The organism is Exilibacterium tricleocarpae (genome assembly GCF_007004655.1).
Lineage (GTDB): Bacteria > Pseudomonadota > Gammaproteobacteria > Pseudomonadales > Cellvibrionaceae > Exilibacterium > Exilibacterium tricleocarpae.
In genome coordinates, this window is the sequence record NZ_ML660112.1 from 1 (window position 1) to 57,671 (window position 57,671).

The 57,671-nt window shown below is 53.6% G+C and carries 37 protein-coding genes and 1 pseudogene; 16 read left to right on the forward strand and 22 right to left on the reverse strand.

What is annotated here, in order from left to right; translation table 11 throughout:
• Positions 1 to 240: pseudogene (locus FKG94_RS29085) on the forward strand (L,D-transpeptidase family protein); the annotation flags it as partial.
• A 358-nt stretch (positions 241 to 598) separates the two neighbouring features.
• On the opposite strand, the gene ltrA reads toward FKG94_RS29085, so the two are convergent.
• Positions 599 to 1,666 carry a group II intron reverse transcriptase/maturase gene (gene ltrA / locus FKG94_RS25850; protein ID WP_246125407.1) on the reverse strand — a complete coding sequence of 356 codons (1,068 nt, stop codon included), beginning with the start codon at positions 1,664 to 1,666 and terminating at the stop codon, positions 599 to 601.
• Between the two features lie 655 nt (positions 1,667 to 2,321).
• On the opposite strand from ltrA, the gene FKG94_RS25855 reads away from it, so the two are divergent.
• Positions 2,322 to 2,831, forward strand: coding sequence for a DinB family protein (locus FKG94_RS25855; protein ID WP_142929848.1), 510 nt, complete (start codon positions 2,322 to 2,324; stop codon positions 2,829 to 2,831).
• On the forward strand, positions 2,824 to 3,123 hold the full coding sequence (locus FKG94_RS25860; protein ID WP_142929849.1) for a hypothetical protein: 300 nt from the start codon (positions 2,824 to 2,826) through the stop codon (positions 3,121 to 3,123). The genes FKG94_RS25855 and FKG94_RS25860 overlap by 8 nt, the downstream gene beginning before the upstream one ends.
• A gap of 289 nt (positions 3,124 to 3,412) precedes the next feature.
• Here FKG94_RS25860 and FKG94_RS25865 read toward each other — a convergent pair whose 3' ends face one another.
• Positions 3,413 to 5,143, reverse strand: coding sequence for a sigma-54 interaction domain-containing protein (locus FKG94_RS25865; protein WP_246125409.1), 1,731 nt, complete (start codon positions 5,141 to 5,143; stop codon positions 3,413 to 3,415).
• 314 nt (positions 5,144 to 5,457) lie between these two features.
• Here FKG94_RS25865 and FKG94_RS25870 point away from each other — a divergent pair, with 314 nt between their 5' ends.
• Positions 5,458 to 5,913 (forward strand): hypothetical protein, encoded by a 456-nt coding sequence (locus tag FKG94_RS25870; RefSeq protein WP_218943647.1) that lies wholly within the window; start codon positions 5,458 to 5,460, stop codon positions 5,911 to 5,913.
• A gap of 71 nt (positions 5,914 to 5,984) precedes the next feature.
• Here FKG94_RS25870 and FKG94_RS25875 read toward each other — a convergent pair whose 3' ends face one another.
• Both FKG94_RS25875 and FKG94_RS25880 read right to left on the reverse strand, forming a co-directional pair.
• Entirely contained in the window at positions 5,985 to 6,362 is a 378-nt protein-coding gene (locus tag FKG94_RS25875) for a hypothetical protein (RefSeq protein WP_142929851.1), read from the reverse strand.
• Between the two features lie 395 nt (positions 6,363 to 6,757).
• Positions 6,758 to 7,687, reverse strand: coding sequence for a hypothetical protein (locus tag FKG94_RS25880; protein WP_142929852.1), 930 nt, complete (start codon positions 7,685 to 7,687; stop codon positions 6,758 to 6,760).
• Between the two features lie 709 nt (positions 7,688 to 8,396).
• Here FKG94_RS25880 and FKG94_RS25885 point away from each other — a divergent pair.
• A complete protein-coding gene (locus FKG94_RS25885; protein WP_142929853.1) occupies positions 8,397 to 11,066 on the forward strand; it encodes a hypothetical protein in 2,670 nt (889 codons plus the stop codon).
• A 177-nt stretch (positions 11,067 to 11,243) separates the two neighbouring features.
• Here FKG94_RS25885 and FKG94_RS25890 read toward each other — a convergent pair whose 3' ends face one another.
• The 4 genes from FKG94_RS25890 to FKG94_RS25905 all read right to left on the reverse strand — a co-directional run bounded on the left by FKG94_RS25890 (position 11,244) and on the right by FKG94_RS25905 (position 16,341).
• Complete coding sequence (locus FKG94_RS25890) at positions 11,244 to 12,626, reverse strand: family 43 glycosylhydrolase (RefSeq protein ID WP_218943648.1); 1,383 nt, start codon at positions 12,624 to 12,626, stop codon at positions 11,244 to 11,246.
• An 11-nt stretch (positions 12,627 to 12,637) separates the two neighbouring features.
• Complete coding sequence (locus FKG94_RS25895; protein WP_179957820.1) at positions 12,638 to 13,837, reverse strand: family 16 glycosylhydrolase; 1,200 nt, start codon at positions 13,835 to 13,837, stop codon at positions 12,638 to 12,640.
• Positions 13,838 to 14,378: 541 nt separating this feature from the next.
• Positions 14,379 to 15,386, reverse strand: coding sequence for an AraC family transcriptional regulator (locus FKG94_RS25900; RefSeq protein ID WP_142929855.1), 1,008 nt, complete (start codon positions 15,384 to 15,386; stop codon positions 14,379 to 14,381).
• 97 nt (positions 15,387 to 15,483) lie between these two features.
• Complete coding sequence (locus FKG94_RS25905) at positions 15,484 to 16,341, reverse strand: MurR/RpiR family transcriptional regulator (protein ID WP_142929856.1); 858 nt, start codon at positions 16,339 to 16,341, stop codon at positions 15,484 to 15,486.
• A 929-nt stretch (positions 16,342 to 17,270) separates the two neighbouring features.
• On the opposite strand from FKG94_RS25905, the gene FKG94_RS25910 reads away from it, so the two are divergent.
• The 4 genes from FKG94_RS25910 (at position 17,271) to FKG94_RS25925 (ending at position 22,645) form a co-directional block, all read left to right on the forward strand.
• A complete protein-coding gene (locus FKG94_RS25910; RefSeq protein ID WP_142929857.1) occupies positions 17,271 to 17,450 on the forward strand; it encodes a hypothetical protein in 180 nt (59 codons plus the stop codon).
• A gap of 718 nt (positions 17,451 to 18,168) precedes the next feature.
• Positions 18,169 to 19,521 carry an MFS transporter gene (locus FKG94_RS25915; protein WP_179957821.1) on the forward strand — a complete coding sequence of 451 codons (1,353 nt, stop codon included), beginning with the start codon at positions 18,169 to 18,171 and terminating at the stop codon, positions 19,519 to 19,521.
• Positions 19,521 to 20,636 carry a glycoside hydrolase family 88 protein gene (locus tag FKG94_RS25920; protein ID WP_142929859.1) on the forward strand — a complete coding sequence of 372 codons (1,116 nt, stop codon included), beginning with the start codon at positions 19,521 to 19,523 and terminating at the stop codon, positions 20,634 to 20,636. The genes FKG94_RS25915 and FKG94_RS25920 overlap by 1 nt, the downstream gene beginning before the upstream one ends.
• Entirely contained in the window at positions 20,633 to 22,645 is a 2,013-nt protein-coding gene (locus FKG94_RS25925) for a hypothetical protein (RefSeq protein ID WP_142929860.1), read from the forward strand. The genes FKG94_RS25920 and FKG94_RS25925 overlap by 4 nt, the downstream gene beginning before the upstream one ends.
• A 117-nt stretch (positions 22,646 to 22,762) precedes the next feature.
• Here FKG94_RS25925 and FKG94_RS25930 read toward each other — a convergent pair whose 3' ends face one another.
• From FKG94_RS25930 to FKG94_RS25940, 3 genes are all read right to left on the reverse strand, one after another.
• Positions 22,763 to 23,554 carry a sugar phosphate isomerase/epimerase family protein gene (locus tag FKG94_RS25930; RefSeq protein WP_142929861.1) on the reverse strand — a complete coding sequence of 264 codons (792 nt, stop codon included), beginning with the start codon at positions 23,552 to 23,554 and terminating at the stop codon, positions 22,763 to 22,765.
• Between the two features lie 45 nt (positions 23,555 to 23,599).
• Positions 23,600 to 24,973: a GH1 family beta-glucosidase gene (locus tag FKG94_RS25935; RefSeq protein WP_142929862.1), complete on the reverse strand. Its 1,374-nt coding sequence runs from the start codon at positions 24,971 to 24,973 to the stop codon at positions 23,600 to 23,602.
• Between the two features lie 365 nt (positions 24,974 to 25,338).
• Positions 25,339 to 25,794 (reverse strand): hypothetical protein, encoded by a 456-nt coding sequence (locus tag FKG94_RS25940; RefSeq protein WP_142929863.1) that lies wholly within the window; start codon positions 25,792 to 25,794, stop codon positions 25,339 to 25,341.
• Positions 25,795 to 26,476: 682 nt separating this feature from the next.
• Here FKG94_RS25940 and FKG94_RS25945 point away from each other — a divergent pair.
• Together FKG94_RS25945 and FKG94_RS25950 are read left to right on the forward strand one after the other, a co-directional pair.
• Positions 26,477 to 28,180 carry an autotransporter outer membrane beta-barrel domain-containing protein gene (locus FKG94_RS25945; RefSeq protein WP_142929864.1) on the forward strand — a complete coding sequence of 568 codons (1,704 nt, stop codon included), beginning with the start codon at positions 26,477 to 26,479 and terminating at the stop codon, positions 28,178 to 28,180.
• Entirely contained in the window at positions 28,170 to 30,668 is a 2,499-nt protein-coding gene (locus tag FKG94_RS25950) for a Calx-beta domain-containing protein (RefSeq protein WP_142929865.1), read from the forward strand. Before FKG94_RS25945 ends, FKG94_RS25950 begins: the two co-directional genes overlap by 11 nt.
• Before the next feature lie 110 nt (positions 30,669 to 30,778).
• Here the strand turns inward: FKG94_RS25950 and FKG94_RS25955 are convergent, their stop codons facing one another.
• Genes FKG94_RS25955 through FKG94_RS25965 form a run of 3 tightly spaced genes read right to left on the reverse strand, consistent with a single transcriptional unit; the run spans position 30,779 to position 34,349 of the window.
• Positions 30,779 to 32,326 carry a M81 family metallopeptidase gene (locus FKG94_RS25955; protein ID WP_142929866.1) on the reverse strand — a complete coding sequence of 516 codons (1,548 nt, stop codon included), beginning with the start codon at positions 32,324 to 32,326 and terminating at the stop codon, positions 30,779 to 30,781.
• 35 nt (positions 32,327 to 32,361) lie between these two features.
• Positions 32,362 to 33,348 carry an N-acetyl-D-Glu racemase DgcA gene (gene dgcA, locus FKG94_RS25960; RefSeq protein ID WP_142929867.1) on the reverse strand — a complete coding sequence of 329 codons (987 nt, stop codon included), beginning with the start codon at positions 33,346 to 33,348 and terminating at the stop codon, positions 32,362 to 32,364.
• Complete coding sequence (locus tag FKG94_RS25965) at positions 33,345 to 34,349, reverse strand: N-acetyltransferase DgcN family protein (protein ID WP_142929868.1); 1,005 nt, start codon at positions 34,347 to 34,349, stop codon at positions 33,345 to 33,347. Before FKG94_RS25965 ends, dgcA begins: the two co-directional genes overlap by 4 nt.
• A 293-nt stretch (positions 34,350 to 34,642) precedes the next feature.
• On the opposite strand from FKG94_RS25965, the gene FKG94_RS25970 reads away from it, so the two are divergent.
• Positions 34,643 to 35,542, forward strand: a complete 900-nt coding sequence (locus FKG94_RS25970; RefSeq protein WP_142929869.1) for a LysR family transcriptional regulator — start codon at positions 34,643 to 34,645, stop codon at positions 35,540 to 35,542.
• Positions 35,543 to 35,888: 346 nt separating this feature from the next.
• Here FKG94_RS25970 and FKG94_RS25975 read toward each other — a convergent pair whose 3' ends face one another.
• The 4 genes from FKG94_RS25975 to FKG94_RS25990 all read right to left on the reverse strand — a co-directional run bounded on the left by FKG94_RS25975 (position 35,889) and on the right by FKG94_RS25990 (position 42,146).
• On the reverse strand, positions 35,889 to 37,427 hold the full coding sequence (locus tag FKG94_RS25975; protein WP_142929870.1) for a hypothetical protein: 1,539 nt from the start codon (positions 37,425 to 37,427) through the stop codon (positions 35,889 to 35,891).
• A 769-nt stretch (positions 37,428 to 38,196) separates the two neighbouring features.
• Positions 38,197 to 39,327 carry a PepSY-associated TM helix domain-containing protein gene (locus FKG94_RS25980; protein WP_142929871.1) on the reverse strand — a complete coding sequence of 377 codons (1,131 nt, stop codon included), beginning with the start codon at positions 39,325 to 39,327 and terminating at the stop codon, positions 38,197 to 38,199.
• 30 nt (positions 39,328 to 39,357) lie between these two features.
• Positions 39,358 to 41,412: a TonB-dependent receptor gene (locus FKG94_RS25985; RefSeq protein WP_142929872.1), complete on the reverse strand. Its 2,055-nt coding sequence runs from the start codon at positions 41,410 to 41,412 to the stop codon at positions 39,358 to 39,360.
• A gap of 119 nt (positions 41,413 to 41,531) precedes the next feature.
• On the reverse strand, positions 41,532 to 42,146 hold the full coding sequence (locus FKG94_RS25990) for a glutathione S-transferase family protein (protein ID WP_218943649.1): 615 nt from the start codon (positions 42,144 to 42,146) through the stop codon (positions 41,532 to 41,534).
• 1,063 nt (positions 42,147 to 43,209) lie between these two features.
• Between FKG94_RS25990 and FKG94_RS25995 the strand changes: the two genes are divergently transcribed.
• Complete coding sequence (locus FKG94_RS25995; RefSeq protein WP_142929873.1) at positions 43,210 to 46,401, forward strand: hypothetical protein; 3,192 nt, start codon at positions 43,210 to 43,212, stop codon at positions 46,399 to 46,401.
• On the opposite strand, the gene FKG94_RS26000 is transcribed toward FKG94_RS25995, so the two are convergent.
• The 4 genes from FKG94_RS26000 to FKG94_RS26015 are packed head-to-tail and all read right to left on the reverse strand — an operon-like array spanning position 46,354 to position 50,242.
• Positions 46,354 to 47,700, reverse strand: a complete 1,347-nt coding sequence (locus FKG94_RS26000; RefSeq protein ID WP_142929874.1) for a cytosine permease — start codon at positions 47,698 to 47,700, stop codon at positions 46,354 to 46,356. The genes FKG94_RS25995 and FKG94_RS26000 overlap by 48 nt on opposite strands.
• Positions 47,701 to 47,728: 28 nt before the next feature.
• Positions 47,729 to 49,057, reverse strand: a complete 1,329-nt coding sequence (pepQ, locus tag FKG94_RS26005) for a Xaa-Pro dipeptidase (RefSeq protein WP_142929875.1) — start codon at positions 49,055 to 49,057, stop codon at positions 47,729 to 47,731.
• Complete coding sequence (locus FKG94_RS26010) at positions 49,050 to 49,616, reverse strand: peptidylprolyl isomerase (RefSeq protein WP_142929876.1); 567 nt, start codon at positions 49,614 to 49,616, stop codon at positions 49,050 to 49,052. Before FKG94_RS26010 ends, pepQ begins: the two co-directional genes overlap by 8 nt.
• A 50-nt stretch (positions 49,617 to 49,666) precedes the next feature.
• On the reverse strand, positions 49,667 to 50,242 hold the full coding sequence (locus tag FKG94_RS26015) for a helix-turn-helix domain-containing protein (RefSeq protein WP_142929877.1): 576 nt from the start codon (positions 50,240 to 50,242) through the stop codon (positions 49,667 to 49,669).
• A gap of 1,051 nt (positions 50,243 to 51,293) precedes the next feature.
• Here FKG94_RS26015 and FKG94_RS26020 point away from each other — a divergent pair.
• The 3 genes from FKG94_RS26020 to FKG94_RS26030 are packed head-to-tail and all read left to right on the forward strand — an operon-like array spanning position 51,294 to position 57,319.
• Positions 51,294 to 53,534, forward strand: coding sequence for a TonB-dependent receptor (locus tag FKG94_RS26020; protein WP_142929878.1), 2,241 nt, complete (start codon positions 51,294 to 51,296; stop codon positions 53,532 to 53,534).
• Positions 53,535 to 53,561: 27 nt separating this feature from the next.
• Complete coding sequence (locus FKG94_RS26025; RefSeq protein ID WP_142929879.1) at positions 53,562 to 55,598, forward strand: hydantoinase/oxoprolinase family protein; 2,037 nt, start codon at positions 53,562 to 53,564, stop codon at positions 55,596 to 55,598.
• A complete protein-coding gene (locus tag FKG94_RS26030; protein ID WP_142929880.1) occupies positions 55,595 to 57,319 on the forward strand; it encodes a hydantoinase B/oxoprolinase family protein in 1,725 nt (574 codons plus the stop codon). Before FKG94_RS26025 ends, FKG94_RS26030 begins: the two co-directional genes overlap by 4 nt.
• Positions 57,320 to 57,671 lie beyond the last annotated feature (352 nt).

The window sequence follows — 57,671 nt, forward strand, 5'->3', positions numbered from 1 at the left end:
ACGGACTCTTATATTAATGAAATTTACGCTCTTGGAGTGGCTGCGCTTAAGTCGGGGCAACCGTTCTTCAGGGTCCACTTGTTCCCGTTTAAACTAGAGCTTGAAAATTTATCCAAATACCGTTCAAGTCAATGGTATCCATTTTGGGTTAATCTCAAGGAAGGGTATGATTACTTCAACAAACATAAAAGACCTCCTAATGTTGAGGTGTCCGGTGGAAAATATACATTTGGTGTGTAATTCAGTGCTAATCGGGTAAGAGCTGGTATCTAGCCAGCTCTCCCCACACCACCCTGCAAGCGGGTCCGCACAGGGCGGTTCATTTAACTTATCCGTTAGGATAGTGAACCTTGATCCATCCACTCCTCAATGAAAATAATCCTGCTTTCAACAAGTAGTCATTGCTTAATGCTTGCTGGATGCCAGGGGTTTTCGAACTACGCCAAGGGCCTTTACTAGTAAGACCACAGGCCACTGCCGATTGTACCCAGACACCACGCCTGATTAGGTTTCTGACTTTTGTTCTCGGTTTTCTCCATTGACGCCAGTAGCACATCCGTACTCGCCGCCGTATCCAGTTATCGAGATCAACACAGTGTTAGTAAGCATTAGCGATACCGTAGTAATTGATCCAGCCACGCAGATATTGGCTCAGTTTAAACAGTTGGTACGCCATACTCACGCCCCAGTTGCGGTTAGTCAGTCTACGTACCTCTTGTTTAAACTTATCGCGAGAGTTGTTGTGCCATTGGATTTTGCCCCACTTAAACGTAAAGCCTAAGAATTGGCATTGTGAGGTTTTCACCACCTGGCTTTTCTCGGTGTTGACTTTGAGCTTTGAGCGCTTTTCTAGAAAGCATGTAATGCTGTTCAGTACCCGATGCCCTGCTCGCTCGGATTTTACCAGTATGATAAAATCGTCCGCGTATCGGACGAATGGGTGCCCACGGTGTTCGAGTTCTTTATCCAGGTTGTCGAGTAAAATATTTGACAACAAGGGTGAAAGCGGGCCACCTTGGGGCACCCCTAGAGTGCTGGGGTAAGTCTTACTGTTTTCATCGATCTCCGCACGAAGATAACGATCAATCAGTTTCAGCAGGCGCTTATCGTTGATATGGCGAGAGACATGGTGCATCAATATGTCATGGTTTACTCGATCAAAGAATTTTGACAAATCGACATCAACAGCAATACGCCGTTGTTGTTTAATGATTTGTTGCACTTGCTTAACGGCTTGATGCGCACTTCGTTGAGGACGAAAACCAAAGCTGTTTTCTGAAAAGGTAGGGTCTATCATTGGAGACAGTATTTGCACGATGGCTTGTTGTATCACCCGATCAATCACGGTGGGAATACCGAGTTGGCGTTTTCCACCATTGGGCTTGTCGATCTCAACCCGCTTGACCGGTTGAGGACGGTATGTCCCTGCTAGGGTCTGCGTCTTCAGCGTTTGCCAATGACCCTTCGCCCAAGCGGGAAAAGCTTCTACCGTCATGTTATCGATACCCGGTGCTCCTTTGTTAGCGCGCACTTGTTGCCAAGCACGAGCCACATTAGAGGCTGCAAATACCGCGTCGAACAGTTCGAGGTTGAAGGCGTTCGATCCAGCACTACGCTGATCAACGGACGCACCGTTCGGTGCCGTATCGCTATTCAAGTAAGGCATGGTGTTTTCCTTCGGTTAAATGTTCAGGCCTTCGCCCTGTCTCAACCATTACGTTGAGTATTTGGCTACTATGCCGTCTGCTGACTTCTGACAAATCACCGCTACCATTGCTGGCAGAGGCGCTTCTCTGAGGCATATGTGGGTCGCTGCGGATTCGCTCGCCGTAGAGTGCAGCTGCTCAGGGCGCCAAGGGGTTGATTAACCAGCCCCTAGCTGGTATTTTCCGAACGTATGTGAGGGACGCACGTTTGTCAGATCTCCCTGGATAAGCGCATTAACTGTCTCTGCACAACGGCATCATTTACGGTGGCCGGTAGATCACGCGGCTTCGTTGTCTTGTGCCAACTCGCCTTCAGCCTACGCCTCATATGATGTTCTTGTTCATCCGCTCGCAGATTTGCTAGCAGCTTCCTTCAGACCTTTCCTCACGGATTGGCCCTTGCCATTCGCTAGTAGTTATCGTCTAATCACAACATGGTTTTCGACGGTGATCTTTCTACAGGGGACTTTCACCCCATTAGTTAATACCCATGCCGGGCGTACACAAGTTGCTCAAGCATCGCCACAGCAAGCTGTGGCTGGACCTTTGTTCCGGGCCTTCGGCCCTACACTGCGGTCGCTTAGCAAAGCGCTGTGTGTATTTATTGGAATAATCATGAAACAGAATTTTTTAAATTATTTTGATTCTCTATCTAAGTACAATATTTGGATGAATCAAAAAATATACGCAGTTTGCGACTCTCTAAGTGACGGTGTGCGCAAGAAAGACATGGGAGCATTTTTTGGTTCAATTCACAGAACACTTGACCATATCTTATATGGAGACAAGGCATGGCTTGAACGCCTGAGAGATGGCACTTTCACACCAAGAGATATTAACAAGACTTTGCACGAAGAATGGGAAGCGCTAAAAACTGAACGCTTTGTAGTTGATAAAGAAATAGACGCTTGGGTACAAACATTAACTGACAAGTCATTGGATAGTATATTTACCTTTACTAGCAATGTGGATAAGAAGGAACGCTCCGTTCCTAGAAGAATATTAATTCAGCACTTATTTAATCATCAAACTCATCACAGGGGACAATTGACTACACTGTTAAGTCAGTTAGGCCTTGAGTATGGTTCAACTGATCTTCCGTTTTTACCAGAACTAAATGACTAAAACACTAAATATAAATACATTGGTAATGTTTCTTGTTAGCCTGGCATTAACTTACTTTACCGTCAGCCTAATTGCAACTAGCGAAGGACCTTCAGCATATGGTATAGGGTTTATGTTCGGCCGTGCGATGACTGGTGTTCTAATTCCTTTTGCCATTGTAGGTATACCACTTATCATTTTTCGTCGTGGGAAAAAGAAGTTTACTACAGGGGCTTATATAGTTTGGTGGGTTCTCTTTGTTTTGCTAAGTTTTATGGCTTTGTTTGGTAATATGTTGCCACCAGAGGGTTAAGCCATTAACAAGTTGCTCAAATTCGTTCCGGGCGCAAAAAAGCGCGCCCTCCATCGGACGGCCTACACTACGTTTTGGTTGCCGTTTAGCAAAACGTCAATGCTACTTGACCACCCACTTATGGCAAGAAACCTACTAACAAAGAGAATATTTCTTGCGGTGGCAAATGGCCGAAGTTGGCCGATTGCAGACTGATAGGCAGCTCGTAACGAAGGTCGGCTTGTAGGCGATAACCGGCAGCAAGGCCAAATTACGTTCTATATTTGTAAGGTGCCGTATGAAGTTTGAACTAACTCACCTTAGTCGTCGGCGTTGCGCCGGGCTTGCGCCCATAATCAATACCCAGCCTGTTCATTCTTGATCGCAAGGTGCTGGCATTGATGTCAAGCAACTCGGCCGCACCTCCCGCGCCGTGAATTTGACCGCCGGTGTATCGCAGTGCGTCATATATATGTGCTGTGATAATGTCGTCCAGCGGTGCCGGTTTACTCGATCTCGCGGATGCCCGGTTTAGCGGGTTGTCGTTATCTACCAGCCGATCCAAAACCAGTGTTTTTCCAGACCCCAAGATCAAGGCGCGTTCAATAACATTTTCAAGCTCCCTGACATTGCCTCTCCAACCATAGTTAACGAGTTTTTGCATGGCGCCCGGAGGTAACGGCGGCGGTATGCCAAGCTTCAGGTCTTTGGTTTTTTTGTGGACAAAATATTGGACCAGCGCCGGAATATCACCGGTACGCATCCTTAACGGCGGAATAGTAATTGGGAAAACATTTAGCCGATACCACAGATCTTCCCGAAACCGGCCGTCTCGTACCATCGCCTCCAAATTGCGATGGGTGGCGGCGATAACCCTGATATCAAGCGTTAGTGTAGTGTCGCTGCCTATTCTCTCGATCTCACTGTTTTGCAGTACGCGCAGCAACCGTGTTTGTGCGGATGGGGGTAGCTCACCAATCTCATCTAAAAAAATAGTGCCGGTATTTGCTCGCTCAAAACGTCCTCGCTGTTGCGCCAGTGCACCGGTAAAAGCGCCTTTTTCATGGCCGAATAGTTCACTGTCAATCAGTGTCTCCGGTATTGCACCACAATTCACTTTGACAAAGGGACCCTGGTTGCGCTCAGAGATTTGGTGAATATGACTGGCTATAAGGTCCTTTCCGGTTCCTGTTTCTCCCAGCAACAGCACCGGGCTGTTGTGTACCGCAACTTGTTGTGACGCTCGCATGACATCGGCCAAACCTAAATCGGCACCGATAACAGTTGCCGCTGATTCTTTGTTGAGTTCATGTCGCAGGTAGCGATTGTCATCAGCAAGCAAGTCCTTTAGCTTGCTCACCTGCCGAAATTGCAGGGCGTTTTGAATGGCTATGGCAAATGGGCTTTTCAGTAGTTTAAAGAGTTTTGCATGTTGGTCAGTGTAGCGTCCCTGCCCGGGGACGGTGGCAATAACCGCCCCGATAATTTCTCCATCCAACACTGTATAGGTGCCCAATATGGATACGTCCGTCGGGTGGCCTAAACCTCTCAACATTTGCCCGGACACCGGATCTGCGGCGGGGTGGTTCACGATAAATGCGCCGTCTTCCTGCCCCTGTTCCCGGACTTTTTTAATGACTTTGTCTATTTCTTCAATCGGCACAGATATCAGCCGATCGATGGCTTTCCCCTTATCGATGGTTGCGGTAGCGATCGCCCGAACTACACCGAGCCTGTTACTCCAGGATTCCAGATACATCCGTTCGACCGGTATGTAGTCTGCGATAAAGCGGATGCAGGCATGTAAAGCATCCTCCACATTTAAACAGCGGCAAATCTCCCGGGTTGCCTGGTGGGAGAACTGGTATTCGTTGGTATTCATTGCAATGGGTTGCCCGTACTTATGCGAAATATCGTAATCGCGCACAGTATCACTAAATACCGCAATTAGATATGTGAAATATCGCAAATTTGTGCCATAAATATCGCTTAAGTTATTGTATTTATTGATAAAAAATGGCTGGCACGAGTATTGATCCATCTTTGTTGAAATCAATACAGTTATTGGGATGGGAGCTATTGAAGCGGAGCAGCCAGCGGCGAAACAGGCATATCATCGCGCTGATGGCTCTTTATCGCGCTGATGGCTCTTCATCGCGCTGATGGCTCTGCTCAAGCTGTAGCACTAGTGAGAGAGCTATCGAGTTATAGGGGGAAATAGCAATGAATTTACAGTCTCAATGGCGATGCCCGCAACCGCGCAAAGGTCTGATGGGGGGCTGGGATAGATTTGTCGGTCCGGGCGCAACAGCGGTTGAGAATGCCCTGGCTTTAGTCCCGGCGGTACTTGGCACAATGGCATTAGTTTATTATGCGCATTTTTCCGAACTGGGATGGACACTGGCTCAGTATATCGTCGCTGCCTTACTGGCATTCGATATTATTGCCGGTGTAGCCACGAACGCTACCACCAGTGCCAAGCGCTGGTATCATCGGCCTTCTCAAAAGTGGCACCAGCACATGGGGTTTGTCGTCCTGCACGGGTTGCATGTTTTTCTGGTGGCCTGGCTTTTCAGGGATATGGATATCAGCTTCTTTATTGTGATCTACCTGCTGTTGCTGCTGTCGTCGGCGGCCGTTGTTACCGTGTCGCAACGTGTTCAGCGCAGCGTTGCATTGTTGTTGGTCTGCAACGCACTGTTGATATCGCAATACCTGTTACTGCCCACCCCTGGCTTTGAGTGGTTTATCCCGTTTTTGTTTCTCAAGCTGCTGGTTAGCCACCTGACTTTAGAAGAACCCTACCTGTAGTTACCGCTTGCAGCGACGCTAAGGCCGCCTTGGTGTTCGTTGTCAGGGCAGGGCGCGGCGATACCCGTAACTTACATTACCCCAATAAGCCCCAGCCCACCAATGGGCAACAACAATATCCACTGTGGGAGTTTGGAAAACGTTCGGTGACCGAAAAAATACCAGCCGACTATGATAAATACTATAGAAAAAGTAATAAATGTGAGTGAGATGCCAATTACGACAATGTTCAAATTGAGTAAATTGAAACTGCCGATGTAAGCCAGAACGCCGGAGGCGACAATTAGAGTAACCGACACCATATGCCAACAAGCCAATAAGGTAGCTTTTGGAATATCGGCGAGATCGGCTTTTAAAAAGGGCCTGACCGGATCAACCTGGCCGGCAAAAATATGTATCAGGGAGGTTAACAGGCCCAGTATTCCCGCGCTTAAAACCCATAGATTCATATTGCTTCCTCTTATATTGCCAGTGGATGCAGAGGCCGCCGCTCTTAATGCCGCGCTCTGGATTTTTTGATAATGTGTATCTTACTATCATTCCACAATAATAGGCGCATCGGTTAATTTACGATAAACGCAGCTCAACCAGGGCCCTCATTGATTGATCAAGTGGAGAATCAGCTACGCTGCTGCAGGCATTATAGAGATGTTTGAAAGTTTATTTTGATGTTTTTAAATAGTCCATAATAGAACTTTTTCGCCAGTGGCGTTGACGCGCGTTTTGAAGAGATGAAAACAGTTCTGGAGGAGCCGCTTGGCGGAAGACCGTGATGCCGATAGTCGGCCATCCGCGGGGCGTTGATCAGTTACAGAAGTCGATCAAAAAACAGGGGGTCGATTAATTAAAAAGGCGGCTTAAAAGCGAGATAGCCAAAATAGTGTTTGCAAAAATCTTCAAGCCTAAAATGGATATCCTTGTGTATATCACCATAATCATAAAATGAAAAGCTCATTGTTTGACTGTGTTCGTGTATATTAATACACGATTCCAGCGTGATGTAATGCGTGCCTGTCGGTGACCTTTTGTCCATCTCCTTATGCAGATCGCCATTAGCATTTTTGGCCTGTTTTGCCGCTGTAGTAATCGCGCTGTCGACAAAGAAGATAACTTTCCATTCTCTCCCCCAATAGTTTGAAGCGGCAACAATACTGGCTTTTTGTTTTTTGATAAAAGCCTCATCTCCGGTTAACGCCTCTGTCACGTATTGGGTAGTGGTATAGGCCGAGTTGAGATCAACACCGATAGTGTAGCCGAGATTTTTAAACCACTTGACCATCTCGTAAGGCAAGGTATTGTTCAGCACATTCCAGTTATTGCCTTTTGTTTGTTTCCCCATCGGGAAGAGCGTATGGTTCCAATCGGCAAAAATCGCCAACGTCATCCAATCCAGATAGGGGATATCTTTGTTGACTGGTGCTTGAAAAGCCTTGGATTTTCCCAGGTTTTTTCTGCTTATTCTTTTGGTGTCAATTATGATCGTGTCGCCAAGCTTTCCCGGAATTTCGCCTACTCCTTTTTCATACAGCCCCAGGGCATATTTCGTATAGCCAAGCGGGTTGATTTCGGCAAGGTTATAAAAGAAAGAGGCCACGCCACACAAGTAACTTCCGTCTCCCTGATTTATCGAGCTGGGTGATTCGATACGTTGTTCCAACTGTATTGCGAAATCTTCTAAAGGAAACCATTTGTACAGCTTGTGTGGACACGGGTTTTTTTTATGCCAAGTTTCCAGATACCTCTTTGCTTCTAATTTCGAAGTTACCTGTAACATACCCTTAACTCTCTCGGCGAAGTTGGTTGATAGGGTGGGCTTTATTAGGAGCGCGTTGCCAGATTAAAAATAGTAGCACCGATTTAATCACCGGTGAAGCCGTTTAAGTATATATACTTTTTAGCTGTAGTTAGGGTGAATCCCCCCTTAGTATGCGATACTCCATCGGGATAGTATTGTTGATAAAAACAACTGTTTTGGCATTATTTTGTTGGTCTTGGTGACACATTGAGAGCAGGGGTGACATATTGCTCGTTGAAACTGAGGTTCCAGCTCACCTGGGCGCAAAGTCCGGAGCACCTTCAGCAGTGAATCGATTACCAGAGCCCGCGCCGCGCCGCAGAGAAGGCTATTTAATTAGGTATCAAGGAAGGGGTGATAGGTGCTGCAAAGCACACATTGTGCTTACTTAAGCCGTTCTGTGCTATTGGAAGCATTTTGTCGACAGTATCACGGTTTTTAACAAAGCGTGAGCGCCCGCCGGTTCGTTTTCAGTATCATTTAGTTGGCAGTTGGCTTTACCAGTTTCTTTAGAAGCGAAGCTCTCAAGTCGATTTTCTCTGTTTTTTTTATCAGGTTCGCTACAGGTGCAACTTTTGCGTTGGCTGCGGCGTATGTTCGGGTGCCCCGGATGATGACAGTCATTGCCTAATCTTGGTTGTAAAGACCCGGGAAAGCACCCGTATTCATTAAAACACAGGACGCTATCATGTATTACCTTACCCGATTATCTAAGTACACCCTGTTGCTGTTTGTGTTTGCGCTAGTTGCCTGCGGTGGTGGTGGTGGTGGTGGCGGTGGCGGTGGTGGTCAGCTTCAGCCCGGCGATACCACCGCACCCACGGCGGTGATTCAGTTTCCAACACCAAGCGCTTTAACGGATGGTGAGACGATAACTGTGAGGGGGGGCGCAAGCGATTCGGAAAGTGCTATCGCCTTTGTTCGGGTTAACGGTGTCGATGCACAAAGCGATGATGGTTTTGCCAGTTGGCAGGCCAGGGTGCCCGTGGCTTTTGGCAAAAACACATTGGTTGTCGAGGTGCAGGACAGTGAAGGTAACGGTGATCAAGAGGCAGACAGTGCGCTTGTGATTAGGCAGTCGTCCCCCGTGGTCGCCCCGATCGATGGTGTCCTGGATAGTAATAACAATCGGGTGTTGATGATTGTTCACGATAATAAGACAAATCAAGATGACTCTGCGCTTGTGTCTGTGGATCTGGATAGTGGTCAGCGCACCCTGCTGTCAGGTAGCGGGGACGGGAATGGTGATGGGCTGATTGGCTCTGGCCCGGAATTTGATTTCCCTTTGTCTGTCGCCTTGGGTGCTGCCGATGACTGTGCCGTGATGCTGGATGGCGCAACGGCTTGTGTGTTGGTATTGGATGAGGATTTGGACGCGCTGTTCGCGGTGAACCTGGACACTGGTGAGCGTGTGATTGTGTCGGGTGGCCCTCTCGATGAGGGTGAGGTGATTGGCGCAGGCCCGGAGTTTTTCGTTCCCACCTCTGTCGCGCCGGTCGCCGCCGAAAGCTGTGCTCGGGTACTGGATGATGAGGGCGCAACGGCCTGCGTGTTGGTGGTGGATACCGGCAGTGGTTTGGACGCGCTGTTTGCGGTGAATCTGGGTACGGGTGAGCGTGTGATTGTATCGGGTGGCAATCCCGATGAGGGCACGGAGGTTGGCGCCGGCCCGAAATTTGACGATCCTAACGCTGTTGCGTTGGTTGCTGCTGCTGACTGCGCCCGGATGCTGGATGACGAGGGTGCAACGGCGTGTGCGTTGGTTGTGGATGCGGATTTGGAGGCGCTGTTTGCGGTGAACCTGGACAGTGGCGAGCGTGTGATTGTGTCGGGTAATAGCCTCGGTGAGGGTGCGGAGGTTGGCACCGGCCCGCAATTTATCAATCCTGGATTTGTCGCGCCGGTCGCCGCCGCTGATTGTGCCCAGCTACTGGATGGCGCAACGGCCTGCGCGTTGGTTGCGGATAATGAGTTGGGCGCGCTGTTTGCGGTGAACCTGGAGGGTGGTGAGCGCGTCATTGTATCGGGTAATGACCCCGCCAATGATAATGCGCTAGTCGGTAGCGGCCCGGGTTTCTCGTTACCTTTGTCTGTTTTACTAGATAGAGCCGGCAACCGGGCGTTGATCGTTGATGGTAACTTTGATGCATTGATAGCGGTGGATTTGACCATGGGTCATCGCAGTTTGCTGCCGGACAATCGGCTGGGGGCAGGGCCTGGTTTCTTTCAAGCGGTTTCTGCTGTGAGCGGCTGTGGCCAGTTATTCGGTGCCGCAACAGCCTGCATGTTGGTTGCGGACCGGGAGCTGGGGGCGCTGTTTGCGGTGAATCTGGACACCGGTGAGCGTGTCATTGTGTCGGGTAACAATCCCGATGAGGGCGCAGGGGTTGGCACTGGCCCGGCATTTATCAACCTCAGGTCTGTCGCGCTGGTCGCCGCCGCTGACTGTGTCCGGATGCTGGATGATCAGGGCGCAACGGCCTGTGCGTTGGTAGCGGATAGTCGTTTGGACGCACTGCTTGCGGTGAACCTGGACACGGGTGAGCGTGTGCTTGTGTCGGGTGGCAATCCCGGTGAGGGTGCGGTGGTTGGCACCGGTCCGGACTTTATCACCCCTAGGTCTGTAGCGTTGGCCGCCGCCGCTGATTGTGCCCGGGTGCTGGATGATGAGGAGGCAACGGCCTGTGCGCTGGTGGTGGATACCGGTATTGATTTGGACGCGCTGCTTGCGGTGAACCTGGACACGGGTGAGCGTGTGATTGTGTCGGGTAGCAATCCCGGTGAGGGGGTGGAGGTTGGCACCGGCCCGGAATTTGTCAGCCCCAGGTTTGTCGCGCCGGCCGTCGCCGCTGATTGTGCCCGGATGCTGAATAACGAGGATGCAGCGGCTTGTGCGCTGGTTGTGGATGGAGGTTCGGATGCACTACTTGCGGTAAACCTGGATACTGGTGAGCGTGTGCTGGTGTCAGGCAACCGTCTTGATGAGGGTGCACCGGTTGGTCTCGGCCCGGAATTTATCAGCCCCGTATCGGTCACGCCGGTCGCAGCCGCTGACTGTGCCCGGATAATGGGTGAGGCAACAGCCTGTGCGTTGGTTACGGATTTTGGCACTGGTTTGGGCGTGTTGTTTGCAGTGAACCTGAGCACCGGTGAGCGTGTGATTGTGTCGGGTGGCAATCTCGATGCGGGTGGGCCAGTTGGCACCGGCCCGGTCTTTTTAGATCCGATCTCTGTGATAGTGGACAGTATCAATAACCGTTTACTGGTAGCCGATGAGGTGGCAATAATAGTCCTGGACCTGGCAACGGATAGCCGGGTGTTTATGTCGTGGGGAGGAAATGCGATCTCTGGTTTTTGACGGGTAAGGTCTGAAGCATGCGGCCGTCTCTTTACAGCCTTGATCCAGGGCTGCCGCTATCGCGGCTGGGGCGGTCTATGCTGCGTTTAGTGGATCGAAATCAAAAAGTGGTAACTCCATGTACGGAGTTGGACAGAGAGAGACACAGCACTGCAACCGGACCGGATCATGTGACGGTTAGTGTGCTTCGGCATCAACCCTTTTAAATCGTACCCAATCAACACTGAACAAAGCAGTATTTTTAGGCCCTTTGAATAAAAAAGACAGGTTCTTCACACCTGTAACCTGTCTTTTAAGCGGTGCACTGAACAGTCTCCAGTTATCCCAGTCGCCGGTATCGTCGATAGGCACTTCAGCAAGCAGTTCACCTTCTGAGCCACTCAGACGCAGTTCCAGTGTGCCGCCTAGTGTTTTTGAGGCAACCGAAACTTCCAGGGCGTTGGCTTCGCCGGCGGCAAAGTCCACGCGGTCGTAGTTAACCCAACCACCACTTTGCACTCGGTCCACTATCCATGCAGCGGGCAAGTCGTTATCATTTCGTCTGGATACCTTGACATGTTTATCACTCAGGCGGCTGTAGCGATCTATCTGGATTTTACTCGTGGCCCTGGCAACACCGATGCCGCGTAGGGTGGGTTCAACCCTTTGGATTCGGCCCGCTGAGTCAAAAAACAGGTAATCCGCCCGCATGGAGCGCAGGTGCTGGTTTTTGCTGATCTGGTGGTGGTGGTAGAAAACATACCACTGGTTTTTATATTCAACAATCGAGTGGTGGTTGGTCCACTGCCCGTCGCGCCAACGTTCCATAAAGAGGCCCTGGTACTCAAACGGCCCCAGGGGACTGGTGCCTGTTGCATAAGCGAGTTCCTCAGAGCCGTCGGGCGCATGGGGGAAGGTGAAGTAATAGATGTTGTCGCGTTTAAAAACAAACGGACCCTCTTTGTATTTGGCAGGCAGTTTTTCGATAACCTGCGGTTTTGATGCCAGTTCCAGCATATTATCTTTGAGCCTGGCACCAAACAGTTCCTCGCCGCCGCCCCAATAGATATACGCCTGTTTGTCGTCATCGATAAAGATATTAGGATCGATACCTTTGATACCTTCTACATAAGTTTCCATGACGGTGTAGGGCCCTTCGGGTCGATCGGCCGTCGCCACGCCAATACGGCGAAATGCACTTTTATCCGTCGGGATATTCGGGAAGTAAAAATAGTACTTCCCCCCCTTTTCGATAACATCGGGCGCCCACATACCAAAGCCGTCTTTAACACCCCAGGGCACCTCTGATTGATCGACTATCAGGCCGTGGTCGGTCCAGCGATTGAGGTCCTGCGAAGAGAAGACGTTGTAGCTGGGCATACGGAAGCCGTTATTGCCAAAGCCCTCTTTGCAGGTAATGTCAGTAGAGGGGAAGATATACAACCTGCCGTTGAATACCCTGGCGGTCGGGTCGGCGGTGTACATATGGGTTACCAGGGGGTTGTCCGCTGTAACCGAACTGGTGAATAGTCCGACCACTGCGGCCAGAAGAAATAAAAAAATGGCTTTTGTCATAGTCATCGTATTCGAGCTTACCTGGCCATCAGGCTGATGTTATCGACGAAGGAAATCGCCGGCGAGGGGTTTTCGACTGTCAGATAGAGACTGCTGTTCTCCTTCGAGTTAAATGTTGTCACCAGTGGGGCGAACTCGGTACTGGCAATTCTCTCGCCGGCGAGTACTGTTCCGGAGAGTGTTGTGATCGAGACCCTTGCCCCCGGAGCTGAAGCAGTGTTTTTTCCGTAGAGCGCCAACCGGTAGGTGGTGTTTTGCTTGACAGCGACTTTTTGTCTGGTTTTGCCTTTTGGTGTTAGAGAGAGACCGATCGCCTCGGTATAGCTGGTGGCCGAGAGCATGGCCTGCTCGTTCAGTTGCCAGTCGTGGCTGGCTTTGCTTGACTCAAAGCCCGGGCTTTTGATCAAATTCCCGTCGGCGGCGCGCAACGCATAGCTGCGCACGTAGTCGTAGTAGGCGGTGTTGATGTCGGGGTTATCGAGTTCCTGTTCGGTGGGGTAGGGAGCATGGCCGGCAGGTATAAACTTGGGTTGCCAGTCGTAGGTTTCCGCTACCATGCGCAGTGACATGGGACCGTTGAAGGGTTGGGCGTCCCGCTGGCGCTCCACATCGACTGTGCCGACGTGTTTACCATCAAAATAAAAGTGAAACTTGAAGGGCGACACCCACCAGGCGGCAAAAGTATGAAAGCCATCGGCCAGGGGGACTCCCGCATCGTGTTTATTGCCCTTCGAGATAGTTGTGCCTTGGCGGCACCTGCCGTCTATTGATTCGTAGGGTTTGTAATGGGTGTTGGAGCGCATGACGTTGGACCACGACGGGTGGGGCCAGCCGCCGATGGTTTCCAGGATGTCAAGCTCAATACTGTGGGAACCGGCGCAGCCCTTCTGCTGCCCCTCGGGCGTATCCGAGTGCAGCCAGAAAGTGGTCGACATTTTGGTACGGGACGCCTTCAGGCGCGCGACAAAGTAGCCGTAAACCTGCTGGTGTTTGCCCGCTACCGCGGCACCGGCAGTGGTGTAGGGACCATTTGGAGCCGGGTGGGTGGAGGTTTTTATTTCCAGGTTGCCGTTGCTTACGCCCACGTTTTTGGGCAGGAACTCCGCCGGCGGCCGACCGCGCCAGGTGGGCACGTGATCAAACCACTTGGCGGTATCCAGTGTGGTCCCGTCAAACTCGTCGGACATATTTTCCAGCAGGTGCCAGGTAAAACCCATAGGCGGTGCTGGCGGCGGCGGGCGGTGGCCGGTGCTGTTCGCAGCGGCGGTTGACTGGTATAAAAACAGCAGACAGCACAATACTGGTAAGTGGTTTACCCTGATCATGATCGTTCCACAGATGGTTTGGTATTCAGCGAGAGCCCATCGTGCTTGCTCCAGATGGTACTACTATAATTTTTACTATTGTGAATTTTGCTATTATGATTTTTATCTTTATGACTTTTGCACGGCACTGAGTAAATTGAACAGTGATGCTGATATGTTTGCCATCAATATATTTGAAATCCTATATGTCAACACGGTCTGCCCTAGAGGGAAAGGGTAGGAAAGAGGGGACACTGATTCGTTAATAACTTAAAGTCCCCGGTAAGCCGCTTTACCAGGGGCTTTTTCTTTTTCTCCGGCGTCAAAATCAAGTGCTTAAGTTATTAAGTAATCAGTGTCCCCTTGACCCGTCACCTTGACCCGTCAAATCAAGTGCTTAAGTTATTAAGTAATCAGTGTCCCCTTGACCCGTCGGTGTCCCCTTGACCCGTCGTTACTTTCTGGCGCGGTACTCCAATGGAGGCTTGCCGGTCCAGCTGCGAAAAGCGCGCCGAAAATTACTCAGGTCACTGTAGCCGACCAGGTGAGCAATGTTTTCCAGCGTGAGACTTGAAGTCGTCAGGTACTCAATCGCCAGCTTTTTCCGCACGTCGTTGAGAATTTCCTGATAGGAGGAGCCGACTGCTCTGAGCGCGCGGCGCAGGCTGCTCTCGCTCATATTGAAAGCGGCGGCGACGGCGTTGATCGGCGGATATTCCCCGGGCGTCTGGGCCAGATGAGACCTGACCTTATCGACCATATCGCCGCGGCTGACATCATCGGCCAGCAGCTGTTCGCATTGGCGGATTGCCAGTTGCGTGGCGACCGGATTGCGCAGGGGATGCGGGCGTTCGATATCGACGCGGTGCCAGACGATTTGATTGCGCGGTTGCTCGAACTTCAATGGACAGCGAAAGTGTTCTTCGTAATGGTGCAGGTAGTTGGGGGCCGGATAGGTGAAATGGACTTCCCGGGGCGCCGCCTTTTGGTCCAGGTAGCGGTGCACCATACCGATGACGCCCCCCAGGTCCTCTTCCACCAGAAAGCGTTCCTCGGCACCGGCCTCATACAGCGGCGTCGATTGAAAGCCGAAAAGTGTGCCGTCGCTATGCACCGTATTGTCTGTCAGGCGTGTGGCAGTGCGGTTGTAACGTTGGCCGACAATCAGGGATTCCTTAAGGCTGCCGCAACTGGCCACGGCATAACCCATCAATCCCCAATCAGCGATATTGATTTGTTTGGCAATGGCCAGGCCCAATCCCTCGTCGCCGCTTATCCGATAGGCGTTGCGAATGATCCGTAGTGCATCGCGATAGGACATGCGGGTGTCGAGGTCGGCCAGATCCGACAGCTTGAAATGGGTGCCGTCTACCAGCCCGGCGCTGTCGAGACCCTTATCGTCGAAGACTCTGACGATCAGATTGAACATATAAGTCGGTATGCACTGTCTCTCTATGCTCATCGCGGGTCCGACGGTCGGTTGGGGTGTGCCAGTTTACCCAATCTGACCGAAATTGACCACTGATGCCTTTTGCGGCAATGTCGCCGGCTTTGACAAGCTACTTGTTAGCCTCCAGCGCTGTATCTTCTTTCCACTGTTTGTGCACATTTACGATACGTTTACTGACAGTGTCTTTTGACTGCTTGGCAAATTCAGTGATGAGGACGTTCAGCAGCGCATTGAGTCCGGTATTGCTGTTAAAGGGGCCGGGTGCGGTTGCCGAAGCAAAAAAATGCAGTTGGCTCTGGATTGAAAGCGAGGAGAGAGGGTTATTGGTAATGGCGACCGTGTAGAGGCCCCGGCTGACAGCTTTTTCGTGAATTCTCATCACCCAGTTTTCGTGGCGCTCAAAATCCATGCACAACAGGATATCGTTTGGTTTGGCCTCTACGAAATAGCTGCTAATTCGATGCTCCGAACCCTGTAAAAGGTAGGTGCCGGAACGGGCGATATGCAACAGGTCCCTGAACGTCTGGGCAGCGCCGAGGCATTGGTCGCTGGCAAGAATGAAGACACTGCGGGAGAGATCGCTCAATAACGTGATAACACTTCTCAAGTTGGCTTCACTCAGTTTGGCCAGAGTGGCTTCAACGTTGTGCAGCTCCACAGCCTTGGTGTGTTCGATAACACTGTTGGACTTGTTCTGTTCAATACGGTTGAGCGATGAGGACAAGTATTGAGACAAATCGTCTCTCACTGCGCTTTGTATCCCGCTAAAACCGCTGTAGCCGAGTTTTTCAGCCAATCGAACCACGCTGGGGCCCGAGGTTTCCGCTTTGGCGGCTACGTCAGCTACAGTGCCGAAAGCCACAAACTCCGGTGTTTCGGAAAGTATGGCCGCTATTCTCTTATCTGTGGCAGTCAGCTTTTCATAGCTCTTTTTTAAGGAGGCAAAAACTTTTCCAGTAACAACCATTACAATTTGATCCAAGGTAATAAAGTGCGTAAGGCCGATCCTATCACCGTCCAGAATACTCCGCCATATTATTTTGATGCCAAATTAAGACATAGATGAAAAAGTAAAAATATATTCGAAAAAAAAATGGCGTGTAACGCTCGTTACATTGATGGAGAGCCGTATTGGCGGCAGTGTTGCAGCAGCGACTCGCGTAAGAGTTTACACCGCGCAGGAGTTTTGCAGGTTAATTTTTAGTAAATAATAGTTAAGAATTGCCGATAAAAGTTTATGTTCTTTCCATTAAGAAGTTAGGGCCACTGTGCGTGAATTCAGTAATGGTTTGGATAGGATGTTGGCAGCAGTCGAGTTTTCTGCAACTGAAGTAGTGGCCGCGATACTGGAGTTTGACACTGTGGAGGCGTTGCAGGGAGCGAAGCTTTGACTGCGGATAATTGACTGCATTTTTATGGCGATGGGGTCGGGCAGAAGCGGGTTCAGTAGCTCGCCGCTTTTTACATCGGTCATGAGAGTCATAAAGCTCAATTTTTCTTCCGGGCCGCAGAGATAGAAGGCATGGTTTTGAATATTGTCGCGGAGTTAAAACTGGTATTTTGCGTTGCTGATTTACAATTTTTTACAAGGTAACGCGGATTACGAACTGAAAACTTTATTTGGATCCTGCTCTTTCGAGCCCCTCAAATTTGTAAAGCCCCGCTGAGGCCCTTTCACCAACTTGCCACTCTAACAGGCTCTGACCGAGCATCTCTTTTGACGAGGCACATGAGTTCTTTTCCGCTGGTTACGATCCTCTTTAACACAGCATTAGCGTTGCTGATGGTTTGGCGCTTCGCTGTTCTTTTATGTTGTGGCCGAGATGGTTTCTCCTGGCACCTCCGGCTCGAGCTACTGATGGTGTATTTTGCGATAGTGTTTCTTGTACGGGTATCTTGTCCGGTAGTATGAATGCGCTGGCCATGGTATCGCTGGGCTATATTGCTGGTGTCGGTGCGGCTGTTGTCGCTTCCATCTCGCTGCTGGTTTCGCTCCCGTCCGGTATTGCCACAGCGCGGCTCCGTGCCGGCAGCGTAGAGCCGCCGGTGGCCGGGTTTGCGCGCTGCGGTTTATGACTTTACTGCTGGTGCTTTGGGTGGAACTCACCTGGATCACCAGAGGAGGCTTAGCCGAGTATCCATTGAACTTGATCATCACCTTACATTGAAGGCTATTAGCATGCAGTAATTAATAGTATTTCTTGATTGGTGGAGATGTTCATGCAGAGCGCACTAGACGCCCTGTGTCGGATGCCAGGCTTAGTAAGCGCTCATTAGCAACTGCACAAAAACCACTCTGACTGAAATTGACCACTTTCTGGTTTTTATGGCACTCCTTTTTCCTATATTCTGCGCCTACCATTAGCATTGACAGTCTAAGACCTGGCTCTGGTGTCCCGGTCGTTGATCTGTGATGCCCTCCGGGGGAAGAAGAATAATTTGTCTGCGATAGAGCAAAATGAAGTTTACCTGTAGATGCCCGGCCTGGCAGGCTGCTCCAGCCGGTACAGTTCGCACCGCAACAGTGTCTGTACCTCAACTTCATTGCCGCCAACGCGGTAGCTAAGCAAAGCTTACTGTGCTCAAGCCCTTTTCCAGATTACAACAAGACATCGTCTGGATAAGAGAGGTTGCCATCGCCGTGCAAGCGGTAGTTATTCCGGACGGCGGGCGGGCGAGAGCTTGCCTTTAAAAAGGTTAGGCGCTGTCGGGAAATGGCGTGCCCGCAATAATAAGAGGATACAAAGGTGTCAACTGACACCCGCCCGATACCATGGACAAACTGCCACTAAAAATGAAGCTCATCTATTCGATGGGCAATCTCGGCATTGCGATCGTAACCGTGATGCATATGTTCTACCTGGTGTATTTTTTCTTTCCCCCAAAAGACGCGGGCATACCTTACCTGATCCCCCAGACCAGTCTGTTTATGGGACTGACGCTCCTCGGCCTGATTATGGCGCTCAGCCGTTTAACCGATGCCTTCCTCGACCCCGTTATCGCCAATTTCAGCGATCGGTTAAATCATCGCTTGGGAAAAAGAATCCCAATGATGAGATGGGCCGCCCTGCCGTTCAGCCTGTGTTACCTGCTGGTGTTTTTCGTCCCGGTAAGCGATGGCGTCAGCATCATTAATGTCATCTGGTTGGTGGGTTTTCTGTTACTGAGTGCTGTTTTCTTTACCTCGTATATGATTCCCTTCTACTCGCTGATGGTGGATATTGCGAAGACCAGCCACGACAAAGTGGACCTCGGTACCATCAGCAGCGCTTTCTGGTTTGCGGGGTTTCTGTTCGTGTCTTTTACCCCATCGTTATGGAGTGTGGTCGGTGAAACCTTCGACGTGGAGAGGGTCTGGGCGATCAGAATTACGTTTGCTTTTGTGGCGGTTGTCGGGTTGACCTTTTTGATGGTGCCGGCACTGCTGATCGATGAGCGCAAGTATGCCGACACCTCAGTCGTGAGGGTTCAACACAAAGTGCTGCCGTCGCTGAAAAGAGTGATGAAAAATCGCAGTTTTCGCTACTATCTGGCCGGTAATACCGCCTATACGATGGCAACCTCTATGTTTGAAGTCGGACTGATTTACTACATTACGGTGCTCGCCATGCAGGACCCCGGTTTCCAGGGGCCGTTGACGATGATAATAGGCGCACTTACTTTGGCCTGTTATCCGCTGATCAACAAAATGGCAAAAGGCAGGGGTAAGAGTTATGTGTTGAAGTTAAGCCTGTTTCTGTTTTCCATGACATTCTTGGTCATCTCCACTTTCGGGGCGGTGGATGTCAACATCTATATCCTGTTCGGATTGACAGTCCTGCTTTCGCCGTTCGCCCAGGCCGCATTCGGTATTCTTCCCCATGTTATGACATCCGATTGCGCCGCCTATGACGCCTACAAAACCGGTGAGAACCGCGCCGGCATGTATATCGGTATTAACGGCTTTTTTGCCAAGTTGGGCGGCAGCCTCGGCATGATCATGTTTACCTCATTGCTGCTGTTTGGAAAAGACGTCGGTGACGATATGGGTATTCGCTTTGCCACCCTGTTTGGTGCCGGGATAGCGATCGTGGGCCTGTTGTTTTTATTGCGTTACAACGAAGAAGAAATTCTCAGTTACACCGAGGCACATAAAAAACAGCCTTAATGTCTATGGCAATATCCGGTTGGGGGACGTTTATGGAGTACTTTGAGCAGGTAGTAAAAGTGGCGGATACTTATGTGGCCGAGCACGATGCGCAAAAGCTGAACTGGAGCTGGGGCGAGGCTCTGCTGATGTACAGTCTCAGCCTGTTGGATGACGCCCTCGGCGAGGAAAAATACCTGCCCTTTTACCAGGCCTATGCCGATCATCACCATCGACAGGGTATAGTGGTCGATCAATCCGATACCTGTGCGCCGGTGCTGGTGACCAATGAACTCTATAAAAAAACCGATGATGAGAAGTATCTCGCCATGACGGCCAAAGGCATCGACTATCTCAAGCACGAACCAAGGTTGTTTGAGGACCTGATCAACCACAACGGCCACAGCCACGATTCGAGAGACTATCCAAAGAGTATCTGGGTTGACTCGATTATGATGAGCGGCGTGTTCAGCGCCATTGCCGCAAAGGATTTCGACGACGCCGAGCTGGGCGAATTTGCCCGCACCCAACCCCGGCAGTTTGCCAAATACCTCCAGGACCCGGACAGCAAACTGTTTCACCATTCTTACTGGAAAATCCTCAGCCGGCCTTACCCGCGCAATCTGTTCTGGGGGCGGGGCAACGGCTGGGTGGTGGCGGCGCTGTCGATGTTTCTCAACTATGTCGAGGATGTCAATGCGAGGAGAATCCTGAGAGAGGTGTCCAGTGCATTGTTGGCCTACCAGCGTGCGGACCACTACTTTGACACAGTGGTCAATAAGCCCGGTGACAACTACCGGGAGTCGAGCGCCACGGCCTTGATTGCAGCCGGTTGGCTGAACGCCATGAGTCGCGGCTATCTCAGTATGGAGTATGAAAAGCCGGCGATTAACGGCTTTCGGGCGGTGGTGGAGAATCTGCGGATAGCGGGAGATCGCGCCTATATGACTGAGATCAGTCTCTGGACCATTCCTATGTTTCTGATGCCCTATCGCCTGAAATACGGGCCTTATCCCGGCTACAAATATGTGAAGACGGGCGAGAATATTCCCTACGGGGTGGCGGCCCTAATACTGGCCGGTATTTATTACCGCGATTACATCAATGACAAAAAGACCCAGGGTCAACCCGTATGAGCGATATCGATGTCGATCAGGCATTTTCAGCGACCACCAGTGTCCAGGACTTTAAGCTGAAAAATATCGGCAGCGCACCGGCGGGCTATCCGCAAACGCGCGTCGAAGACAGCTACACCAATGAGGTATTTGCCGAGACTTATGACGAGCGCAAAGCCGCGTTTATCGAGCATGCACTGAACAATCCGGGCTCCGACTCGATCAAGGGCATGTTTTACGAGTTGATACGCCTTCAGCAGCGGCGCGGGCCCGTTCACGAGCAGTTGCTGTTCTCGGCGCTGGGTTATATTGACGATCGTTTAGACTGCGCGGACTTCGTGTTGACGGGTATTGTTCGCCTTTACTACCAGTTTTTGGACAGCGATCTGTTGTCGGATGACTTCCGGGCCAAGGCCAGGCAAACCATATTGGATTTCAAATACTGGCCCGACGAGCCGGGTACGGATTCGATGTGTTACTGGACCGAAAACCACCATATCCTGTTCAGCACCAATGAATACCTTGCCGGGCAACTGTTTCCCGACAGCATCTTTACCAACTCGGGTATGAGCGGCCGTGACAAGCAGGCGCGCGCACTCAAGCGTATCGAGAAATGGTTGGAACTGCGGTTTTTCACCGGTTTTAGCGAATGGTTGTCCAATGTTTACTATGATGAGGATTTGCCGCCGCTGCTGAACCTGCTGGATTTTGCCGGCGACAAGGAGGTTGTCCGGCGCGCCCGGCTGGTCATCGATTTGATGCTGTATGACATGGCGATCAACAGCTACTACGGCTTGTTTGCGTGTACCCATGGCAGGACTTACACCAAGGAGAAGATCAACCCCTATCTCGAGTCCACCACCGATACCGCCAAGTTGCTGTTCGGTATGGGCAGCTTTGCCAACGAAGACAATATGAGTGCGGTGATGTTTGCGTTGAGTGATAACTACGAGTTGCCCAAAGTCATCTTTGATATCGCCACGGATACCGCGCGGGAAGAATGGGTTAGCAGGCAGCGGGTAAGCATAAAATTTCGCGATGCCAAAAAGTGGGGCTACGGCAAATTCGATCTGGAAAGCGCCATGGGGTTGCTGTCATTTGGCGGCTACTGCCACCACCGCACCTTCAACCATATGGCGCTGATGCTCGATGAGTTCCGTTGGTGGGAAAACGGCTTCTTTCTCGAATTCGTGCCGAGTAAGCGATCCATCCAGATCGGCCGGCGGATAGGATTGACGACCCTGGTGGCCTGGTTGCTGCGCAAGGACATATCGCGCAATGTGCTCGATGAAAACAATATCTATACCTACAGAACGCCGGATTATATGCTCAGCACCTCGCAGGCGTTTCGCCCGGGTTACGGCGGCGATCAACAGCATATCTGGCAGGCGACGCTCGACGGTGAGGCCGTGTGCTTTACCACCCATCCGGGCGGCTATGGCTTGCAGGCACCGGAGGCTTACTGGCACGGCAATGGCTTTATGCCGAAGGCGGTACAACACAAAAATGTGGCTTTTATTTTTTACAACGTCACCGTCAAGCGCAGTCTGTTGTTGAAGGAGATTCTGGATTTTACCCACGCCTTTTTCCCCCGCCAGAGATTCGATCGAGTGGTGGAACAGGGCGGTTGGGTGTTTGGTGAAAAGAAGGACGGTTTTATCGCGCTCTATTCAGGCAACGGCTACCGCTGGCAGCAAGAGGGCGAATACAGCGACGCCGAACTGATTGCACCGGGCCGGCGCAATATCTGGGTGGTGGAGATGGGCCGCAGGGCGCAACACGGCAGTTTCGAGATGTTTATCGACAGCATCAGCAGCGCCGATATCGTCGCTGAGGGTTTAAACGTCCGCTATTGTTCACCCTCGCAGGGTCCCATCAGCGCGGGGTGGTCGGCGCCGCTGCGGGTCGAGGGTAAAACCGTCTCCATCAGCGACTACAAGCGTTATGACAATCCGTCCTGTACCGCAGAGTTTGGCACCGCCGAAATCAATATTGCCTATGGGGGCGAAAAGCTGTCATTGAAGTACTGACCTACCTGCCGCCGGTAGCTGGAGACGATCGAAGTGGCAATATCCACAGACAGCGAATAGGTACCCACCGGCGACAAATTCTCAACAACCGCCGCGGCTCTAAACGGGGCAACCGGTTTAAAAAAGGTGCTGGAAGCCGAGACTGCGCAGATGTTTTACACTCATGGCTACGCTTTCAAAAGGCGTTGCGGTAGCCTGTTCGATCGCCATGTAATGGACACCGCCGGCACAGCAGCTATCGATGATGCGGTTAAAATCGAGATTGCCCGCTCCGACTTCACAATCGATTGGCAGCAGCTCGAAAAATTTCCAGCGAATGCGGTAGTCGCGCAGGTGCACGACCTTTACCCGGCCCTGTAGGTCGGCGATCATATCGTGGGGCGTTTTGCCGCCGCGTTGGGTCCAGTAGGTATCCAGCACCAGGCCGAGGTGTTCCGGGGCTGTGTTTTGCAGCAGTAAATCCAGCCCGAGCTGGTCTCCATAGCGGCGGAACTCAAAATCGTGATGGTGAAAACACAGGTTTAAACCCCGCTCGCGATAGTAGCGCCCGAGGCGATCCAGTGCCTCGGCGAAGCGCAGCAGTTTGTCTCGCTTGCTGCCGATAACAGCCGCCGTAGGCAGCACAGAAACGGCCGTGTAGGCGCAGCCAAGGCGGTCGTGAAACTCAAGCACCCAGTCGCGGTTTTTGTCGAGATAGTCATAGGTGATCTGGGTGCTGCCGATATCGATCCCGAAACGCGCCGAGGCCGCGGCTACCGCGTCGATTTCCGCTTCGGTAAAGTTGATGCGAGCCAGCTCCACGGCGTTGAGGCCCGTATCTTTAATGCGCTCGAAGGCTCCCGCAATAGCCTGCGGCGTCTTTATGTATTTGCGAATGGTAAACGTCTGGAGCGAGAACTTTGCTGTCATGGCCAGTACACCGAATATCTGCAGGTAAGCGTTAGATAACTATCGTCAGTCCATCTGCTGATTCAACCGAATCAGGTCCCGGTACCAATAGCCGCTGTCTTTAATGGTTCGCTGTTGGGTCGCGTAGTCGATGTGAATCAGGCCGAAGCGTTTGGCGTACCCCACCGCCCATTCAAAATTGTCCATTAACGTCCAGACAAAGTAACCCTCGATGCGAGCGCCCTCGTCAATGGCTTTTTTCACCTGCGCCAGGTAGGCGTGCAGGTAAGCAATGCGCTTCGGGTCGTTGACACGACCTTCGACCAGGTTGTCGTCGAAAGCGGCGCCGTTTTCGGTTATCAGCACCCTGGGGTTATCGTATTTGTCCTGCAGCCATTTAAGCACCTCGTAAATGGCCGGTGGATGCACCTCCCAGCCCATGGCCGTGTGTTGCACACCGTCTTTGATAAAATCCCCGTCGGCAACACCGGTGCCGCCGACAATCCAGGTGTTGAGAAAGGGCACCAGCCGCGTGTAACGGGCAAATTCCCGCTGGTAGTTATTGACCCCGATAAAGTCGTTGGCGGCGCTGATCAACGTCATATCGCCCGGCTCAATCTTCGGCGCAAAGCGCCCGAAACGGCGGCATAGGTCTTCCGGGTAGTGTCCTTTGAGCAGTGGATCGAGGGTAATGAAGTTCATGAACTCGTTGCCGATCCCGGCGGCGAGGTGATCTTTGTCCCGATCGCTGTGGGGGTGGATGGGTGTCAGGCTGAGTGTTATGCCGACCTGGGCATCGGGGCGGCGCTGGCGAATTTTTTCCAGCGCCAGGCCGTGCGCCAGCAGTTGGTTGTGAATGACGTTCATATGCGTCCAGGGCCGGCGGTGGCCCGGGGCGTGGACGCCAATGACATGGCCGAGGCAACTGTGCTCCCAGGGCTCGTTCATGGTAATCCAGTGCTTGATGCGATCACCGAGGGCATCGGCGACGACAGCCGCGTACTCGGCGAAGTCCAGGGCCGCCTGCCGGTTGAGGAAGCCGCCGTAGCGCCGGTGCAGTTGCAGCGGCATATCCCAGTGAAACAGGGTGGCATACGGCGTAATGCCCGCCTCCAGCAGTTTGTCGGCCAGGCGCCGGTAGAAGTCGATACCTTCGGCGTTCACCCGCCCGGTCCCTTCCGGCAGGATGCGCGACCACGACAGTGAGAAGCGGTAGGCTGTCAACCCGAGTTCGCGCATCAGCGCGACATCTTCGGGATAGCGGTGGTAGTGATCGCAGGCGATATCGCCATTGTGATTGTTCAGTATCTTGCCTTTGCGGTGGCTGAACCGGTCCCAGATACTCGGACCGCGGTTGCCCTCGTTGACCGCCCCCTCGATCTGGTAGGCGGCGGTGGCGGCGCCGAAGATAAAGTCCTTGCCGAACTTGAGTTCTTTCATTGGATCGGTTCCGGTGTAATCAGCCTGGCATGATAATGATTTTTGTACTATGGTACAACAAAAAAGATATGATAAGCCGACACCGTAATGGAGCAGTAAGGGCAGCGAGACAACGCAGGCAATACGTAGCAAAAGGCAAAATAGAAAAAGTAGCGAAATAACCCTCCGGGCAAAGCTCGATTATCTCGCCGACAGGCTCGAATCCCGAACTCGCTACACCGTCTATTGCGGCAGTTGCAACGGTCCGCCATTGTCAATGACCTGCCACAAGCTGGATAGAGGGTGATCAGACGGGTGCTGAAGCGCTATTTGAGCCTATGTTGTGGTCGGCTTGTACCTCTGACCGCTACTGGTTCTTAACCGACTTACTTACAAGGTCCAATACTAAACTCCCGATGCCCCCGACCGGGCCAGCAGCGCCAACTTTGCCTAAGCTCAGATATTTTCCAGCCTTGCTGATAGTGTTTTTTCAATGTGAGGTCATAGCGATACCCACTTACTAAATCATCGTCAGGTATATGATCGGATATGATGATTGCACCATAGGAGTCAAGGTCATCATCGGTTATTTTATTTACAGAAATAATTGCCGACTTTGCATTTTGGTGAGTAAATAGCTCGGACAAAATAATTAGAGCACTATCATTTTGTTGATTTCCGTTAGCCAAGATTTCGTCCAGGGTTTCTCGTGCTTCTTTGTGCCCTACGGTCTCCGTACTTATGACAGGAATTAACAATAAATTTTTATCCGCCACTGGTTTAGAGCATGATGAAACTAAAAAAAATAGACATAAAACGAAACAACCCAATTTCCATTTCATTACAAGAGGTCTCATTATTGTATCCCTTGCATCTTCTCATTTGCCAGGTTGTTGTTTAACCACAAAGAATCTCTCGCTCGTTTTTTCCTCCGGTGAGTCACAGTCCCTAATACTTTGCCAACAAGTATTAAACCTTATTCTAGAGCGTATATGGGCTGTACCGTTATATTCTCAGACAAGCCAGTGCCATTTCGATGCTCTATGTGTCAACGTCCACAACCAGGTCATGGCGTGTTTTGAAAAAAGGCGCTTAATTTGATAAGGGTGCCGAAATTGAAACGCCGGCATCAATAGTCAACAACCTTGTTGATACTCTTGAAAAGGCACTCAAAGCACAGTCAGCCGGGGGTAATGTGCCTGTGCGGGCTTAAGGGTAAACCCCTCGAGGCAGGAACCAAGCGGTTTGTCTCCGCATGGACGCCTTGGTACAGCTGGAGCTTCTCGCCTCAATCACCGGGAGTTTGCTTCCGGATTTTACAGTTTGTTACAACTCTATGACGATCAGTACCTTGGCCGGCGTTTTTCAGCCAGCCAGACGACGCGCGGATTGTCCGGTATTGACTGACATGACTCATTACATGACGAGTTTCACGATTAGCCGGTAATTTGTTTTACTTTACGCCGCGCGCCGATTAGAATTCGCAGACCTGCTTAGTTTTTATAACCAAATGGAATTATAATAATGGAGCTACCCACCTTCTCTGTCGCATCGTTTTCAAGCGTGTTTGCCCCGTTATCGCGCCCGCCATTATCTCATTTGCCGCTATTGCGCCGGGCCTTGTCCTCCCGCTGCAAAGGTGTGGCCGGGGTGTTGCTCTGCAGTTTGGCCGTGCCTGTCTACGCGGTCGCGCCGCAGGCGGTTGACGACGTCCGCAGTATTCCGATTGACAGCAGTATCACACTCAATCTGATCGCCAATGACTTTGACGCTGACGGGGACATCATCTCCATTCAGTCGATTGGCCAGCCGGCCAACGGCAGCGCTGTCTTGAATGCCGATGGCAGTGTTTTATATACCGCGGCGCCGGGTTTTTCCGGTGTTGATACGTTTGTTTACGTGCTGCAGGATGATTCCGACGAGGGATTGACCAGCCAGGGCACCGTCCGCATCGCTGTCAGCGACGGTCGTTTCGAGGGGTTTGCAGGCAACACCAATGATCGCAGTCTGGCGCAGGCACTCAGCAGCGTATGTAACCGGCTGCGGGAACTCGACGATGGACAACTGGGTTCGTCGCAGCGCCAGTTGTTAAACCAGTGTGTCAACCTGGAGGTATTGGCGGTCGGCAGCCCGGAAGCGATCGCCGGCGCCTTGAACCAGATTGCCCCCGAGGAAACCTTGTCGCAGATGCGAGTCGCCGTGGATTCCACCCACGCCCACACCAATGCCGTCACCCAGCGGGTGCAGCAGGTTAAGTCGGCGGGTTTGGGCGCGTCGATACCGGGGTTGGTCGTTAACGGCAAAGACCTGAGCAATGATCTCGCCCTGGGTGGCGGCGCCAGTGCAGATCGTGCCACCGACGGCTCTATCTGGTCGCGGCTGGGGCTGTTTGCCAGCGTGCAGGTTGAAGACGCCGAGCGCGATAAGACCAGGCGGGAAAACGGCTACCAGGCCGATACCAACACCCTCACTGTCGGCAGCGACTATTTTCTCAGCGAGTCGCTGCTGGTCGGCCTCTCGCTCGGTATCAGTGACGGTGAACTCGAATACGAGTCGTCGGACGGTGAACTGGACTCAGAGATCACCACCTTGATCGCCTTCGGCGCTTATTTTTATCAGGACTTCAGTTTCTTTTTACAAGCGGGTTACAGTCAAATGGACTTTGACTCCATGCGACTGATTCGCTACGGCAGTGGTGATCTGGCGGTGGATGAGCGCGCTGTCGGCAGCACCACCGGTATCCAGAGAACACTTAACACCCGGGCCGAGTGGCAGTGGCAAAAGGACGAACTGACGTTGACACCGTTTGTGCGTATGGATTATCTGGAAAGCGATATCAAGGCTTACAGCGAACGCGGTGGCGGCGGCCTGGCAATGGATTTGTCGCAACAGGCCACCAGCCAGTTGACGTTGGCGGCAGGCCTGCAGGGTGCCTATGTACTGAACCAGTCGTGGGGTGTGTTGGTGCCCACCGCCAGTTTCACCTATCTCAGTGAAACCGACTCGGATCGCGATCCGGTGGCGGGGCGGTTTGCGTTCGATACGGATACAAGCAATAGGTTTATGTTGAATAACGACGGTGGCGACACCGCCTTTTACCAAGTGTCTGTCGGTGCTTCTGCGGTGTTTAAACACGGTTGGTCGGGGTTTCTCGAGTACCGCGAGACGCTGGGTTATGAAGATTTGAGTGTATCCCAGTTTCAGATAGGGGTTCGTTATGAGTTGTAGACGCACAGCCGCGGCAAGAGTTTATGTCGCGCTGACAGGCCTGGTGTTGCTGGCGTTGGCAGGGTGTGGCAGTGATAACTCACCCTCTTCGGCGGATCGGCCGGCTGTCGACCCCATAACCGGTGAAGAGCTGGAGTTGTTGCCGCAGGTTTCTGCCGGCGTGCGCCAGTTTGCCGATCCCAATGTGCTGGTGGTGTTGCGCGGGAGTGCGACGCCGGCTGCCGGCGCGACAATTACAGAGGTCATGTGGACCCAGCTCAGCGGCCCCGAGGTAACGATTCCCGACCCGCAGCAACTGCAACCCGCTGTGGTTGTGCCCGATCTGCTGGAGGAGACAGAGCTGACGTTTCTGCTGGGTGTAGAAGACAGCGAGGGTAGAACTAACTCCGCCGTCGCGTTTTTATATGTCAGGCCCCTCGACGTTTTTGCCCGGGCTATCGGCGGCACAGTCGGCGAACAGGAAGAAACCGCAGTCTTCAGTGTCAAGTTGAACGCGCCCCAGACCGCCGACACTGTCGTTAACTACGTTACCCGGGCCGGTACCGCCGAAGAGGGCAGCGATTATGTCGCCACCCAGGGCTCGCTGTTGTTTGCGGCCGGCGAAACGGAAAAGATGGTGTCGGTGCGCCTGATCGACAGCGATCCCGAAGAGGGCAGTGAATACTTCAGCTTGGATATAACGGTAGTATCGGAGGCTAACCCGGCATCGAATTCCGCGGTGATGCTGATTATCAATAATCCCGATGTCATCGTTGATGACGAGATTGCCTTTATCAATCCCGGACCTCTCACCGTTGCCGTGGGCGAGGGGATTGACAACCCGATCGATCCGGACAGTATCGACAGCCCCGGCACCCTGGTATACACCTCCAGCAACCCGACCGTGGCGACGGTAGATCAGCAGGGGCAGGCGACAGCCGTTGCTTTGGGGAGCGCGACGATTACCGCCGCCAAAGCGGGAGGCATGGCCAGCTACGATCTCACGGTTGTGCCCGAAGCGGAATCTCTCACCCTATCCGTTAGCGAGAGCGTTGATGTAGAGATAGGACTGGCGGTGTTTTCCGGCACGGCGACTATCGATTGGGGAGACGGGACCACCGCGGTCGTCAATAATCGTATGCTGGAAGATATCGCCAATACGGGGGGGTTAAGTATCCATCGCTACGGGCAGGCCTTTACCGGTGAGGTTAGGGTAGTCTTTTCCCACGGTTTGAATGCGCTAAAAGGTTGGTACAACGCCGGCGCGGGCTGGCAGTACGATGTTGATGTTTTCATAGACTCCGAGCGCCTCGAAGTGCTGAATCTGTTGGGGACCAACAGCGCCGTCAACGGTGATTTAGCCACCTTCTCCGATAGCCGCGCGCTCAGGGAACTGCGAGTCAATGTCGCCGACGGCAATCTGAGCGGGGAACTGAGCGGGCTTCCAGGCAGTATGACGTTGTTTGAGATAAGCGCTGGACAGGGCGCTATCACCGGTCCGCTTGCGGGTTTACCCAGTGGTATAGTCCGTTTGATTGTCGACGGTTCCAATACCATCTCCGGAGACGTCGGCGATATCCCCGCCTCCATGGAGGATTTCCGGGTTGAAAACGGGGCCAACACCATCAGCGGTGCCGTTGCGCAGATACCTCCGAGTATGAGCAGTTTTACGCTGGGAGGTGAGAACACCCTGGCCGGAAATATACAGGACCTGCCAGTGGGCGTTGTCTCTTTTCGGGTCGCCGGGGAGAACGCTATCGGCGGTGATTTGGGTCTGTTGCAAAACGAACCTGGCATTACCTTTAATATCGACGGTCAAAACGTGATAACGGGGGACGTTGCAAATATTCCCATATCCGTTATCGGTATGTTTCTGGGGGGAAACAATACGCTGTTCGGTGATATCCAGAATTTACGCGCGGCCTTTAACGGCTTTGCCGTCAACGGGCAGAATACCATCTCCGGTGACCTGGGCTTGTTCGACGCAGAGGGACCCGACCTCTCTATCGCGGTAAGAGGAATAAATACCATTGAAGGAATAGTGGCGCGGATACCGCCCAGGATTATCGGGTTGACGCTTGACGGTAACAATACGGTTAGCGGTGGTATTGAGGGTTTACACGCCGACATGGTGATCTTTGATATCGACGGTAACAACAGGATTACGGGCGATCTGGGGTTGCTGCAAAACAGCGCGCTGACCAATCTGTCGATTCGGGGTGACAATGGTATCAATCAACTGACGGACCCGCCGTTATGGGACCCGGTCAATCTCAACCGGTTGATTCTCGATGAGGGTGATTTTGATGCATTCGGGTTTTCGTCCACTCAGGTTGATGACCTGTTGATATTTTTAAACGACCGACTCGGCCCGGCTCCATTTAGTAACTCGCCTATTATTGTGAGGCGGTTTAACGACAGTCCGAGAACCTTTGCCTCAGACGATGCGGTTGCCGGTTTGGAGGCAAAAGGTTATTTCGTAGAGACCAACTTTGAAATCGAGCCCTAGCGCCGACCCGCCAGGCGGGTTGCTTTAGCCCGGATTGCCCATAGGTTCAAAAAGTGCGGCGCGTGCTCTTCGCGCCAATCGATGGGCTCGATATATCGGCAATAGTCGGGCTAGTATTTTAAAAAGCGGGAGTAGGTACCTTTCGGCAGGTTTTTAAAGGTAAGCTGGCCGATATCCGCAGGCCCGTGTCCCGGTGCATCGATAACGACGGCGTGTTTAGCCAGGCCGGTCTCCATAAAACCGCGGCGGAAATGGTTGCGGGATTTCACTACAAATATGTCCATCTTATCCACGGGCACGCCGGCGTGGTCGAGAATGGCGCGCCGCGTTACCTGGTAGCGGGTGGGCGTCAACAGCACCCAGTTGTTGGCGCCAAAAGTAATGGCGACCAGGTCTGAAGGCGTATCGCCACCGATGCGAAACTGCCCAACAAAAGCCACCTTGCCATGAATCTGTACCGGTTTGCCGGCCAGGCTGCCGGTATGGCCGCCGACGGCAATCTTAAGGCTATCGCCGGCGGTGTAGTGACTTTTAATCGTTTCGATAGCCGCTTTATCGGAAATAGTGGCAACCACATAGTTCGAACGCTTACGGGCGATCAGCTCACTGAGAATGTGTGTGGCATCGCCCAGGCGATCTGAAAGGTTTGCTAGTACGACAGGCCCCTGTTCGCGCTGCAAGTATGCCAGGCCCTGCTCAACACCCCTGGCAAGTTTGGGGATATCGTATTCGAACTGCGCCCGGCGCTGGCGAATATAGTCATTCATATCGTCCGCAATACGCGCCGCCAGCTCGCGATTGTCGTTGGTCATCACGAACAGGCTCATACCCATATCGGGTACATCCGCAAAAGGAAAGCCCATGGCCACCGATACATAGGTGTCCAGGTGACGATTCTCCCAGCGCCGGGCCCGCTCCATCATATCCCTGGGCAAACCCTGATGGGTGCCGCCGTAGACGGTGGCGAAAGCTATGTTGGGGCGTCGCGCTTCGATAACCGGATTGTACACTCCCCTCACTTGGCGAATCAGCAGTCTGGCGGCCCGTTCGCCCATCAGGTTAAAGTCGTAGTGGGGAAAACGTTTGACGATAAGAATAATATCCGCATAGTTGGCAAGTTCCGCATCTTCGTTGGCGTGCAGGTCGAGAGTGACGGCGACGGGGATGTCTCCCAGCTGCTGCTTGATACGTCGCACAAATTCGGCCTCGGGGCGGGCGATACCGGAGACCGCCATAGCGCCATGCAACGGCAGGTAGACCGCATTGAGATTCGGGATTTTGCGCAACTGTTCGATAGCGGCGTTGGTATATTTGTCAAACGCCCGCCGGGTAACCCAACTGCCCATACTGCCGCCGAGGGGATCGTGTACGGCGTAGGCGCCGATCACCTCGACATTGTGGTATTCTCCGGCCGCATGGACGAAGCCCCGGGTGCCGGCGCCGCTGTTGAGGACGGCATCTCCGGTGAACGGCTTACCGTAGTATTCAAAGTGCTCAATATCGGTTATGCGCGGGCAAAAGGTGCAGGTCTCCATGGCAAAACTGACAACGCCGATACGTACTTTCTTACTTTTCGATTGATTGCGCTGGCTGTCTGCCGGGGCCATTGTCGATACACACAGCCCGACCAGGGCCAATAGCAAAGCAAATTTTTTCATAGCGTTTCTACCTGGGAAGGATTGAAAACCGCACTTCAGCAGCCCCACAGTTGCACAGGCAAGGCCGACATAACCCCGTTATTTATCACCAGTTTATGCCTGCGATCTCTGGCGAGTAGTGCCGGTGCATCGAGGTCTACATAACTTGCCCGGGTGGCGACAAACATCGCCGGTGCAATACCGAGCGAGGTGCCCAGCATGCAGCCGACCATCACCTGCAGCCCGCCGGAGCTGGCCTCGTGCAGCAGCGCAAGCGCTTCGGTCAAGCCGCCGGTCTTGTCCAGTTTTATGTTGATGATGTCATACTTACCGCGCAGGTAGGCCAACTCCGCACGGGTATGGCAGCTTTCATCGGCCGCCAGCGGCAATGGGCAGCGATAGAAGGCCAACGCCTCGTCTCGGCCTGTGGGCAGGGGTTGTTCGATCACGACTACATTCATGGAGACTAACCGCGGTGCCATTTCCTGCAATAAGTCCATCGACCAACTCTCATTGGCATCGACCAGGAGCTTGGCCTGGGGGGCCTGGGCGTGTACGGCCTCTACACGCTCGAGAACAAGCTTGTCGTTGAGTTTTACTTTAATCAGCGGGTAGCCTCTGAGCGTCACCGCCGCCGCCGCCATTTCGTCGGGGCTTAGCAGACTGATGGTTTGCACTGTATTCACGGTATCGGGCCAGGGCAGCGCAGTCAGTTCGGCGACGGTTTTACCGCTTAACTTTGCCTCCAGATCCCATAGGGCGGCATCCACCGCATTGCGTGCCGCGCCGGCAGCCAGTCGCTGTTGTAGTGCCGTGCGACTCAAGCCGTCACTTAGCTCGGGTACAATTTCGCGCAGTTGTGCAGTGACCGTTGTGCAGGTCTCACCATAGCGTGCTGTCGGTGTCGACTCTCCCCGTCCTACCGCGCCGTCCTGTTCGATACTGACCACAACGACCTGGGTTTCGCTGCGCTGTCCGCGGGCGATAACAAACGGCTTCGCCAGTGGCCAGGTTTCCGTGGCGATAGTGACAGTGCGGGTCATTCCTCTTTGCCGGCCAGACTTTCTGCAAGCGCGCCTGCACCGTGTAATAGCGGGTCGAAGCAGGGCACGGCAAACTGTTCGGATAACGCCGCGCAATGCTTATCGGCGCGCTCGGCGCCGAGCACCCGGCAGTTCAGGGCAATGGCTCCCAGCTTGACGGCCGGATTCGTGAGCCGCGCCAGGTGCAGGTTGGTGTCGATGCAGTCTTTCAAGGTCGGAACTGGAAAGCCCGGCATATCTTTTACCTGCGTTCTCCCCGCCTCATGGCACATAACCAGGATATCGGCCTGTGCGCCGTGCAACAGACCCAGGGAGACACCGGCAAAAGCGGGGTTGAATAAAGACCCCTGTCCCTCGATCACATCCCAGTGCCCGGGATCGGCGGGTGGCGACAGTTGCTCGACTGCACCGGCAATAAAATCCGCAATCACGGCGTCTACAGGAATCCCCCCGCCGGCAATAAAAATACCGGTTTGCCCGGTGGCACGAAAATCAACGTCAAGTCTCTCTTGTTTCATCGCCTTTTCTATGGCGAGCGCCGTGTACATTTTGCCCACGGAGCAATCCGTCCCCACCGTTAGCAGGCGCTTGCCGCTGCGAGGTACGCCTGTCCCGAGCGGCGGGGCAGCAGCGGTGTGGCGAATATCGTGCAGCGATACATTGTGTTTCTGTGCCGCTTGGCGAATCTCTTTGTGATCTGACAGCTTTTGGTGCATACCGCTGGCGATATCCATACCCGCTTCGATGGCCGCTATGATCGGACCCACCCAGGAAGGTTCGAAGTAGCCGCCACCATTTGCCAGCCCCACAATAAATGTCTTCGCACCGGCGCGGGCGCCCTGGGCGGGTGTCATTTTTTTTAAGCCCAGTGACAACTCGCCACCGGTTTCGCCAATACACAGCTCCGGGCGCCAGTGCGCCAGCCCGCGGGCGATTTTAATCGACAAGGGGTTGTCCGAATCGCCGAGAAACAGTAGGTAGGGTGGAGATAGCGCAGCCATAGTGAGACTCTTGTGAAACCGTTCGAAGTTGTTAAGAATACTATTTCTTTTAGCAGAACAAAGATAATGGCTATTTTTGCCACGGGTATTCCTATAGGCTATGACAGAGTTGCCGGTAAACCTGGCAACCTCTCCCCAAGTGGACTGGCGGCCGATATATTCACTTACCTTGACTATGCGCCGGTTAAATCGACTCGAGGTGTGCCAAGGCTTCCGCTGTCGGTTCGGGAGGTTTGCCGCAAGAGTAACTTATGCCGTTCGTTGAGTCGCGACCATAAGCTGGGGCCAGAATTATGAGATTGAGGCATATCGAAGTATTCAATGCTATTTACACCGTGGGCTCGGTAAGCGGTGCGGCAAAGATTCTCAATATAACCCAGCCCACCGTCAGCAAGATACTGAAACATGCCGAAGACCAACTGGGATTCAAGCTCTTCAAGCGAATCCGCGGTCGCCTGGTGCCGACCGATGAAGCCGAAGTGGTCTACCGGGAAACCAAGACCATCAACGACCAGGTCGCCTCGCTGCAAAAAATTGTCAATAACCTGTTAAAGGGCGATAGCGGACAGCTGAAGTTGGCGGCAATTGCGGCGTTGGGCCTGGAGTGCATTCCCAAAGCAGTGCTGGAGTTTCGCCGCCGGCACCCAAACGCGAAGTTTGAAATTCAAACCTGCCATCATGACCACCTGCACGCGACCATCCTCGAGCAGGATAAAGATATTGGTATTGCGTTCAATCCACAAAAGCAACGGGGTTTGGAGGAGGTTTTGCTGGGGACGGGAGAGTTTGTCTGCATTTACGCGGGCGACGAATTTGATGACTACCCCGATAGAATTAAGATTTCCGATATCGGCAATCGCCCCTGTATCGGTATCGAAAACAGCGGTCCGCTTGGCGATCTGCTCAACAGCCTGATCAACGAGTCAAATACGGAATCTGTAACCGATATCGTGGCGCAGACTTACTTCGTTGCCTTGAATTTAGTGGCGATGGGTGGCGGTGTGGCGATAGTGGATGAATTTACGGCCAGGTCCAGCGGCATAGCTAAAGTGAAATACAAGGCGCTGGACCCGCCCTTGGAATTTATGGTCAAGGCAATTTATAAAGACAGTAAACCGTTGTCAAAACTGGGTATGCATTTTTTGGATTTTTTTAAAAAAGAAATTTTGGACAAGCGTGAGCCGCTTTACTAATACTACCCGGCTGACGGCTCAGCCGAATTGCCGGCCGGGTATTTTAATCAGCGTATGGGCCTGATCTATGCAGCTTGACGAAACTCACACCCGGTGAAGCCGGTGTGGTTGCTGCTCCGTAGCGTTCCGATGCAGAAATTTGAAAAAAGTGTGAAGGGATTCGAGGTAACCAATACGCCGACTTACCGATATTTAGGGGGAGGTTTCGGGCCGAAGTACAAGATGAGGGTATTAACCCCTCCTTATACTCTTGTCGTCTGATTGCCTGGTGAATTCTCGGGGTTACTCCCTAACCCCGAGAATTTATAAGTATCTATCTCTATTAGCTAATATCGATTGGCCTTTATCAGGGCATTAGCGTAAATACCAGGCCATCCGGATTAAATGGAACCGTGAGATCCACTAAAACGCTGAAGATATCGGATGTTTCAATGGACGAGCAAGCAGCGATTGCGGGGAAATTCAACTCATTGTCTCTGACCGACGCTCCTGATGCAGGGTAGCTAACGTTGAACTGTCCGGCAGAGATGGGATTGACGGTATTGTTCTGGACGGTGGCTCGATAGAAGTGTTCAAATTGAGTGTCACCCAAAGGAAGTTGGAAAAGCAAATTAGAACCGGTGACATTAATGCCGACAGGGTCGGTATTGTCACAAGTCGGCACTGGTGCCGTATTAAATCTGGCCAATTTAAAACTCGTGCCAGGGTTGCCTATTTCTTCGTAGCTTCCGCTGGCTAGGATGTTACCATCAGCCTGTAATTCGATTGCAAAAGCAAGTTCAGAGAGCCCCAGATTTCCCTCATTTAATCGCATAAAGGAGTCGTCGAAATTGCCGTTAACATCGAGCCGTGCAATGCCGGCCTGGGTCAAACCATTGACGTTTGTAAAGTAACCACCAACGATTACTTTTCCATCGGGCTGTACCTCAATATCGTAAATACGAGGAACAGGGTTGTTGCTGGAAAATATAGGGTTGAAGTCAGTATCGATATCGCCACTTCGATTTAAGCGTATTACGGTATTTAGCCCAACTAGTATTGTTCCGTCCGTTGTTACCTTAATATCGCCTGTTCCGCGAAAATTTGTGACAGTTGGTGTAAAACTAACAAGTGAACGTGTACCGCCTATACCAAAGTTGGCGTTTAAACTTCCGTCGGGATTAAAACTGCTAATGAAAAAGTCGTTTCCACGCCCCGACCATTTGGCAATATTCCAGGTAACCAATATGGTCCCATCATCCTGTAAAGCTACGCCGTCTGCTCGCACCAAACCTCGGCTGTCTGGTGCGCTTGGACCGCCAACAGTGTTAAAGGTCTGGTCGACACTGCCATCTACGTTCAGGCGTGCGATATTGGCGCGCTCGGTGCCGTTGATTGAACCAAAAAAGCCGACGACTAATATTTTTCCATCTGGCTGTACCGTTAGTCTTTTAATATTGCCTAACCGAGTGCTTCCACCGATAAGCACCTCCCCAACGTTAAAAGATGTGTCAACGCTGCCATCAATATTTAAGCGAACAAAACTCCCTACACCGAAATTACCCTGGACCAAAAGTATCTTGCCATCGGCTTGCAGTTCTACATGATTGAGAGTACTGCCAAGATCACCGATGGAATTAAAGCCGGTGTCGAGCGTGCCGTCTGGGTACAGCCTGACAATTTTCTTGCCAAAAACCTGGTTGGTTTCCGCATTAAGAACATTGCCGGCAATTAAAATTTTGCCGTCTGGCTGCTCAATTATTGCTCGTCCGCCGTCTACCGCGCGATTGAGGTGAAACTGCATATCTATTTTTCCATCTACATTAACTGCCCCGTAACACACATTAACTACCATCAGCCCAAGTACTATTGATACGATCCTCTTGGTGTAATACTGGTACTCCATTCTTATTTCCTCTATGTCTGAACGAAAAGCTTGCTTAAAGTTGATGTTTGCATTAGGGAACTAACTATTGATTAGACCGAGTGGGATGTAGGCCTCAGTTTTTGTAAAGCTTATTTAGTATTAAAAAATAAACTCATAAAAGCAGTAACCGGGAAATCACAAAAAGCGCAGAATCTACCCGTGTTGAGCCATGGAACTACTTATAAAAACCGTGATAGCAAAAACATCCACTCTGCTCAACAGCTCTTTCGCCACGTGCCTATCTAAGTCGCTGGTCAAGCTTAACACTCAAACTAAAATGTATGTGTACAATACAGTGCCTATATGATGCACACAACGTCACTGTGTTAATGGCACAAAAAGGTTCAATCCGGCAACTAAAAATTGCTCCACCTTTCTACTAACTTGCACCTTTATGGAAAGCGAGAAGAGCCTGCTGTCGCAGGAAAAGCGTGTGAAGGTTTACATGCTTTAAAAAAACCTTGTGCTTATAGATATTGTCTTGACCGGCGCAACTACAGTCGGCAATAATGACGTCGGATTGCAGCCGTAAAGAATTTAAGGTTTTCCAGCAGCGGTATAAAATGCCGAGTATCCTTTCTGCATAAACTCAATTGCTCTGGCGGAGTTGAGAGCAATTGAGTGTGCTCCCAGGGTGGTACTGGCGTTAAGACTTCCGATATCGACAACCGTCCCTATATCGGCATCGAAAACAGTGGCCCGCTTGCTGACCTATTTGACAAACTGATCGGTGCGATATGAATAACACTCAGTGGACACGGGGTCCGGCAAAAAGAAATTTTTTTGCCCAGACAATCAAGCCGGTAATTGCCAGTAAGGATAAAACCAGACCCACTATAACGATAATCGGAACCCGCAGGGCACCAAAGCTTTCGCCCGAGTGAATGGACGCATTGATTGCGCCCAATACTTCAATACCGGTGACGCTTTCCGTATGGACCTGATCGATACAATTTGACGAAGCCCACACTCTGATATCGCCATCCTTTTTATCAATATCGCTACCGGTTGAGAGGTAGATAATATGATAAGGCTGCCAGGGTGTAGCGAATTCCGCCTCCAGTAGGGTGGTGTGTGAATGGCTGGCCAAGGCGCGCGCTATTGCAGTGTCAACGGTAACCTCGTCATTGCATGCGCTGTTTTGGAATTGCTCAGCAATAGGCGCCGGAAGACTTGCCGTAGCCGGGCGAATAAACCCCGGGCTCCATTCGGGTTGTGACCAGTAGACGCCGGTCAGGCTCCAGACCAATACCACAAGCGCAAACCAAAAGCCGAAAAAACTGTGGAGGCTGAAACTCTTTCCCAGCAGACTGCCACGTAGTTCCAGTCTTCTTATTTTGCGCCAGACGGACCGGTTGAGCGGCCACCAAAGATAGAGTCCCACAATTGCCAGGCCGGCCATCAACAGACCGAGTGCTGCCACGATAACGGCCCCCGGTCCGCCGCCAAGAAGTTCATAGTGAAAATCGATTAATAAATGGGTCAGTGTGCGATCGAGGTAAAATGCGCCGATAACTTGATCAGTTGCGGCATCAAATGTCACGATTTGAATTTCACCGCCGGCATCGGGTGGGGCAGACAAGCCGTATATCATTTCCACATAGGTGGCGATTTCGGCATCGGCACCCAGATAACCCAAAGGTATAAAGCTTGCTCCCGCTTCCTGTTGGGCGCCGGCAACCAAGACATCGATTTTGACAGGTAAATCGGCTGCCCGCTTTTCCGTCTGTGGAAAAGCACCTGTTTCCAGATGTAACAGCGGCGCCGAGAACGCGATGGCGATTCCGGTAATCGACACTGCCAATATAAAGACCGCTGCTACAGCACCAAGCCATGCATGTAGGGTAGCAAGAGTACGTGTGGCGGATTTGGTCACCACTGCTGTAGGCTCAGCGGTAGCAAAGTGATGCTAGAAGCTCGCTTCAAGTCCAATGCTCACTCTACGGGGGAAGCCGATGCTGGCAAGTGTGCCATCGTCAAAAACAGAAATTTCGTAAAATTCATCCGAGACATTGGTTACGTCTAGAAAAACACGTGTATTACCGATGCTATAACTAGCCTGAAAGTCGGCAGTCCAGTAACTGTCGACGGCGTTAGCGCGAAGATTGGCATCGTCACTGAAATAGCTGTCGCTATAACGACCGAATAGACTGAAGGCTAATTGCGTAATGGGCTTCCAGATAACTCCTGCTACGGCGGTTACCTCGGGTGAACGCTGAAATTCATTGCCGGCAATCAGTGCACCGGCAGTAGAATTGCTGTCGTACTCCGTTTTGGAAATGCCGATCCCGCCTTGCAGGAACCACTGGTCGCTGGCCCGGTAACGGCTGTCAATTTCGATGCCGACCGCACTGGCGTCAGGAACATTGCTGAAGACGTTAGCGAAAAAATCCGGCCCGATTTCAACCAGCGTAGCGATTTGCAAGTCGGAAAAATCGCTGTAGAAGATATTTGAGTTAATCGCCAAGCGGTCGTCCAATAAGCTACCCCTGAAGAAAAGCTCATAGTTCCAGAGCTTTTCCTCCTGGAAAGTTTCCCTTGCAAAAGTATCGAAGTTAAAGGTAAACCCGCCGGCATTAAAGCCGCGTTCAGCCAAGATGCCGACGCGGATATCTCCTGATATATCATAGGCAATTTCAAATTTTGGCAAAAACTCTGAAAAACTCTCATCAAAATCAATGGGGATATCCGGCACAAAACCACCGTCGCGGTTTTGCCGGTCTCGCTGCCAGCGACCACCGGCGGTAAAGTGTAATTGTGAGGTTGCCGACCAAGTGCTTTCGGCAAATACACCGATGCTTTCCCGGTCATCGGTAAATTCACCCACACCCAGGCCAAACCCGGAGAGGTTAAGGCTTTCCCCGCTTTCAGTGCTGGAAATATACACCCCGACCAAACCGGATATCCGGTTGTCGGGTTGATTGATTCTGACAATCGTCTCGTTGGTCAGGTCATCGGAATCGATAGCGGCGTTACCGGTCCCCAGCGGAGCCAGGCGTCTTACATTGACATCTGAAAACGTGGTGACATTACTCAACGACACGGCGTCATTGACTGCATAATTGACATTGAGCACAACGGCATTGGCGCGTGTTTCGAAGACAGAGAAGCCCGGGTTAAAACGCTCTAGCTGGTCGAACGGCTGGTCCACGCTATCGGTTTGCGGTCGAGAGGTGTCCGTGTGGGTGATCGTTAACAGCGCGTCTAACGCCTCAATCGCCCTGGGCCGCAAGCTTAACCTGCCGCGCAGATTGACGGTTTCAGACGTTCGTAGATCGGCGCCGACATCTTCAGTAACACCCAGCGGTTTTACAAAGCTTTCCCGTTCACGAACATCGGCGGAGAATCGATAGGCCAACTGGCCATCACCCATGGGGCCGCTGACTACACCCGACAGTTGGCGGCTGTCGTAATCACCCAGGACCGCGCGCAGTTTTCCCTCCACTGCATCGTGGTTGGGTTTTGCGGTTTCTATATAGACGGCACCGGCGACGGCATTGCGTCCCTGTGTTGTCGTCTGCGGTCCTCTGAAAATTTCAATCCTGTCGATATCCCAGGCTGACTCAGTGGAGTAGACATACTCATTAAATGTCAACTGCCGGCCATCCACTTGAATGGTGGTGCGTGGTTGAGAGCCGCCGAAGAAGCTTTCAAGGCTGGTCAAAACGCCGCTGGTGTTTGCGCCGCGGATAGTTGGACCCTGGTTGCCCTCGCCGCTGGTGGTTACATTGGCGGTTTGTTTAAAGACCTGGTCCAGGGTATCAGGCCCGGCAAATGCGTCTAAGTCCAGGGCTGAGGTTACCACCACGGAGGAGGCGGTCTCCCGTTGACTGCGCGCAACGCGCTCACCGGTTACCACGACATTTTCCAGTATTTCTGTACTCCCGGCTGGGGGAGTCTCCGTGGCGTTAGTCGCAATCGATAACACCATCAGGGTGGTCGGCAGCATATAGCGGCAGATCATGGTCTGTGCCCGGTTGTTTGACGGCGCTCATATTACTGGGCCAGAAAGCGAATGTAAATGATAATAATTATATTTAAGCTTTGAGCTAGTGTCTGCTAACCCTGATGGTTGCAACCAGCCTATTTCCCGTCCGGTATTTGATGCCAGGAAGGTTCGTGGCTTGCTTGATAGGCTGGTCGCGCCTTGATACGGCGGACATAATCCGCCACCTTGGGTGACGGTTGTGACAGCCAGCCGAACTGCACTGAAAAATCCAGGGTGCCGCCGAAGACGATATCTGCCGCACCAAATCGATCTCCCATCACCCAGTCCTCTGTCGGCGTCATCTCTTCGATACTGCTCAGCACGCGTTTGAGGTCTCCCCAGCCGACGGATTGAGCCGGAGTGTGCAGTTTTTCGTTTTGCAGCGTGAACATCGGTTCCAAAGTGTTACCTGAGAAGAACAGGTATCGGTAGTAACGTCCGCGCTCGCTGCCGGTGATGGGTGGTGCCATACCCGCTTGCGGAAACTTGTCAGCGAGATAGGCGCAGATGGCGGCCACTTCGGTAATGACGATGCCATCATCTACCAGGGCAGGAACTTTCTCCATGGGATTAATGGCCTTGAACGTGTCCGCATGATTCTGTCCTGCCATGTAGTCGACGACAATCTGCTCGTGTTCAACATTGAGTTCTCTCAACATCCAGTCGGTGGTGACGGCGCGGCTCATGGGGTGGTAGTAGTGCTTGATCATTGATTGGCTCTCCGGTTGCTCGGATGTTTATGTCATTGAGATCGGCAGGATAACGAACACCTACTGACACCGTGGTGTCAGTAGGTGCAGAGTAGACTATTGTCGGCCTACCGCATTCAGCGGCGATATGCCGTTGTAGTTGTTTGGGAGAAAGAAGAGCGGAAGGTATCATATATGATCTTTTTTTGCCCGAAAAGCGCTAAAATAGATCAAATTTGACACCATTCCATCCGGGTTTTGCCTCCATCAAGGGTCGCGGCCGTTACCGTCGGCGTCGATCAGCGGTAAACAGTGCCGAGTAGCCGCCACAATGGGAATCACGGTATTCACCTCGCCGCTCCTGAGTACTCTGGGTTATTGTTGCGACCCCCTAAACTCCAGCCCATGCCCATCACGCCATCACTGGAAAAATCCAATGACAGTTCCGGCTGCATACCAGGACGCGCTGGTCTGACATTGACAAGTACAGAGTATTGGGCAGCACTATTGATAACTAAACTTGCCCGCGACAGTTCCCACCACTTCGTTTTGAGATGCCGTCACTTGGCTGAAAAGCGCCGATGAAAAAAATGCAACTCCATGAAATTAGGCGGCACACATGACGTACTGTCTCACTGTGCCGTTGCGCTATGAATGACAAGCTAATTGCCTGTTGTGATACGTTCGGCGAGAATGTTTTTGATTGCCTGCTTCACAAGCAGGGCAGTATTAATAAATGGGGTAACCCGGCAGCACATGGCGTTATTTGGCGGCGGAGTAGAACAGTTTAAACGCTGCTCAACAACTACGTAAATGCGTAGTTTTTTATGTCACAACTAAACTTCGTGATGCAGACCGCATATTGCACATCAAAGCTGAGGAATTTATCTCTTACAAGTAGACAAGCCGGGACTTTGACCCAGCTTTCCTTATAGTATAAGAAGAGCAGGAATGCTTAAGACATTATGTACCGATTATTTAGCGGCTCTGCTATTTCCAGTGGTTCTGCGTATTTACATCACTGTTAAAAAACAATTACCGCTCGGCTTTTTTATCCTATGACTCATTCTAAAATATGCTTGTTATGAAAAAGAATATTTTCCTCTCTCTGCGAACCCACTTGCTTGTTCTCTGTTTAGTTGTACTTCAGGGCTGCGGCGGGGGCGGTGGCTCTTCGTCAACTGGAGGAGAAACAATAAACGACCCGCCAACCAACGAACCGCCAACAGACACCACTCCTGATGGCTTTAACTTCGGTGTACAAACTGAAGCTTTACCTGCAACGGATGTTGAATCACTGCCGGCCACTATTACCGGCATCAATGCAGTTACGCCTATCGCTATTACCGGCGGTAGTTATCAGCTCAACGGTGCTGCTTTCACTACTTTGGATGGCGAGGTCAATAATGGTGACAGCTTGGTCGTCAGGGTCACCTCCTCAGATCAGCCTGCAACATCCGTGACAGCGACGGTGACAGTGGGCGGCATAAGGGGTGACTTTGTTGTTACAACCCTGACGGAATTTGATGAAATCCCTGACGGCCTTACCTTTGCGGCTCAAGATAATGTGCAGCCATCGACAGCGATAGATTCACCGGCCGTGGCTGTCAGCGGTATTAATATTCCAGTACCAATTACTATCACTGGCGGTCTTTATCAACTGAATGATGGTTTGTTTACTGCTGATGCGGGTGTGATTAACGATGGTGACTCGCTTGTGGTAAGAGTAACCTCATCGGATCTGCCGGCGACCTCATCGACAGCCACCGTGACAATCGGGCCTGCCGGCAGTTCTGTCAGCGCTGATCTAACCGTGACTACTCTGCCCGTATTCGATACAACACCCGCTGCTTTTTCGTTTGCCGAGCGAGTGGATGTTGAGAGAAATACGACTTTTGAAGCAGAAGAGATTGTGATTAGCGGTATTAATGTACCTGCGCCAATTAGCATTACCGGCGGTGAGTATCGTATAGGAGCGGGAGATTACACCGCCAATGCGGGTACGGTCGTTAACGGTCAAACAGTGACCGTCCTTTTGACATCCTCCGATAGTTTTAATGCTGCCGCCACGGCAAGGTTAACCGTGGGTGATATTAGCGCCGATTTTACTGTTACAACCCTTCCCGATGTAACGGCGCCAACGGCCAGTGTCCTTTTCCCCCCACCAAAATCCCTGACGGAGGCGCGCACGATTGTCGTAAGAGGCAGTGCATCCGACGGTAATGGTTCAGGTGTTGCCCGAGTCACTGTTGACGACATCGCCGCTACGACCGACGATGGCTATGCCACTTGGGAGGTTACTTTGGATTTAGAGCAGGGTAATAATACTCTGGTGGTGGAAACAGTGGATAGTCTTGGCAATGCGAACTCCAGTGCCGCACGAATAGAGATTGAATCCAGTCCTTACTTCTTTAGTTTAAGGAATCTCACGATCGATAGCAGTGGCAATCAGCTCTATGCAATCGACTCTACAAGTCGCCAAGTCGTCCGTGTTAATCTGTCAAGTGGTGCAATCACCAGTATTACTAATCGCTACAACGCTGAAGACCCCGCCCGGGATGGTGTCGGCGTAGCTTTGGCCCTTGATGAGGCGGGTAACCGGGTCTTGTTCTTTAATCGAGACGGACAACTGGTTGCCGCGGACCTTAGTACAGGAGAGCGCACTATCGTTGCCAGTCCATATGATACTTTGGATATGGCATTTGAAGCTTATACCACGAGAGCCGGAAGTCCGGTATCGGCCTCCTTCGATGCTGCTAATAATCGAGTAGTAGCACTGGATACTAATTATGACGCAATATTTGCCGTTGGTCTCAGTAGTGGTGAGACAACGGTTTTATCCAGTAACCTGGATGAGGCGGCGAATCCTTTTGATGGGCCTGTCTCTATGGTGGCGGATGCCGCCAATAATCGTCTATTGGTTGCTGATAATAGAAATGACAATATTGTCTCCGTCGATATATCAACGGGTGCCCGTAGTGTTCTGCTGGACAACGAAGGCGTTGAATCGCCGCTGCAATTTGAGGGGCCGTCGCGTTTGGCTTTTGTGAGTGCGAGCAACACTTTATATATTTATGATGCGTCAGTTTTTGTCAGGCGTATTATCGCCGTTAACCTGTCGGACAATAGCCGCACGATCTTTTCAGAGGGCGGTACTCAAGGGTTTTTCTCATCTCCAAGCTTCATCCATGATGCGGCCAGTAATCGCCTGCTAATGGCTGAGGGAAAGTCCATCAGGACCCTTTCACTGGGTGATAGTACAGAGGCTGAGCTATTGTCCAGCCATTTCCCGGTGCGTGAAAACCCGCTGATTAATGCCTTGAATTTTGCCGTTGACTCCACTAACGATAGCGTCTACGTCCTCGATGGTTATCTAAGGCGCAATCAGGGTAGCCATGTTGGCGCTGCCATTAAGCGTATTGATGTCCTTAACCAGCGCAGAGACTTGTTGGCCGGTGGTTATATTGGTGACTCTTTCACACAGCCTGATGGAGAGCTTTTACCCTTTACCATCAGGAATGGCATTGTTGTTTTGGACAGCAATAATAATCGCCTGTTACTCCCACACTATCCATCCTCGATCATCAGTGTTGATACTGAAAGCGGGGAGCAAGCCGTTTTTGCCGATGGTTTCGACAGTAGTGATCCACTGTTTCCGGATGGGACTGATGTGGTCGTCGATAACGAAAGCAATACCGCTTACTTCGCCAGTACGAGAACGGACTCCATTATTACCATGAACCTCGACACGGGTGAGCGCGGGTTGTTGTCCAGCAATACCTTCCCCGATGCCAGTGACCCGGAGGCCATTCGTTTAGCTAATCCTGCCGGCATTGCATTAGATCGCGCCAATAATCGCCTACTGGTATTGGATGCGTTTACGACCAGTCCGAGAGCAGTGTTGATGTCAGTCAATCTTGACACGGGTGAGCGCAGGGTATTGGCCAGTAGTGATGACAACGCTGGCAGACGCCTGGCGAGAGCTCGAGACCTTGCCTTCGATCCCGAGACCAATACGGCGTATACCATTGGCCAGGCGGGGGGAGATGTCGTACTTGCCATTGATATGGATACCGCGAATATCAGGATTTTGTCCAATAACTTTGCAGATGATCCCTTTAATCGCCTATTTGAGCCAAAAGCTGTGGCATTCGATGCCGCCAACTCGCGGCTGCTGGTTATCGACGGCACTGATCTTGGTGGCATCGCCGGTGCTTCTAATACACTGTTAGCGATTGATCCGGTCAACGGACAGCGCGTTATTCTGAGTCGCTGATTTTTGCACCGCATCGAAGCGCCGGCCGGCCAGCCGCATCGATACCAGATAACAAAGTGCCGCGCAGACAATAGCGTCACAGGCAGGAATGGTGGTGATCACCAATACTTGCTTGGAGCTCAAAGCGGCAACGGCGACCGCCAGTGCCCAGGCGATAAAGGCCGGGATATTGAAAGCCGGCGCGCCATCCAATGCTTGTAGTTGGTAGCGACCGCGGCGCAGCACGAAGAAGTCCACCATATAGATGCCTGCAATGGGCGGCACAGTAATGCCCAGTAACAACAAAAAGTCGACAAAGTGGACCATAACGCCACTCAGTGCCAACACCGTGCCGGCGACACCGGCCGTCACCGTAATGACCCAGTCGCGGGCAAAGGGCAGCGCCTGGGCGATACTCAGGGAGGCGGAGTAGAGGTTGCTGGTGTTGGTGGTCCAGGTGGCGAATATCATAATGATCAGCGCCGGCGTACCCAGGCCGAATTCATACAGCGTGCGCATTAAATCCTTTTCGCCGGTCACCAGTATGGGAATGCCCGCCATCACCAGAATCAACATGGAGAAACTGCCGTAGCTGCCCAGGGCGGCGACAACGCTGTCGCGCGGCCGGCGTGAAAAACGGCTCATATCGGCGACTATGGTAACCCCCACCATAAACGTACCCACCACAGCGGAGATCGCCATGCCCATGCTCGAAAGTCTGCTGTCGCTATTGCCCGGCACCGCGGCCAGTTCGCCCAGTGAGTGGTGTTGCAGCACCGAGTAAATACAGGCAAACAAAGCCGCCAGCATCAGTGGCACCGACAGGCGGCTGAGTTTCTCGATGGCGCGAAAGCCAAACACCGTGGTGACAACCATCAGCACACTGCCGGCGGCAATGAAGCCCGCCAGGGGCCAGTCGATAGCGAACAGCTCAAGCACCGCCCGCTGGCAGGCCTGGCCGAACAGCATGGCGGTGACGCCGTACCAGCCGAACAAGGTGATCGACAAGACCAGGTTGACAACCCGGGCACCGGTTCGGCCGTAGGCGAACTGGGTGATGGCATAAGTCGTCAGCTTGCTTCTGGCGCCGACGGTCATGGTCAGCATGGCGGTAGCCGTCAGTATCAGCCCGCCGCAAAAAATGGCCGTTATGCCCCTGACGGCGCCGAGGCCGTGGATAATTTCCGCCCCCAGTAAAAACGCCGGCAGGGTAATGGCAACGCCGACGATAACCAAGGCGATGCGGACGCCGCCGACCTGTTCATCCGGCGGCACGGCGTGGTTGGCGTGATTGCGGGTTAAGCGTGAGAGTGTCGACATGGGCTGGCTTCGATGGCGACCGGCTCGATCAGGTGCCGAGGGCCGCAAAGGCCTCACGGGTCAAATTGCGGGCCCGATTGCTGGTGACGACGACATTGTCTTCAATGCGCACGCCGCCGAAGGGTATCAGCTTGTCCACCAATGGCCAGTTAATTGCTTCGGCTTGCGTGTGACGCAGCGGTTCGAGCAGGCTTGGAATGAAGTAGGCACCCGGCTCCACCGTGACGACCATATTCTCGGTTAATGTGCGGGTGCAACGCAGCGCCGGGTATTGCGCGGGGGGCGGCCGCAGTTGCCCCTGCCGGCCGCACTGGTGGCCGCCGCGATCGTGAACCTGGACGCCGATCAAATGCCCCAGCCCGTGGGGGCAGAACGCGCTGCTCAAACTTTTTGCCTGTGCTTCATCGACGGAGACCTTGAATACTTCCATATCACAAAGCAACCGGGTCAACATCCCGTGCATGGAGTTATGCAGGTCGACGTAATCGGCACCGGGCAGACAATCCTGCGCCAGGCGCTGCTGGCAGGTTTCGACACCGCTGAGCAGTGCACTGAAATCGCCGTCTACTGTCTGCTCCTGGGCCTGGTAGGTGCGGGTAATGTCGGCGGCGTAACCGGCGTGTCCGGCCCCCGCATCGATCAAAAAAGAACGCATAACGCCTGGTGCGCGCTTGGACAGATGCATATGGTGGAGCACTGCGGCGTGCTCATTCAAGGCGCAGATATTGTTGTAGGGCAGTTCGTTTTCCGTCTGCTTGGTTGCAACCAGATAAGCCTGGTGAATCGCGTATTCCGAATCACCTCGATAAAACGCCTGTTCTGCGGCTCTGTGGCCTTCGACGGCGAGTTGGTTGGCCGCTGCCATGCAGCTTATTTCATAAGCGCTTTTGCCGGCTCTGTGGTAGTCGACGATATGCAGCACGTCGGCGTTGTTGTACTGCGGTGCTGTCAGTGGCAACTCGCCGTCGCCGTTCTCGCCAATTACGGCCGTAGTGGCATCGACTCCCAACTGGCGCTGCAACTGCTGCGCGGTCTGGTAGTAGTCGATCTCGAAAGCCGCGGTGATATCAGCGCCCGGCGGCTCGGCCGGTGAGTGCCAGTAGTCGTCCACCTGCTTCAGCAGCAGCCGTGGCCCGTTTCCTTGAGCCTCGATCAGCAGGTAGGCCTCGGGGTGGTCGAGCAGCGGCAGCCACTCCTTGAAATAGGGATTGACTTTAAACGGGTAGGGCAGGTCATCGAGAAACTGCATGTGCTCGGAACCGGAATGGATAACGATTTTCCGCCAGGGTGTGTTTTCGAATACGGTGCGATAGATCGCCAGCTTGTGGTCGATATGATCGGCATACAGTTTATTCATGGTGGATACTCACGGCGGTGATGGGAATTTCCCGCTGCAGAAAATCGCTGTTTTCCGCCCGGGCATAAATGGTTTCCAGCGTGCTGAAGCCGGCCACCACGGCGCCGCAGACGGCAAAACCCCGGCCGTCGCCGTTGCGCTCGCCGCCGGCATCCAGGCAGGGGCTGTCCTCCATGCAGATAAAAAACGCCCCGTAGGGGCGGTCCTCGGCGAAGCGGGCGGTGGAGAATGCCCAGCGCCGGTGTGTCAGGCCGGTGTCGCTGGTGGGCTCCAGTGGCAACGCCGGCAGTGACCGGGCGGCGCCGACTTTGAGTCCGCCCTGGATGATGCGGATCGGGCCGCCGTTGCCGCGGTGGTCATTAGCCGGTGTGGTAATCCGGTAAATCGTGCTGCCGGCGTAGTGTCCCGCCGCGACAAGCGCCTGAAAGTAGCGGCTGGTAACCGGTGCCCGTTGGGCATTGAGCTCGACGGTAAAATCCCCGCAGCCGGTGGCGAAATGCAGCACGGGGCCGACCCGGTTACGGCTTGTCGCGGTGCTGGCTGTCGAGGTGGTGGGCATTATCGGTGCCTGTTTTTATAGTTCGGTTGCAGTTCGGTGGTGGCTCGGTGTTAAGGAAAAATAGCCGGTGTGCCCACCCACAATACCCGGCATTCCGTATCGCCCAGGTTCATGGCGTTGTGATCGATCTGGGAATTGATATGGATGCTGTCGCCCGCATTCAAATCGAAAACCTCGTCGCCGACGACAATGCGCTTGCTGCCCTGCAACACATAAAAGAAGTCGTCCCCCTCCTGGCGGTGTACCTGGGGCAGTTCGCAGCCCGGCGGAATAATCATCAGCAGGGCCGTCAGTTGCGGGTTGCGCACATCGCCGTCGAGCCGGTAGTAGGTCACCGGCGACTCGATATCGACTTGCACCGGGTCATCGGCCCGGCGCACCAGGCTTTCGATTTTGGGCGGTGACAGGAAGTAGTTGATATCCGTTTCCAGTGCCGCGGCCAACTGCATCAGCGAGACAATGGAGGGCACGGCCTTGCCCCGCTCGGCCTGCGAGACGAACGCCGGCGACAGCTCCGCTTTATCGGCCAGCGCCTTCAGTGTCAGGCCCAATTCCTTGCGCCGCGCCAGCAGCAGGGCGGGAATGGATTTGCCGATGGATTTGGCTTTATCTATTTCGGTTGGCAAAAAATGGCTCCTTAATTTTGAGTCTTATCTCTATTACTGCTCGCTATCTCTCAGTGCGATACTGTTGGCGCATTGAACAGCAACGCTGGGGGTAGGTCCACCCTGGTGCAAGTTTTTCGCTGGCGAGGATGGCGGCGGCCCAAATGGCACTTCCTTAAGTAAAAAATGTGTCAATTGACCGGTTTGCCGCTGGGTGGGGCTGTCAGAAACACGGACTAGGCGTCCCCTCGATGAACCCCCGCAAGCGGGTCCAGCCCAAAGCCAGAGGCTTTGGGCGTTTCGCGGGGCGAAGCAGTGCTTCGCTTTTCCCCGCTCCACCCATGGGGACTCGCCTAAAGCGCCTACTTTCGCCTAGAGCGCCTACTCTTGGTGGTGCCCGACAGCATCCCTGCTGTCGAGAGTTTCTGACAGCCCCACCCAGCGGCAAACCTACCTCCGATATTCTTAACCAAGATCGGCAGGGATAACGTGGGGTCGATAAGCGGCGCAATTTCGTTTAAGGCAGGGATACCGGCGCCCCTCTTGCCCCCTCTAGCTCCCCGCTATGTATACCCGTATCCCCATTATGCGTACCCGTTCTAGCAGGTCCTCGCCCAGCTATCACCAGGGGCGACCTGGCCAGCACCTTGCCAGTTTTGCCCGTATATATCGATCGATTTTCGATACTCCTTGTTAATGTAATCAACCTTATCAAATTTTTTCACTATATCAAATATATTTTACATGAGAATTATATATGCTATGGTAGGTGCCAATGTTGCCTTCGGGCGTGCTGGCCAGCTCAGCAGACCGACAAGCCGCTGAAGTGCGGATCAATGGCAAATCATCGAATGGAAACTACTGGGCGGAGACTACAGGACAGAGACTACTAGACAGTCAGCAGCGCAGCGGGAATCGCGAGCAGTAAACGAGCAGTGAAGGAGCGCCGGCGGCCAGGCCGACCATAGCTATCCGGTCGACTATGGCTGCCAGGCCAACTATCTAATTATTAGAAAAAGATAAACAAGACAAATTAATAACGCATTACAACAACAGTAATTGGAGGGCCCAGATGTCCGTTATTCCCGATCCCCGCAAGCTGCACCGCAGTGTTCTCCATTCGGCCGGTTTTGCCCTGTTGGCCGGCGCGTCCCCCCAACTTATGTCCCAGACACCGGTTCAGCAAGAGTCGCTGGCGCTCGAGGAAGTCGTCGTGACCGCCCGGCGCCGCGACGAAACCGCCCAGGCCAGCCCGGTGGCGGTCACCGCGTTCAATGCCCAGATGCTGGAGCAGGCCGGTATCGAGCGGGTGGAGGACTTTATTCAACTGACCCCCAATGTCACCCTGGCCACATCCCAGGGCATCGGCACCAGCTTCCTGAGTATTCGCGGCCAGACCCAGGTCAGGAACGGCGAGGCGCCGGTGGCGGTGCTGGTGGACGGTGTGCTGCAGTTCAGCGGCATCCAACTGCGCCAGGAAATGTTCGATGTCGAGAGTATCGAGGTGGTCAAGGGCCCCCAGGGGGCCATCTACGGCCGCAACGCCACCGGCGGTGCCATTATTATCAATACCAAAAAGCCCTCCGACGATTTCGAGGGCTATGTCGAGGCGGGCTTTGGCGACGGTGACGAATACTCTGTAGAAACCTCGCTCAGCGGCGCCCTGGTGCCGGATCAACTCTACGGGCGCCTGTCGGCCAAATACATCGATCGCGAGGGTTACCTGCGCAATATCACCCGCAACGAAAAGGATGATCCCTTCGAGGATACCACCCTGCGCGGGCGCCTGATCTGGGAGGCGAGTGAGACACTGTCGCTGGATTTCCGCGCCAATGCCCAGCGCCACCGCGGCCGCGGTATCGGTTTTCAATACCAGGCCGTAGACCTGGCCGACGACGGTATTACCGCCATCGGTTTCGGTACCGGCACAGGACCGATAGACGCCAACAATGTGCTGCCGATTATCTCTAACAACCCCGACCGCGGTGAGCGCGATATGTTTGATCTGGCGCTGAAGATCGATTACGAAACCGACTTCGGCACATTTATCGCCACCAGTGCCTACACCGATATCGAGGAGTGGTCCGACTCCGACCAGTTCCCCTACACCAATGCCCGCAGCTCCGCGGCCCTGTTTGGTTTCGACGGCACCCAGACCGGCTTTTTCGACCTGCAGGCATTCAGTCAGGAGTTTCGCTTCAGCTCGCCCGGCGACCGGGCCCTGCGCTGGGAAATCGGTGCCTACTACCTCGACTGGGAGCGCTTTATTTCCCTGTCCACGGGGGTGGATACCGGCGACGGCATCCGGCGCGTGGAGCGCCGCCCGATTACCGGCCCGATTAACCCCACGGTGTCTTTTCTGGCCGATGACAATGACAACACCGCCTGGGCGGTGTTCGGCCAGCTCAACTGGGACCTGAGCGAGCAGTGGGAAGCCTCGGTGGCCCTGCGCTACGACGAGGAGGAACGCGAGCAGCGCGTCTCGCCGCTGCAGTTTCCCGCCGGTGAGCCGGGCGCCCGCAACAGTGCCACCTACGACAAATGGCAGCCCAAGGTGACACTGCGCTACCTTCCCTCCGACGCCATTTCCTGGTACGGCACCTACGGCGAGGGTTTCCGCAGTGGCCAGTTCAATCAGAACGGCATTTCAGTCACCGCCGCCGAGGCCGGTATCAACGGCGTCACCGATGTGGTGGACCAGGAGGAATCGCAGTCCTATGAAGTGGGCTTCAAGGGGCAGTTTGCCGACAATCGCCTGCGCCTCAACGCCGCGGTTTTTTCCACCGATATCGAAGGCCAGCAGTTCTTTTCCTTTATCGGTGCGATCAGCGCGCAGATTTTGACAACCATTGACGATGTGTCGCTGCGCGGTGCCGAAATTGATGTGCTGTACCGGGCCGCCGAGGGGCTCGACCTCTACGCCGCCTTTGGTTTCACCGACAGCGAGATCGAGGGCTATACGCCCAACCCCGCCGCCGAGGGCAACGACGCACCTTATATCGCCGAGCAGACCTGGAACATTGGTGCCCAGTATATTCTGCCGTGGAATCTCGCCAATACCGAGTTGTTTACCCGCATCGACTTCGAGCGTCGCGGCGAACAGTTCTGGGACGTGGAAAATTCCAGCGCCCGCGACGCGCTGAATCTGCTGAATTTGCGCTTTGGTGTGGAAGATCAGGAGGGGCGCTGGTCGCTGATAGCCTCCGTGGACAATGCCACGGACGAGGAGTACAACAGCGAATGGGTGGTCGGCGGATTTTCCGCGGCGGCGCCGGGCCGTATCTGGGACGTCAAGTACCGCTATAACTTCTAAACCACCAGCATCGGGACCGCTAGCACTATGACTACTTACCGAGTATCGGCCGATATCGGCGGCACATTTACCGATATCGTTATCGAACCGTCCGACGGGCCGGTTTATATTGGCAAGGTCGCCACCACGCCCGACAATCCGGCCAGGGGTGTGATCGACGGCATTCGCGCATCGGTGCCGGATTTATCCGCCGTGGAGTTTTTTGTGCACGGCACCACCGTGGGCTTGAATGCCTTTCTCGAACGCAAGGGCGAGCGGGTCATGTTGATCTGCAGCGCCGGCGCGCGCGACAGCTACACCATTGCCCGCGGTAACCGCCAGACGCTTTACGAAATCGGCTACCAAAAACCCGAGCAACTGGTGCCGCGCCGCGACGTGCACGAAGTCCGCGGCCGCATCGCCTGGGATGGCCGCGAACTCGAAGCGCTGTGTGCCGCCGACTTCGAGCCGATTATCGACAAGGCCCGCGCCGAGGGCATCAATGCCATTGCCGTTTGTTTTCTGCACGCCTACGCCTACCCCGAGCACGAACTGCAGGCGGCGGAGATATTGCGCGCGGCGCTGCCTGAGGTATCCGTATCGCTGTCGCACACCGTGGCCCGGGAGTGGCGGGAGTATGAGCGCGCCTCCTCCACGGTCATGAACGCCTATGTCGCGCCGGTTATGCAGCGCTATTTGCACAGTCTGCAAACCGAACTGGCGGCCGAGCAGGTTGGCGCCACCGTGCATATCATGCAGTCCAGTGGCGGCGTGACCACCGCCGCCAGCGCCAGTCGCCACCCGGTTTTTACCCTGTTGTCAGGTCCTGTTGGCGGCACCATTGCCGGCACCGCGCTGGCCGCCGCCAGCGGTCGCGGTAATCTGCTCTGTGTCGACATGGGAGGCACCTCCTTCGATTTGAGTTTGGTCATCGACGGCAAAGCCAATACCACACTGGAAACGGAACTGGAGGGGCTGCCGCTGTTGATGTCGGTGGTGGATATTCAGACCATCGGCACCGGTGGCGGCTCCATCGCCTGGCTCGACGGCGACGCCGTGCGGGTGGGGCCCCACAGTGCCGGTTCGCAACCGGGGCCGGCCTGCTACGGCCGCGGCGGCCGCCAGCCCACGGTCACCGACGCCAACCTGTTTCTCGGCCGTCTCGGCACGGCTTCGCTGCTGGGCGGCGAGATGAAAATGGACCTGGAGGCTTGCCAGCGCGCCGTGCAGGACCTGGCCGCCGCCGCCGGTATCGAGGCCACGGCGTTTGCCGAGGGCATCCTGGCGATTTCCAATGCCGCCATGGCCGACGCCATGCGTACTATCACCGTCAGCCAGGGTGTGGACCCGCGGGAGTTTACCCTGGTGGCCTTCGGCGGCGCCGGACCCATGGCGGCGGTGTTTCTGGCCGAGGAGTTGGATATCGATGCGGTGATGATTCCGCGGTTCCCCGGTACCTTTTCCGCCTGGGGCATGTTGAAGACCGATCTGCGCCAGGATTTTACCCAGAACTTTTACCAGCCCGCCGAGAATGTGGAAGGCGCCGAGATCGAGGCAATCTTTGCCCGGCTGGCGGGCGAGGGCAGTGCGTCACTGGCAGAGGAGGGGGTGGCCGCCGGCGATATCTCTCACCAGCGCTCGGCCGATATGCGCTACAAAGGCCAGGAATATACCATCAATGTCGCTATTGCACCGGGCGCCGATATCGCCGCGATCAGTGCCGATTTCCACCGCGCCCACGAGCGCCGCTACGGGCACTGCAACGACGCCGCGCCGGTGGAGTTCGTCAACTTGCGCCTGGCCAGTTTCGGCGCGCTGAAGAAATACCGCGACAGCGCCGCGCCGGCGCCGACCGAGGCGGAGCCGGCGCTGATTGCACAGCGCCCGGCGGTATTTGCCGGGCGCCGGTATGAGACACCGGTCTATGCGCGGGCGCGCCTGGCGGCCGACTCGTGCTACCCGGGCCCCGCCATCGTCGAGGAGCAGAGTGCGACCACGGTAGTGCCGCCCGGTTGGCAGCTTGCGCTCGATGCGGGCGGCAACCTGCTTCTCAGCCGCCATCACGCCGAGGGAGAGTCATCATGAGCAGCACCGATCCGATTACCACAGAAATTATTCGCAACGCTTTTATTTCCATCGCCATGGATATGAATGCGGCCCTGATCCGCTCCGCTTTTACGCCGGTCATCTATGAAGGCAAGGACTGTTCGGTGGCGCTGATCGACAAACACGGCGATGTGCTCGGGCAATCGCTGGGCTTGCCCTTGTTTCTCGGCAATCTTGAAATCTGCGTAAAAATCATCGCCGACAAATGGGGTTGGGATTACTTCAAAGAGGGCGATGTGTTCTATATGAATGACTCTTACATGACCGGCACTCACCTCAATGATTCCACCATTATCATGCCGATTTTCTGGCGCGGCGAGCGGGTTGGTTTTGCCGCCTCGCGCGCCCACTGGCTCGATGTGGGCGCCAAGGACCCCGGCAATCCGGTGGACTCCCACGAAATCTACCAGGAGGGCATGCGCTGGGGGCCGACGCGGTTGTATGAGGGCGGTGTTGCCCGCACCGATGTGATCGAGCTGCTGCGCCTGAACAGCCGCTTTGGCGATGCCCTGATCGGCGATATGAATGCCCAGATCGCCGCCGGCCGCACCGGTGAGAAACGCCTGCGCGCACTGTTTGACCGTTTTGGCAAAGAGACTATCGAGGCGGCGCGGGATGAAATTTTCCGCCAGACCGAAGCCCGCGAGCGCGAGACTATTGCCGCGCTGCCCGACGGTGTCTACCGCGCCGAGGGTTGTCTCGACAACAACGGTCTGGATGACGAGGCGGTTGCCGTCAAGCTCGAGCTGCGTGTCGAAGGCGACAGCATCGATGTCGATCTGGCCGGCTCCAGCGAGCAGACCGGCCCGGTCAACTGCGGCATCACCCAGACCATCGCCGCCACCCGCGTCGCTTATAAACTGCTGATCTGCCCGGAGTTGCCGCCGAACGGCGGCTCGTTCCGGCCGCTGCAGGTCAGCGCCCCGGAGGGAAGCATCTTCAACGCGGTGGCGCCCGCCGCCTGCTCCTGGTATTTCTCTTCGCTCGGCCTGTTGATCGACCTGGTGGTAAAAGCGCTGGCCGATGTGATTCCCGAGCGTGCCGCTGCCGCCCATTACGGTGATTCCATGGTGATCAGCCTCTCGGGCAAAGACCCGCGTCACGACGATGAATTTTACCTGATGCTCGAGCCCACCACCGGCGGCTGGGGCGCGTTTGCCGAGGGCGATGGTGCCAATTCACTGATCAACAATGTCAACGGCGGTTTCAAGGACCTGCCGATTGAAATCTTTGAATCCAAATACCCGGTGATGATTCGCGACTACGGCGTGCGTTGCGACTCCGGTGGGCCGGGCAGATTCCGGGGCGGCAACGGCACCTACCGCGAGTATGAACTGTTGACAGATTCCTCCCTCAGCCTCTGGTTTGAGCGCGCCAAAACCACCGCCTGGGGGCTGTTCGGTGGCGATAGCGCGCTCGGGCCGAATGTCGATGTTGCCATCCCCGGACAGCCGCCCGAGTCCTATACCAAGGTCAATGCCAAGGCGGTAGCCAAAGGCACTGTGATTAAAAGCTTTACCGGTGGTGGGGGTGGCTATGGTCCCGCGTTTGAGCGCGAACCCGAGAGGGTGCGTGAAGATGTGTTGGACGGTTATGTGAGCCTCGATGCTGCCCGGGAGGCTTATGGGGTGGTTCTGACCGAGACCTTGGATATTGATATGGCTGCCACGCAGGCCCTGCGTAGTGAGCGCGCCGGCTGACGGTTTGCCCTCTGGGTGGCTCGCCGCCGGTAGACTTATAAAATCGGCTTTCTGCAAGCAGTATCAAATTGCCGGCGGCAGCTTTTGTAAGCGGTAGGAGCAGTTCGCCAACTAGATCGCTGCGGCTGAGCTTGTCGACCTTACCGAGCTGCTCGCCGCAGTGGTGTCTCCGCTACCTGTTTTTAAATGGGGGCGCCGTTGGTAGATGGAGTTGACGTTAGGTGATGGAGTGACCTTGCGGGTAGGTGTGAGATAATGTTTTTCCGGAGCGGGAGAGAGCTTGACTCTATTCGTTAACTGATTGTTTTTTTGTTAAAGTTTCTATTTAAAACCCCTTCGTGTCGCTTTCTGT

Coding starts and splice junctions, on each gene's coding strand:
- FKG94_RS25970 (WP_142929869.1), top strand. CDS start 34,643: ATGAGATTGAGGCATATCGAAGTATTCAATGCTATTTACACCGTGGGC.
- FKG94_RS25965 (WP_142929868.1), bottom strand. CDS start 34,349: ATGGCTGCGCTATCTCCACCCTACCTACTGTTTCTCGGCGATTCGGAC.
- FKG94_RS25995 (WP_142929873.1), top strand. CDS start 43,210: ATGAAAAAGAATATTTTCCTCTCTCTGCGAACCCACTTGCTTGTTCTC.
- FKG94_RS25880 (WP_142929852.1), bottom strand. CDS start 7,687: ATGTTACAGGTAACTTCGAAATTAGAAGCAAAGAGGTATCTGGAAACT.
- FKG94_RS25865 (WP_246125409.1), bottom strand. CDS start 5,143: ATGGATCAATACTCGTGCCAGCCATTTTTTATCAATAAATACAATAAC.
- FKG94_RS25895 (WP_179957820.1), bottom strand. CDS start 13,837: ATGGGTTTTACCTGGCACCTGCTGGAAAATATGTCCGACGAGTTTGAC.
- FKG94_RS25975 (WP_142929870.1), bottom strand. CDS start 37,427: ATGGAGTACCAGTATTACACCAAGAGGATCGTATCAATAGTACTTGGG.
- FKG94_RS25885 (WP_142929853.1), top strand. CDS start 8,397: ATGTATTACCTTACCCGATTATCTAAGTACACCCTGTTGCTGTTTGTG.
- FKG94_RS26025 (WP_142929879.1), top strand. CDS start 53,562: ATGACTACTTACCGAGTATCGGCCGATATCGGCGGCACATTTACCGAT.
- FKG94_RS25890 (WP_218943648.1), bottom strand. CDS start 12,626: ATGACTATGACAAAAGCCATTTTTTTATTTCTTCTGGCCGCAGTGGTC.
- FKG94_RS25915 (WP_179957821.1), top strand. CDS start 18,169: ATGAAGCTCATCTATTCGATGGGCAATCTCGGCATTGCGATCGTAACC.
- FKG94_RS25875 (WP_142929851.1), bottom strand. CDS start 6,362: ATGAATCTATGGGTTTTAAGCGCGGGAATACTGGGCCTGTTAACCTCC.
- FKG94_RS25940 (WP_142929863.1), bottom strand. CDS start 25,794: ATGAAATGGAAATTGGGTTGTTTCGTTTTATGTCTATTTTTTTTAGTT.
- FKG94_RS26020 (WP_142929878.1), top strand. CDS start 51,294: ATGTCCGTTATTCCCGATCCCCGCAAGCTGCACCGCAGTGTTCTCCAT.
- FKG94_RS25930 (WP_142929861.1), bottom strand. CDS start 23,554: ATGACAGCAAAGTTCTCGCTCCAGACGTTTACCATTCGCAAATACATA.
- FKG94_RS25990 (WP_218943649.1), bottom strand. CDS start 42,146: ATGATCAAGCACTACTACCACCCCATGAGCCGCGCCGTCACCACCGAC.
- FKG94_RS25855 (WP_142929848.1), top strand. CDS start 2,322: ATGAAACAGAATTTTTTAAATTATTTTGATTCTCTATCTAAGTACAAT.
- FKG94_RS25900 (WP_142929855.1), bottom strand. CDS start 15,386: ATGAGCATAGAGAGACAGTGCATACCGACTTATATGTTCAATCTGATC.
- FKG94_RS25935 (WP_142929862.1), bottom strand. CDS start 24,973: ATGAAAGAACTCAAGTTCGGCAAGGACTTTATCTTCGGCGCCGCCACC.
- FKG94_RS25985 (WP_142929872.1), bottom strand. CDS start 41,412: ATGATCTGCCGCTATATGCTGCCGACCACCCTGATGGTGTTATCGATT.
- FKG94_RS25920 (WP_142929859.1), top strand. CDS start 19,521: ATGTCTATGGCAATATCCGGTTGGGGGACGTTTATGGAGTACTTTGAG.
- FKG94_RS26010 (WP_142929876.1), bottom strand. CDS start 49,616: ATGCCCACCACCTCGACAGCCAGCACCGCGACAAGCCGTAACCGGGTC.
- FKG94_RS26030 (WP_142929880.1), top strand. CDS start 55,595: ATGAGCAGCACCGATCCGATTACCACAGAAATTATTCGCAACGCTTTT.
- FKG94_RS25950 (WP_142929865.1), top strand. CDS start 28,170: ATGAGTTGTAGACGCACAGCCGCGGCAAGAGTTTATGTCGCGCTGACA.
- FKG94_RS25860 (WP_142929849.1), top strand. CDS start 2,824: ATGACTAAAACACTAAATATAAATACATTGGTAATGTTTCTTGTTAGC.
- ltrA (WP_246125407.1), bottom strand. CDS start 1,666: ATGCCTTACTTGAATAGCGATACGGCACCGAACGGTGCGTCCGTTGAT.
- FKG94_RS25925 (WP_142929860.1), top strand. CDS start 20,633: ATGAGCGATATCGATGTCGATCAGGCATTTTCAGCGACCACCAGTGTC.
- FKG94_RS25905 (WP_142929856.1), bottom strand. CDS start 16,341: ATGGTTGTTACTGGAAAAGTTTTTGCCTCCTTAAAAAAGAGCTATGAA.
- FKG94_RS25870 (WP_218943647.1), top strand. CDS start 5,458: ATGGCATTAGTTTATTATGCGCATTTTTCCGAACTGGGATGGACACTG.
- FKG94_RS25955 (WP_142929866.1), bottom strand. CDS start 32,326: ATGAAAAAATTTGCTTTGCTATTGGCCCTGGTCGGGCTGTGTGTATCG.
- FKG94_RS25945 (WP_142929864.1), top strand. CDS start 26,477: ATGGAGCTACCCACCTTCTCTGTCGCATCGTTTTCAAGCGTGTTTGCC.
- FKG94_RS26000 (WP_142929874.1), bottom strand. CDS start 47,700: ATGTCGACACTCTCACGCTTAACCCGCAATCACGCCAACCACGCCGTG.
- pepQ (WP_142929875.1), bottom strand. CDS start 49,057: ATGAATAAACTGTATGCCGATCATATCGACCACAAGCTGGCGATCTAT.
- dgcA (WP_142929867.1), bottom strand. CDS start 33,348: ATGACCCGCACTGTCACTATCGCCACGGAAACCTGGCCACTGGCGAAG.